The 57671-nt window shown below is 40.9% G+C and carries 56 protein-coding genes and 1 pseudogene (1 of these 57 running past the window's edge); 21 read left to right on the top strand and 36 right to left on the bottom strand.

Going from position 1 to position 57671, the window contains the following annotated elements:
- The 4 genes in view from F7734_RS27530 to F7734_RS27515 are tightly spaced (at most 44 nt apart) and all read left to right on the top strand, a layout consistent with a single transcriptional unit that may run on beyond the window.
- On the top strand, positions 1–300 hold the 3' end of the coding sequence (locus tag F7734_RS27530; RefSeq protein WP_155747792.1) for a MetQ/NlpA family ABC transporter substrate-binding protein. The gene continues 600 nt to the left of window position 1, outside the view; 300 of the gene's 900 nt are visible here — the last part of the coding sequence; its start codon lies off the left edge, out of view; the stop codon is at positions 298–300.
- A 44-nt stretch (positions 301–344) separates the two neighbouring features.
- On the top strand, positions 345–1322 hold the full coding sequence (locus F7734_RS27525; RefSeq protein ID WP_155747791.1) for an ATP-binding cassette domain-containing protein: 978 nt from the start codon (positions 345–347) through the stop codon (positions 1320–1322).
- Positions 1322–1978, top strand: coding sequence for a methionine ABC transporter permease (locus F7734_RS27520; RefSeq protein WP_155747790.1), 657 nt, complete (start codon positions 1322–1324; stop codon positions 1976–1978). Before F7734_RS27525 ends, F7734_RS27520 begins: the two co-directional genes overlap by 1 nt.
- 37 nt (positions 1979–2015) lie before the next feature.
- Positions 2016–2885 carry a MetQ/NlpA family ABC transporter substrate-binding protein gene (locus tag F7734_RS27515; protein ID WP_155747789.1) on the top strand — a complete coding sequence of 290 codons (870 nt, stop codon included), beginning with the start codon at positions 2016–2018 and terminating at the stop codon, positions 2883–2885.
- A gap of 394 nt (positions 2886–3279) precedes the next feature.
- Here the strand turns inward: F7734_RS27515 and F7734_RS27505 are convergent, their stop codons facing one another.
- The 15 genes from F7734_RS27505 to F7734_RS27435 form a co-directional block, all read right to left on the bottom strand.
- Positions 3280–3468, bottom strand: coding sequence for a hypothetical protein (locus tag F7734_RS27505; protein ID WP_155747787.1), 189 nt, complete (start codon positions 3466–3468; stop codon positions 3280–3282).
- 250 nt (positions 3469–3718) lie between these two features.
- The gene (locus F7734_RS27500) at positions 3719–4018 is read right to left on the bottom strand and encodes an RNA-binding protein (protein ID WP_155747786.1); all 300 of its coding nucleotides are present in this window, start codon (positions 4016–4018) and stop codon (positions 3719–3721) included.
- Between the two features lie 352 nt (positions 4019–4370).
- Complete coding sequence (locus F7734_RS27495; protein WP_155747785.1) at positions 4371–5513, bottom strand: acyl-CoA dehydrogenase family protein; 1143 nt, start codon at positions 5511–5513, stop codon at positions 4371–4373.
- Positions 5514–6143: 630 nt separating this feature from the next.
- Positions 6144–6812 carry a cadmium resistance transporter gene (locus F7734_RS27490; RefSeq protein WP_155747784.1) on the bottom strand — a complete coding sequence of 223 codons (669 nt, stop codon included), beginning with the start codon at positions 6810–6812 and terminating at the stop codon, positions 6144–6146.
- Positions 6813–7124: 312 nt separating this feature from the next.
- Entirely contained in the window at positions 7125–7523 is a 399-nt protein-coding gene (locus F7734_RS27485) for a hypothetical protein (RefSeq protein ID WP_155747783.1), read from the bottom strand.
- A 38-nt stretch (positions 7524–7561) separates the two neighbouring features.
- On the bottom strand, positions 7562–8263 hold the full coding sequence (locus F7734_RS27480) for a cadmium resistance transporter (protein WP_155747782.1): 702 nt from the start codon (positions 8261–8263) through the stop codon (positions 7562–7564).
- A 96-nt stretch (positions 8264–8359) separates the two neighbouring features.
- Entirely contained in the window at positions 8360–9331 is a 972-nt protein-coding gene (locus F7734_RS27475) for a prohibitin family protein (RefSeq protein WP_243147121.1), read from the bottom strand.
- Between the two features lie 32 nt (positions 9332–9363).
- Complete coding sequence (locus tag F7734_RS27470; protein WP_155747780.1) at positions 9364–10125, bottom strand: DUF475 domain-containing protein; 762 nt, start codon at positions 10123–10125, stop codon at positions 9364–9366.
- Between the two features lie 183 nt (positions 10126–10308).
- Positions 10309–10923 carry a hypothetical protein gene (locus tag F7734_RS27465; protein ID WP_155747779.1) on the bottom strand — a complete coding sequence of 205 codons (615 nt, stop codon included), beginning with the start codon at positions 10921–10923 and terminating at the stop codon, positions 10309–10311.
- Positions 10924–11168: 245 nt separating this feature from the next.
- Positions 11169–11627: a DUF1634 domain-containing protein gene (locus tag F7734_RS27460; protein WP_155747778.1), complete on the bottom strand. Its 459-nt coding sequence runs from the start codon at positions 11625–11627 to the stop codon at positions 11169–11171.
- Position 11628: 1 nt separating this feature from the next.
- Positions 11629–12465, bottom strand: coding sequence for a sulfite exporter TauE/SafE family protein (locus tag F7734_RS27455; RefSeq protein ID WP_166482184.1), 837 nt, complete (start codon positions 12463–12465; stop codon positions 11629–11631).
- A 342-nt stretch (positions 12466–12807) separates the two neighbouring features.
- Positions 12808–13755 (bottom strand): HEAT repeat domain-containing protein, encoded by a 948-nt coding sequence (locus F7734_RS27450; protein WP_155747777.1) that lies wholly within the window; start codon positions 13753–13755, stop codon positions 12808–12810.
- A 9-nt stretch (positions 13756–13764) separates the two neighbouring features.
- Positions 13765–13992: a ferredoxin family protein gene (locus F7734_RS27445; RefSeq protein WP_166482183.1), complete on the bottom strand. Its 228-nt coding sequence runs from the start codon at positions 13990–13992 to the stop codon at positions 13765–13767.
- A gap of 20 nt (positions 13993–14012) precedes the next feature.
- Positions 14013–14747 (bottom strand): GNAT family N-acetyltransferase, encoded by a 735-nt coding sequence (locus F7734_RS27440; protein ID WP_207714226.1) that lies wholly within the window; start codon positions 14745–14747, stop codon positions 14013–14015.
- Between the two features lie 307 nt (positions 14748–15054).
- Positions 15055–16101, bottom strand: coding sequence for an aliphatic sulfonate ABC transporter substrate-binding protein (locus F7734_RS27435; protein ID WP_155747776.1), 1047 nt, complete (start codon positions 16099–16101; stop codon positions 15055–15057).
- A gap of 1319 nt (positions 16102–17420) precedes the next feature.
- Between F7734_RS27435 and F7734_RS27430 the strand changes: the two genes are divergently transcribed.
- Together F7734_RS27430 and F7734_RS27425 are read left to right on the top strand one after the other, a co-directional pair.
- The gene (locus tag F7734_RS27430) at positions 17421–17855 is read left to right on the top strand and encodes an Rrf2 family transcriptional regulator (protein ID WP_155747775.1); all 435 of its coding nucleotides are present in this window, start codon (positions 17421–17423) and stop codon (positions 17853–17855) included.
- 501 nt (positions 17856–18356) lie between these two features.
- Positions 18357–18629, top strand: a complete 273-nt coding sequence (locus tag F7734_RS27425) for a hypothetical protein (RefSeq protein WP_155747774.1) — start codon at positions 18357–18359, stop codon at positions 18627–18629.
- 818 nt (positions 18630–19447) lie between these two features.
- Here the strand turns inward: F7734_RS27425 and F7734_RS27420 are convergent.
- Both F7734_RS27420 and F7734_RS27415 read right to left on the bottom strand, forming a co-directional pair.
- Entirely contained in the window at positions 19448–20230 is a 783-nt protein-coding gene (locus F7734_RS27420; RefSeq protein WP_155747773.1) for a class I SAM-dependent methyltransferase, read from the bottom strand.
- Entirely contained in the window at positions 20227–20493 is a 267-nt protein-coding gene (locus F7734_RS27415) for a hypothetical protein (protein ID WP_207714225.1), read from the bottom strand. Before F7734_RS27415 ends, F7734_RS27420 begins: the two co-directional genes overlap by 4 nt.
- Positions 20494–20535: 42 nt before the next feature.
- On the opposite strand from F7734_RS27415, the gene F7734_RS27410 reads away from it, so the two are divergent.
- Positions 20536–20895: a DOPA 4,5-dioxygenase family protein gene (locus tag F7734_RS27410; protein ID WP_166482182.1), complete on the top strand. Its 360-nt coding sequence runs from the start codon at positions 20536–20538 to the stop codon at positions 20893–20895.
- A gap of 114 nt (positions 20896–21009) precedes the next feature.
- Here the strand turns inward: F7734_RS27410 and F7734_RS27405 are convergent, their stop codons facing one another.
- Complete coding sequence (locus F7734_RS27405) at positions 21010–22332, bottom strand: MFS transporter (protein WP_155747772.1); 1323 nt, start codon at positions 22330–22332, stop codon at positions 21010–21012.
- A 20-nt stretch (positions 22333–22352) separates the two neighbouring features.
- A complete protein-coding gene (locus F7734_RS27400; protein ID WP_155747771.1) occupies positions 22353–24068 on the bottom strand; it encodes a fumarate reductase/succinate dehydrogenase flavoprotein subunit in 1716 nt (571 codons plus the stop codon).
- 193 nt (positions 24069–24261) lie between these two features.
- On the opposite strand from F7734_RS27400, the gene F7734_RS27395 reads away from it, so the two are divergent.
- Together F7734_RS27395 and F7734_RS27390 are read left to right on the top strand one after the other, a co-directional pair.
- Positions 24262–24750, top strand: coding sequence for a GNAT family N-acetyltransferase (locus F7734_RS27395; protein WP_155747770.1), 489 nt, complete (start codon positions 24262–24264; stop codon positions 24748–24750).
- Positions 24751–24777: 27 nt separating this feature from the next.
- Positions 24778–26043, top strand: a complete 1266-nt coding sequence (locus F7734_RS27390) for an MFS transporter (RefSeq protein WP_155747769.1) — start codon at positions 24778–24780, stop codon at positions 26041–26043.
- Here the strand turns inward: F7734_RS27390 and aroQ are convergent.
- Positions 26009–26671 (bottom strand): gamma subclass chorismate mutase AroQ, encoded by a 663-nt coding sequence (gene aroQ, locus F7734_RS27385; RefSeq protein ID WP_155747768.1) that lies wholly within the window; start codon positions 26669–26671, stop codon positions 26009–26011. The two genes, F7734_RS27390 and aroQ, sit on opposite strands and share 35 nt — an antisense overlap.
- 635 nt (positions 26672–27306) lie before the next feature.
- Between aroQ and F7734_RS27380 the strand changes: the two genes are divergently transcribed.
- Complete coding sequence (locus F7734_RS27380) at positions 27307–27807, top strand: hypothetical protein (protein WP_243147120.1); 501 nt, start codon at positions 27307–27309, stop codon at positions 27805–27807.
- A gap of 258 nt (positions 27808–28065) precedes the next feature.
- Positions 28066–29163 (top strand): aliphatic sulfonate ABC transporter substrate-binding protein, encoded by a 1098-nt coding sequence (locus F7734_RS27375; RefSeq protein WP_155747767.1) that lies wholly within the window; start codon positions 28066–28068, stop codon positions 29161–29163.
- Between the two features lie 57 nt (positions 29164–29220).
- On the opposite strand, the gene F7734_RS27370 is transcribed toward F7734_RS27375, so the two are convergent.
- The 3 genes from F7734_RS27370 to pyrE all read right to left on the bottom strand — a co-directional run bounded on the left by F7734_RS27370 (position 29221) and on the right by pyrE (position 31977).
- On the bottom strand, positions 29221–30537 hold the full coding sequence (locus F7734_RS27370; RefSeq protein ID WP_155747766.1) for an MFS transporter: 1317 nt from the start codon (positions 30535–30537) through the stop codon (positions 29221–29223).
- Positions 30538–31010: 473 nt separating this feature from the next.
- A complete protein-coding gene (locus F7734_RS27365) occupies positions 31011–31295 on the bottom strand; it encodes a hypothetical protein (RefSeq protein ID WP_155747765.1) in 285 nt (94 codons plus the stop codon).
- Between the two features lie 133 nt (positions 31296–31428).
- Positions 31429–31977 carry an orotate phosphoribosyltransferase gene (gene pyrE / locus F7734_RS27360; protein ID WP_155747764.1) on the bottom strand — a complete coding sequence of 183 codons (549 nt, stop codon included), beginning with the start codon at positions 31975–31977 and terminating at the stop codon, positions 31429–31431.
- Between the two features lie 249 nt (positions 31978–32226).
- On the opposite strand from pyrE, the gene F7734_RS27355 reads away from it, so the two are divergent.
- A complete protein-coding gene (locus tag F7734_RS27355; protein WP_155747763.1) occupies positions 32227–32895 on the top strand; it encodes an HAD family hydrolase in 669 nt (222 codons plus the stop codon).
- 111 nt (positions 32896–33006) lie between these two features.
- Here F7734_RS27355 and F7734_RS27350 read toward each other — a convergent pair whose 3' ends face one another.
- The 5 genes and pseudogenes from F7734_RS27350 to F7734_RS27330 all read right to left on the bottom strand — a co-directional run bounded on the left by F7734_RS27350 (position 33007) and on the right by F7734_RS27330 (position 37770).
- Complete coding sequence (locus F7734_RS27350) at positions 33007–33969, bottom strand: 1-acyl-sn-glycerol-3-phosphate acyltransferase (protein ID WP_207714224.1); 963 nt, start codon at positions 33967–33969, stop codon at positions 33007–33009.
- Positions 33970–34403: 434 nt separating this feature from the next.
- Positions 34404–34877, bottom strand: a complete 474-nt coding sequence (locus F7734_RS27345; protein ID WP_155747762.1) for a transposase — start codon at positions 34875–34877, stop codon at positions 34404–34406.
- Positions 34878–34935: 58 nt separating this feature from the next.
- Positions 34936–36099 (bottom strand): annotated as a pseudogene (locus F7734_RS27340) (IS630 family transposase).
- Between the two features lie 30 nt (positions 36100–36129).
- Entirely contained in the window at positions 36130–37350 is a 1221-nt protein-coding gene (locus F7734_RS27335) for a DUF4277 domain-containing protein (protein WP_243147119.1), read from the bottom strand.
- A gap of 48 nt (positions 37351–37398) precedes the next feature.
- Positions 37399–37770 (bottom strand): hypothetical protein, encoded by a 372-nt coding sequence (locus F7734_RS27330; protein WP_155747761.1) that lies wholly within the window; start codon positions 37768–37770, stop codon positions 37399–37401.
- Between the two features lie 382 nt (positions 37771–38152).
- On the opposite strand from F7734_RS27330, the gene F7734_RS27325 reads away from it, so the two are divergent.
- Both F7734_RS27325 and F7734_RS27320 read left to right on the top strand, forming a co-directional pair.
- On the top strand, positions 38153–39082 hold the full coding sequence (locus F7734_RS27325; protein WP_155747760.1) for an alpha/beta hydrolase: 930 nt from the start codon (positions 38153–38155) through the stop codon (positions 39080–39082).
- 136 nt (positions 39083–39218) lie between these two features.
- Positions 39219–40112 (top strand): hypothetical protein, encoded by an 894-nt coding sequence (locus tag F7734_RS27320; protein ID WP_155747759.1) that lies wholly within the window; start codon positions 39219–39221, stop codon positions 40110–40112.
- A gap of 62 nt (positions 40113–40174) precedes the next feature.
- Here F7734_RS27320 and F7734_RS27315 read toward each other — a convergent pair whose 3' ends face one another.
- Both F7734_RS27315 and F7734_RS27310 read right to left on the bottom strand, forming a co-directional pair.
- The gene (locus F7734_RS27315; protein WP_347566293.1) at positions 40175–41089 is read right to left on the bottom strand and encodes an SfnB family sulfur acquisition oxidoreductase; all 915 of its coding nucleotides are present in this window, start codon (positions 41087–41089) and stop codon (positions 40175–40177) included.
- Between the two features lie 107 nt (positions 41090–41196).
- Positions 41197–41805 carry an LLM class flavin-dependent oxidoreductase gene (locus F7734_RS27310; protein WP_243147117.1) on the bottom strand — a complete coding sequence of 203 codons (609 nt, stop codon included), beginning with the start codon at positions 41803–41805 and terminating at the stop codon, positions 41197–41199.
- 489 nt (positions 41806–42294) lie between these two features.
- Here F7734_RS27310 and F7734_RS65520 point away from each other — a divergent pair, with 489 nt between their 5' ends.
- Both F7734_RS65520 and F7734_RS27300 read left to right on the top strand, forming a co-directional pair.
- Positions 42295–42429, top strand: a complete 135-nt coding sequence (locus F7734_RS65520; RefSeq protein WP_279239770.1) for a hypothetical protein — start codon at positions 42295–42297, stop codon at positions 42427–42429.
- 293 nt (positions 42430–42722) lie between these two features.
- On the top strand, positions 42723–43106 hold the full coding sequence (locus F7734_RS27300; RefSeq protein WP_155747758.1) for a hypothetical protein: 384 nt from the start codon (positions 42723–42725) through the stop codon (positions 43104–43106).
- Between the two features lie 154 nt (positions 43107–43260).
- On the opposite strand, the gene F7734_RS27295 is transcribed toward F7734_RS27300, so the two are convergent.
- Positions 43261–43638, bottom strand: coding sequence for a TetR-like C-terminal domain-containing protein (locus F7734_RS27295; RefSeq protein ID WP_155747757.1), 378 nt, complete (start codon positions 43636–43638; stop codon positions 43261–43263).
- Between the two features lie 215 nt (positions 43639–43853).
- On the opposite strand from F7734_RS27295, the gene F7734_RS27290 reads away from it, so the two are divergent.
- Entirely contained in the window at positions 43854–44219 is a 366-nt protein-coding gene (locus tag F7734_RS27290; RefSeq protein WP_155747756.1) for a hypothetical protein, read from the top strand.
- Between the two features lie 201 nt (positions 44220–44420).
- On the opposite strand, the gene F7734_RS27285 is transcribed toward F7734_RS27290, so the two are convergent.
- From F7734_RS27285 to F7734_RS27270, 4 genes are all read right to left on the bottom strand, one after another.
- Positions 44421–45050: a TetR/AcrR family transcriptional regulator gene (locus tag F7734_RS27285; protein WP_166482181.1), complete on the bottom strand. Its 630-nt coding sequence runs from the start codon at positions 45048–45050 to the stop codon at positions 44421–44423.
- 569 nt (positions 45051–45619) lie between these two features.
- A complete protein-coding gene (locus F7734_RS27280) occupies positions 45620–50020 on the bottom strand; it encodes a DUF4347 domain-containing protein (RefSeq protein WP_155747754.1) in 4401 nt (1466 codons plus the stop codon).
- Positions 50021–50658: 638 nt separating this feature from the next.
- Positions 50659–51084 (bottom strand): hypothetical protein, encoded by a 426-nt coding sequence (locus F7734_RS27275; RefSeq protein WP_243147116.1) that lies wholly within the window; start codon positions 51082–51084, stop codon positions 50659–50661.
- Between the two features lie 109 nt (positions 51085–51193).
- Positions 51194–51649 carry a thioesterase family protein gene (locus F7734_RS27270; RefSeq protein WP_243147115.1) on the bottom strand — a complete coding sequence of 152 codons (456 nt, stop codon included), beginning with the start codon at positions 51647–51649 and terminating at the stop codon, positions 51194–51196.
- 73 nt (positions 51650–51722) lie between these two features.
- Here F7734_RS27270 and F7734_RS27265 point away from each other — a divergent pair, with 73 nt between their 5' ends.
- Positions 51723–52115: a TetR/AcrR family transcriptional regulator gene (locus tag F7734_RS27265; protein ID WP_243147114.1), complete on the top strand. Its 393-nt coding sequence runs from the start codon at positions 51723–51725 to the stop codon at positions 52113–52115.
- 6 nt (positions 52116–52121) lie between these two features.
- Here the strand turns inward: F7734_RS27265 and F7734_RS63935 are convergent, their stop codons facing one another.
- Positions 52122–52322, bottom strand: a complete 201-nt coding sequence (locus F7734_RS63935; RefSeq protein ID WP_243147113.1) for a hypothetical protein — start codon at positions 52320–52322, stop codon at positions 52122–52124.
- Positions 52323–54699: 2377 nt separating this feature from the next.
- Between F7734_RS63935 and F7734_RS27260 the strand changes: the two genes are divergently transcribed.
- From F7734_RS27260 to F7734_RS27250, 3 genes are all read left to right on the top strand, one after another.
- Entirely contained in the window at positions 54700–54987 is a 288-nt protein-coding gene (locus F7734_RS27260; protein ID WP_155747753.1) for a hypothetical protein, read from the top strand.
- 1101 nt (positions 54988–56088) lie between these two features.
- A complete protein-coding gene (locus F7734_RS27255; RefSeq protein ID WP_155747752.1) occupies positions 56089–56838 on the top strand; it encodes an SDR family NAD(P)-dependent oxidoreductase in 750 nt (249 codons plus the stop codon).
- A gap of 83 nt (positions 56839–56921) precedes the next feature.
- Complete coding sequence (locus F7734_RS27250) at positions 56922–57593, top strand: HAD family phosphatase (RefSeq protein ID WP_279239771.1); 672 nt, start codon at positions 56922–56924, stop codon at positions 57591–57593.
- The last annotated feature ends 78 nt before the right edge of the window (positions 57594–57671 follow it).

Here is a 57671-nt window from a genome sequence, read left to right as displayed (position 1 = left end):
GAGAATCCAAAAAATCTGCAAATCAAAGAAATACCCGGTTCCCAAGCAATCCCGACTCTACCTGATGTAGATTTATCTGGAATTACAGGTAATTGGGTTGTGCAATCGGGTATGAAGACAGATAAAGACGCATTGGCAATTGAGTCTGCTCAAAATCCACTTTATGCAGTGACTCTAACCACATTAGCTGGAAAAGAAAAAGACCCTAGAATTCAAAAACTTCATAAATTGCTACGGGATGACAAAGTGAAGCAGTTTATTAAAGACAAGTATCAAGGCGCTGTGCTTCCAATTCCTTAATTGAAAAAAACAGAGATTCTCAGAATACACAAGGATGTTTGTATATGATTGAGTTGATTGATATACACAAAATCTATCATCAAGGCGAACAAAAAGTAGTGGCATTAGATGGTGTGAATTTGCAAGTTAAAGCAGGTGAAATATTTGGTGTTTTAGGACAAAGTGGAGCAGGTAAAAGTACTCTAATTCGCTGTGTCAACCAGTTAGAAAAGCCAACATCGGGTTTTGTAAAAGTCAATGGTCAAGAAATGACAATGCTTTCTGGTGCTGCTTTGCGTCAAGCACGCCAACGCATAGGCATGATTTTTCAACACTTTAATTTACTCAGTTCAAGAACTGTAGCAGAAAACATCGCTTTTCCCCTAGAAGTGATGGGTTATAGCAAATTGAAGCGTAAAGCAAAAGTAGAAGAATTACTGGGGCTAGTGGGTTTGGAAGGTAAAGCAAATGCTTATCCAGCACAACTTTCTGGAGGACAAAAACAACGGGTTGGTATTGCGCGATCGCTGGCGGGGGAACCAAAGGTATTACTCTCTGATGAAGCCACCTCAGCCCTCGATCCCCAAACCACTCGCTCAATTCTAGAACTATTGCGCGACCTTAACAAGCGCATGGGATTGACGATATTACTGATTACTCATGAAATGGGTGTCGTTAAGCAAATTTGTGATAGTGTGGCGATACTCCATGCTGGTAAGATCGTTGAACAAGGACGCGTCAGCGATTTGGCATCTCGACCTGATTCAAAGTTAGCCAAGGAGTTTTTTCCGCGTTGCAAAAACTATGCACCTCGTCCGGGGACAATTCTAGCAACTTTGGCATTTGCTGGCGAAGTTGCTAGATATCCTATATTTGCTACCTTGGCACGTCGCTTTGATGTTGATGTCAATATCCTGAATGGTAGCGTCGAAACTCTAGGCGATCGCCCTGTCGGTCAGTTTCAAGTCGAACTTGCTGGAGTCAAGGTAACGCAAGCACTGGAATACTTACACGACTCAGAATATACAGTTGAGGTACATTAATGCAAGGATCGGAACTGCTGAACAGTTTGTGGCAAGCTACACTGGAAACTTTTTATATGGTGGGAATCTCAGCTGTTGTGGCTGTCTTGTTGGGTTTGCCTCTGGGTTTGTTACTAGTTATGACAAGTCCTGGAAACTTTCTCAACTCTCCCAAACTGAATCAGATCCTCAGTGCGATCGTCAATACTGGACGCTCTTTCCCCTTTATTATTTTACTTGTAGTCCTCACACCCCTAACGCGATTAATAGTTGGCACTTCTATCGGTAGTACTGCTGCACTCGTTCCCCTCACTCTTGCTGCTATTCCCTTCTTTGCCCGCATCGCTGAGACTAGCATTCTTGAAGTTGATAAAGGATTAGTGGAAGCAGCAGAAGCAATGGGCTGTAACTATTGGCAAATTGTCCTTAAAGTTCTCATTCCAGAAGCTTTACCCTCTCTTGTTTTAGGCATGACAATTTTAATTGTCAGTCTTCTCAATTCTTCAGCAATGGCTGGCGCAGTGGGTGGTGGTGGCTTGGGTAATTTAGCCATTCAATATGGCTATCAACGGTTTGATGTCGGAGTCATGTTCGCCACAATTGTAGTGCTGATTTTTCTTGTGCAACTCATCCAGTTTTTAGGTGATTTGCTAGCACGACAATTGAGAAAAAAATAATCAGCTTGTCATAGCAGCTTAGGAACCATACAAACTCATGAAACCACTTATGAACGAATACCATAATTTAGCCCCTTTAACAACAACTGGTCGCCGTTTTGTTCTCACAGCAGGAACTGTATTCACTGCATCGCTCGTGTTTGCTGGTTGCAGCCGACTTTTAGGAACAACCTCCACAACTGAAGGAGAAGATATCATTAAAGTTGGAGTTACCGGAATAGTTTCTGAAGATATTTTAAAGTTTGTTAATAAGAATCTTCTTCAACAAGAAAAATTAAAAATTGAGGTTGTAAAATTTAATGACTGGATACAGCCAAATACAGCATTAAGAGACAAATTCATTGATGCCAATTTCTTTCAACATAAACCTTTTATGAATAATGCTATTAAAGAACTAAAAATCAATTTGGTAGCATTGAACACAATTTATTTAAATACACTTGGTCTTTTCTCTAAAAAATTCAAATCAGTGAACGAAATTCCCCAAAATGCAACTGTCACAATTGCCAATGATGTCATTAATAATGACCGAGGACTCAGGTTATTAGCAGCTAATGGTCTAATTAAACTTAAAGAAAATGCTAAAGAATTTGTGACTCAACGGGATATTGCCGCCAATCCCAAAAGCTTGAAAATTAAAGAGGTAGAAGGGGTACAAGTTGTTCGAGCCATTAATGATGTAGACTTCATTGTTTCCTCGGCTCAAACTGTTGCTCTTGCAGGAATAGAACCTCATTCTATGGGACAAGAAACAGCTAAGGATAAGAAATATGCTTTGGCATTAGTCACATTACAGGGTCGAGAAAACGAAGCAAAGATTCAAAAGTTAAACAAATTGCTTGTTCATCCCAGTGTTAAAGATTTTATCAATAAAGAATATAAAGGAAGACTGATTCCCGTTTGGTAAATGTTGAGTCATCAGCTATTAGCATCTTGCGGAAAGTCAATAACTAGATCGTTTTGATGCTGGTGCAAGATAGGAGCTAGTTATCTATGGAATTGAAAGTCCTTTTCGAGTTCCCAAAGCAATACTGTGTAGGTTTTGCTAAAAAAATAAAAATGCCGTCACTTATTCACCGCGTTCACTTATGATGAATCTAGTCAATAACATAGTACCTAAGAAAAACAGACCTCTCTAGATTCATAGAGGTCTGTTTTCTATCCGAATGCTGTTAATGAAGTATAAACCTATTCAAGGTACCAGTATATGCAGAAGCAAGCTGTTTCACTGGCAGAGGCAGCAAGGCATTTAGGCGTGAGTCAGAGTACTTTGTATGTGGCTGTACAAAAGGGTCAAATCTTCAATCTCGGATGCTCAGAATTTTCTGCTCCAAATAATGCTGAAGCAAACGATCGCTCTTAATAAATTGCCGTATTTCATTGACCTGCTCACTGCTAATTTCAGTCACTCCAGGAACAAAACATATTCCCAAAATAAATATTTGCGGTGGGAGATATTTCCCGGTTAGTTTATAATTTACTGTTGCCATAAGCTCACCATTTCTTTTCAAACAAAAGAAAGCTACTCGTCTTCGTCTCCTGGCGATCGCTCACTTTTGCTTTGTTGTGCGTTCCACTCCAAAACAATGCGTTCCACCAGAGATTGCTTGCAGTGGTTTTTACCATAGACACGAGGTGAAAGTCGTACTTATACGCTCAAGCCTGACTACCTTATTTGCTACTCAACCCAATGAATTTACTGGACTCATGAGTTAGCTTAAACAGCTAAATTTATTTTCCTTAATAGTGGTTACGAAAACCCTTATTTCCTCGATTACCATCAAACGAGCCTCTTTCTTCTCTAGGTTTAGCCTTGTTCACTTTTAAGTCACGTCCCATCCACTCTGCACCATTAAGCGCATCAATAGCAGCTGTTTCTTCAGCATCTGTACCCATTTCTACAAAACCAAAGCCGCGTAAACGACCTGTTTCACGATCTGTAGGTAGCTGAACTCGCTTGACAGAACCGTATTCTGCAAACACAGCATTCAGACGTTCTTCTGTAACTTCATAAGAAAGATTGCCTACATAAACTGACATACATTGTCTCCCAAATCATAAATGTGTGGAGATTTAAGTTTCGGAGAAAAGTTTGCCAATACCAAAAACAAAAAGCCTGTTAATACTAAAAACAAAAGCTGTTAACCGAACTAAGTCTCATCTCCGATCATGGCATAGTAAATAACTTTACAGAGAGGTAACGAGAAAAACGTTATATAAAGTTATATAAACAATTAAGCTCTAAGTATACTCCAAGATAGAAACTTAGATGCGATACGACGATCACCCCCAGAGTGTACAGGGAGAAATGACCTGGCGGTAAAGGATGAGATATTCTCATTAAAGCAGAGAAAACATTCATTGAAACATACCTTCACCATTTTTAGGAAATTCAGACGAGATTTTTCATTGCCAATGCTGATTTACCCAAGGACAAACAAATCACATCATTTTGGGGTGTGTGAATGCGGCTACAAAGAACATCTCGATAATGTCTTTCTAGAGGATTATTTTTAGATAACCCTGGATTACCAATCAGTTCGAGTGCAATTTGTACGGCACGAATGGCGTTGCTTGTCGTTAAATATTTTACCGTTTGGGCTTGTAAATTCACATTGGTATCGCGTTCACCTTTATCGATATCCGTTGCTAAACTGTAAATGAGTCGATTGTTAGCATATAATAATGCTTCAATTTCACCTACAGATGTTTGGAAGCGTGGTAAAGTGGCGAGACTTGCACCTAAGTTGGTGGGCGAGCGCTCATTCAAATACCCAACTAACCAATTTCGCGCTGCCGTCGCTACTCCTTGGTACAATGCACTCAGGAACAAACTGCCACCAGCTACCATCAGCGGATTGGCAGGTGACCACCCTTTGAGAGGACGGATATCCAAGGAATACTCTGTTGGAATGCAGACATTTTCTAAGATGAGATCGTGGCTACCTGTTGCCCTCATTCCTAAATGATCCCAAGTTTCTACAATCCTTACACCAGGGAGATCGCGTGGTACAAGAAAACTGCCTACTAGCGGCTCTTCGTCATCTGTCCGCGCCCACACCACAAAATAACTTAAAATCGGACTGCCCGTGGTGTATTGTTTGTGACCAGTCACCAGCCACCCATCAGGTATCCGTTTGGCGATAGTTGCAGGTAGCCCACCTCTGGCGGGCGTGCCTAATTCTGGTTCCACGCGAGCAGCATTCAGTAAGGCAATACCATTGACAGACTCGCGGCAAAGTCTCTCGTAAACAGCAGGATGCCAGCGCCGAGTCCGAGCAGCGTTAGCATGTTGTAAGTAGTGCATTGTCAGCACTAGAGCGGTGGAAGCATCACCAGTTGCGATCGTTTCAATGACTCGACAAACTGTGGAATAACTAGCAGCTTGACCGCCAAATTCCACTGGTACAGTTAAACTCAATAGCTGTGCTTGGTGGAGGGCATCAAAGTTTTCAAAAGGAAAAGAAGCATCTCGGTCATAAGCAGCAGCACGAGTGGCAAAATCAGCCGCTAGGCGTTCAACAACCTCAAACATAGCGATCGCTATATAAACTTGATTTTAATAAAGTACTATAAATCTATAAATTTACAGTATTTTTAATAGATACGATACCATCTTTTCACTTCAAAAATCAAGTTAAAGTGCAGTTTGAGAGCATTGTAGGTAAATTCATCCCTATTGACACAATAACTGACAGTATCAGAACATACTTAATTAATGGCAAGTGTTTATATGTTCAAAAAGCTGTAATAGCGTTGGGGAATTTTCTATATCTTTATACCTAGGCTACTTCCCTTTAGCATCTATTACAGAAAAAACTAGTTCTTGTATAACTAGCACAGATATAATGTAAGTGATTAAAGCTACCTTAACTTCGCTAAGATGCCATAAATACAAAGTAATTGGTGGAATACAGAGAATAATACCAAGTAAAAACTCAATCAACAAACGGTTCTTAGATTTATGCATGGAGTAGATAGCCCCAATAAAGATCCATTCTGTTTGTTTTACAATATTCTAACAGTAAGTCAAGTTAAAAACTATTAAGCACCGTCCTACTGATAGGACATACAACACGGTGAAGGTGCTTATTTTTTCTGGAATTTGTAGCCATAGTAACCGCAGCTACACATACAAATATGTTAGCGAACAAAAACACAATTCTTATGAGAAAAGCGTTGCGAGACCAGGTATAAGTTGAAACGTTCCACTTTTCATCATGATGGAAAACCCAAGCCAAATTAACACAAACGGAAAGATTTTTCGACCATAGCGGGTTATAACTGGAGCCATCACAGGATTACGAGTCATGTTGTAAGAGAGGAAGCACCACAATCCAACAGTCAAATAGCAAACACACACAATCACGCCCAGACTGGGAAGATCGCTAGTCGCAAACAACGGCACGTAAATGCCAATATTGTTTCCTCCATTGGCAATGGTGACTGCCGAAACGCGGTAAGTTTGAGGATCGCTTAAAGTTGCTAATAATGATTTTTTCCGATGCCTAGATTTAACTGAATGACCAAAGTCAACTGACACATCTTGTACAGCTTCATTTTCTCGACTCATCAGATTACTGATACCAATTATAATTGGGAGGATACCAAGCAATCCAATCCAAGCTTCTGGAATAACTAAACCACCTAAGAAACCGGGGAGACTAGCAATCACCAATAGAGTAAATCCAACAAATTCACCAAGAATAACGTGCTTGGGACGAAAGATCTGGTTGACTTTTCCAAAGAAAGCCGTCAAGTAGATGTTATCGTCAAAGGTAGTTGCAAAAGCAACAGATATCCCTGTAATTAATGTAGCAATTAGCCAATTCATAAGCGTTGTTACAATGATTCAAAGTTGCTTGTGGTTTGCTCTATTTTCAGAAGTCAGTGTGGTTTAGGAGAGAGTTTATCTTTAATGGGTAGCGCTTGCTTGTCAATATTAGGTTGTCTCCCCAACGAAAGCAATTATTATTACTTTTTAAAAAGATAAACAAAATTTATGGAAAATTCTTTGTTAAAAGAGTTAGCTCTTTGTGCTTGAGGGGGAAGTTCGGCTTCATAAGAGAATTATTAACAACTTGGTTAGATACAGCTAAGTACAGACCGATAAGAACTCCTGTAAAACCCAAGCAGTTAGAGAAACTTAAGCCCAAAAAATTCCAGCACATAGGAGTAGCAATAGATCGTGACTCGTATACGACTGCTGTTTAACAGGTCGATCGCTGAAAAATCGTTGACGTATTGCTTTGTATCCAGACAACAATCCAAAAACTAAACTAGCGATCCAAAAGCGATTAAATATAGTCACATTGGAGCTGAGTTCTACTTCACTCAATTTAATCAAGATGGAACCAGAAGAGATAACACTTACACCTAAAAACAACAAAGCAAATGCTTTTATCTTTTGAGCTAAAAAATTCAGGTTTTCTTTAGAACTTACCCATGAACTAGGTAGGCAAGAAATGCAAGCGTCGTAAAACTTAGAAAGTAATGGGCGAGGGTTAATTAACAGAGACATTGAAAGACGGATAATCGCAAACATGATGATTTATTTTTCCTAACAATACAGTTCGTGTTGAGTTATGCAGAATATCGGAAAGCATCCCTAGCCTCTACCATCAAACATAAACCGATAAGTCCTACCGCAATAACAGTTAAACCGCGATTTTCTAAAGTATGGCTGTGAATCAGAATGAAGCTCCCCAATCCTATTAGGACAAAAGGAACAAAATAACTGCCGTAGCGGGTGAAAAGTAGGGCAAGCGTTGGGAGGTGAGTCAATCGATAAGCGGCGTAGCACCAAACCGCAACTAATGAAAAGAAAACTGTCAAAATAATTCCCAAATCTTCCCACGTACTGCTAGCAAATAATGGCACGTAGATACCGAGATTATCGCCGCCATTAGCGATGGTAACAGCAGCGACTCCATAAGTTTGGGGTGAGAACAAGCTAGAGTACCAGGAATTTTGAGACTGTTCTGTGGGGAGTGGAGTTTCGTCTTCATGACTCTGCGGATTGAGCAAGCGATTTATACCAATAGCAATTGGAACCGTACCCAAAAGTCCAATCCAAGCTTCTGGAAATAACCTACCACCAAAGAAACTAGGTAAACTCGCCAGCACGAGTGCTGTAAAACCGAGATACTGTCCTACAACTATGTGGTGATGACGAAAAGTTGCATTGGCTTGTGAGAAAAACAGTAGCAGAACGACAATATCGTCTAAATTGGTAGCAGTGAAGGCAGCAAAGCCAGTTGAAATCGCGCTGATGAAGTCATCCATTTTGGATTTTAGATTTTAGATTTTGGATTGAGAAACTCATGCCTAGACTTGATTTCAACCAACTATCTGTCGCATTCTTTGTTCAAATTGGTATAATTATTTTTCATGAAGAAGTGCAGAAGTCAGTTCAGAACGAGATTCGACTCTTTCTTGATTGGGATTTTTCTGGGCTGCTTTGACAATTTCATCAAGTTCTAATTGAAAGAGTCTGGTATTGTCACCACCACCTGCTGAGATCCAAGGCATTCTACCATCCCATTTCGCGATCGCTTGTCTTTGTAAAATTGCTGGTGTTAGAGACTTAACAATTAATTGGTGGGCTTGAGCTTCTCCTCGAGCTAAATTGACTTTTGCTGTGGCTTGATTTTCTGCTTTCATAGCTAGAAATCCCGCACGTTTGGCTTCTTGTTCGGCAATTTGTTTGGCTTCTACTGCCTTATTAAACTGTTGTGAAAATTGAATATTTACCAGAGAAATATCATCTATGTCTAGATGGTAAGTTCCTAATCGAGACGTTAAAGCTTTATCGACTTCAGCTTTTACCTCTGTACGTGTCGTGATAATTTCTTCAGCTGTATACCTTGCCATGACTGCTTTTAAGACTTCTTTGACAGCCGGATTAATAATGCGATGAACAATAGCTTGTTGATTTCCTACCTGCTGAAAAACTAAGTTCACTTTCTCCGGAGCTATGTGCCAATTCAAAGCGACATCTGTGTGAACATTTTGCAAATCTTTAGATAAAGCCTCTGTAGAAATTTCCTGATTCTGCACTCTCACGCTTAGCTTCTCTACAGTATTAACAATTGGGAGTACCGAATGAATTCCTTCACTAAGAATTTCCGGTTGTACCTCTCCAAACCTCATCAGGACTCCTCGCTGCCCTGGATTGACAATTACAAAAAAGCTACAAATGATAGTTAAAGCGCATAGGAAAAAAACAATTCTAACAAGAGCTTGAATGTCTTTATTGGGTGGAGAAGTAGAATTGACTTCCTTCAAATTATCTTTACCGCTTATCGTCTCTTCAATTTCTAAAACAGCAGTTTGATTAGAATTCTCTGTCATGATTTCTCTCCTCATCACTTCAATTCTTGGAACTAAAACAAAATTTTTCTCCTTTTTTTTTCTAAGTTGTCAACACTGAATACAGACTCAACTTCTGGTGTCACACGCTTAGAAAATCCCCAGGTAAATAGAACTACAATCAGTGTGAGCATTATCCATTGAGGCGGTACATGGTCTGGAATTAATGCTTTAAACATTAATCTAATTCCTACGCCAAATACTGTTAAATAAGCAGCATCTAGCAAATAAGCATACTCAGAAAGCCAACGCACAAACAAGCCCGCCATAAATCTGAGAGCAATCATACCAATGATGCAACCAGTCATCACCAACCATGTCTGACTGGAGACTGCTACTGCAGCTGTGACACTATCTAGAGAAAATGCCAGATCTGTCAAAGCAATTAAGAGAATAATTTGCCCAAATGCACAATTTCTCTGTTTTGTAGAGCGATCGATGTGTTCTTCTACAGTTGCATTGGGAACAAAATAGTTCCAAAAATGCTTTAGAGATAACCACAAAAGATAGAGCGCACCACCTAATTCAAACTGCCAAAACTGAATAACCCATGTAGCTGTAAACAGTAAAGAAATTCGCAAAATCAAGGCAATGATTAATCCCCAATTTAAAGCTCTCTGTTGAAGTTCTGGTTCTTCAATATCTTGAGCTATAGCTGCTAAGGCAACTGCATTATCAGCAGAGAGAACAGTTTCTAATGCAACTAGTACTAGTAAAATTCCAATTGTCTTGATTGATAAGTCTACACTGAGGTGTCCGGTTAACTGTTCTAACATTTTATTTCTCCAACGATCGCTATACTTAGAGCTTGATTACTGAATAGTTTTTTGAGAGAAAGAGAGGCTAGAATTGGAAGTTCACATATTTTCAATCGCAGATGTCATCAATTCTAGTCCTCTACTAGTCCCTGAGAAAATTAATTCAATCTCTCTGGGATCGCTTTTGTCACAATGTCAGAATTAGCCATTATCCCCACCAGTAAATGTATTAGGAATGCGAGTCTCAACAAAAGCTTGCGATACATTTGGAATAAACCAGTCCTTATCACCTGGTTTTACAACTTTAGGATTGGGAAGATTTAATTCCAATTCAGATGTATCTGGGTTTTTCTTGACTAAAAGTTGTGTACCATCCATAATTTTGATAGCAACAGCACTACTTTTATCTAAGGAAGCAACTTTGACATCACTAGGCAGGTAAATACCTTGACAATCCCATTGATCTGGTGTCGTTTGCCCATTTCCTAAGAAGTAAAGTTGATTGGCACTGCCAGATTCCTCAGACTCTTCGCTACCAGTACCGTAGATTGCTAGGTTAGCACCAGTCTCATTGCGGCATTGTCCCCAAGCTGTCCCTGACTCTATCGCTGCTTTTTGAAACTCTAATTCATCAATTTGGCGTTGCACATTTGCGGGAATATTACCTTCAGCATTGTTCCTCAACTCTTTGATGGTTTTTGTCACTTCAATGTAATCGGGATTTTCCTTGTAGCTAGGATCTGCCCAAGAAGGCTGTGCGACAAGTAAATTCACGAACAAAACTGCTACTGCAAGTACAATTTTGAAAAGTTTCATGATTTTTCCCTTTTGAGAAATATGAGGTTTATTGGCAAACTTGAAGGCAGACTGGCTCATTGACATTTAAAGCTGAATTGTGTTAATAGGAGAATTTGTTGTCGTCTGCACGTGAAGAAATCAATTATGCTGTCTTGGTTTCAATCTATTTGAAAGCTTAGTTTTACTTTAGGTTTTCTAGCTTTTAGAAGCAAACAGATTTTTTTTTGAAACCAATAATTTTCAGTTATGAAAGTTCTACAGAATTAATATGCTGCTATAAAGCTATAAATAAGCCCTGAGAGTGCAAGCAATGTCATTACTGTGTAGATCGAGTCTCTTTGCTGTACAAAAGCACAAACTGAAAGTGCTACGCGAATCACAGGAATAGCTATTAATTGTAAAAGCCCAAATACAATAATACTATTATGGTTCCCTGACAAAATGCCTTTAAGGACAAGGTTGGGGGCATCTAAAACTGATGGTTGTCCTAAAAAAAACTGATAGTTAACTGGTTCTGTCCCAGAGCGAATTAAGTAGAGAATTCCACCCAATAAGACTGTAAAGCAAGCAATGAAAATGCCAAACTTTAAGAAATTGCCAAGAAACTGTTCAAATTGCTGTTCGCTAGATGTTTTCGTACAGTCAGTTTGAAATGCGGATTCAGAGATATTGCGTTCATCATTATCTTCACTGTGAATCTGATGAAAATTGGATAGATGCATCTTATAATCCTCCTGCTAGACTGTTGTAAACCATTTTCAATGCCATGACTGCTAACATTAGACTAAAGACTATTCTGAGAGTTTGAGTATTAGCCCCAACTAAAACTTTGGCTCCTAACAAAGCACCAGGTAAGACACCCAACATTACTGGCATCGTCACTCCCGGCTCGATATAACCCCACGCTAGGTATACACCCGCCGATGCGGCTGCTGTCACACCAATCATAAAATTACTAGTGCTTGTGGAAACTTTAAACGGGATACCCATAGCTCGATCCATTGCCAAAACTTTGAATGCTCCCGAACCAATGCCAAGTAAGCCAGAAATTACTCCAGCAATTACCATTACACAAAACCCAATTGATACAGAATAAACTTGGTAAGACATGAGTCCAACAGGAGTTGGATAGGTACTATTGAGCTTGAGATTAATTGCTAGGGGATCGGGTGACTTATTGTCAGTGTGTTCGGATCTGGGTTGTCCTGACAGGTAAGCTGAATAAAGTAGAACAATAGCAAGCACGATTGTGAGCGCTTTGACAGAAATTAAAGAAGCTATCATTGCTCCAATGAGTGCTCCGGTTATTGTTGCTACTTCTAAAAACATTCCTAACCGCAGATTAGTGTAGCCTTTCTTAATATATGTAGATGCTGCAGCGCAAGAAGTTGCGATGACAGACACGAGTGAAGCACCAATAGCGTATCGGATATCAATTCCAAATACCGAAGTTAATAAAGGAACAATAACGACTCCACCCCCTAAGCCAGTCAGTGCTCCTAAAAAGCCAGCTATGAATGAGCCAATACAAATTAGCAGCGAAAATTCTAGGATGTTCACAATTCATCCCCCTTTTTTGATGTATGCACAGAAAGACTACAGTTTTCTGATTGCGATTTTTATTTGCATGAAATTATTGATAGCAATGCCAAAAAAATCACTTCAAGTTCGGCACTAGTAAAATCCATAGAAATCTCTTTCTATTACTGGACTTTTGCTTGTTGCCTCGACTTGAATTGGTCAGTTCTACTGTTGTTCAAATTTCTTTTTTCAGTTAATTTTTACTTTAGAGGTTTTCAGTCAATTCAATCAAATATTTTTCTTTATAAAAAAAATAATCAAAAGTTATTCCTTCAGCGTTCGCGAAGCGCAAGCTTTACCCAGCTTATCGCTATGTCCGCCTCAATTAATCTTTTGAATTGCTCGTTGAGCTTGTATACTCACTTCTCTGTCGGGATCGTCTAGTGCTTGCTTGAGGGCGTAGAGGGCGTTAGGATCGCTCAGATAACCGAGAGCGATCGCTGCCTCTTTTCTAACATCTGAATATTTATCGGTCAATGCTGCAATCAGTGCAGGTAATAATTTGGTATCTGGTAATTTGTGCAACACTTGTATGGCAAATTTCCGAACTTGCCAGTGTTCATCCTTCAAAGCTTTTTCGACAAATGGAATTGCTTTAGGATGAGCGTGAATTGCGAGAGACTTAGCCGCATTGCGACGCACTTGCCAATCTGTGTCAGAAGTTAGCGATTGACTGAGTAAGTCCACAACACCTTCATCAGCTAAATGCCCTAAAGTCAGAGCAGCTTCACGGCGTACATTATCTTTTGAGTCATTTAACAGAAGTAAAGCTTGTGGACATTGCTTGACTTGATTGAGATAGCGGAGAGTTGTGACAGCAGTTTCTCGCAGTTGGGGATGCTCTGATTCAAAAAAACTGAGTACCGCAGGAAATGACTGAGCATCATGAATCTTCCGTAAGAGAATCAGCACATTCAGTTGTAAGTTAATGTCCTGTTGCTGTAAAGCGCTGAGCAACAATTGCAAATGTTCGGAGGATACTAGCTCACCCATGGCTGACAATGCTTCGCTACGAATGTCTTCTTCCGGTGAAGCCAGACATTCCAGTAAAGCGGGAACGGCAACGGGATTGCCTAGCTCCCATAAAGCTGTTACGGCAATTTTTTGTACAGTAACGCTTTTGTCTTTTAATACAGCAATAAGAGCATCAGTTGCATCTTCGTCTCCTAAATGTTGCAGGGCTTTAACTGCAACAAGGCGATCGCTTTCGTTGGGCGATCGCAACATTTCCAACCATTGATTTAATTCAGATTCTGAATCCACAGTCATTTGAAAATCTCACCGCAATAAAAAAGGAATTTGAACTGTAATTGCGTTTGTTGGGCATTCCTTCTGACAGGGTAAACAGAACCAACACTCGTCGTATTTCATATACGCTTTGCCCGTTTCTGGGTTTTTTGCCAAAACATCTAGGGGACAAACCTCAATACAAGCCGTACATTTCTCCAGGCATTTGGACTCATCAACAATAACTGGAACATCGACTCTTTGGTTGGTTAAAGCCACAGTCTGACTCCATTAATTTGTTACAAAGTTGTATTATTTTTTGGGTGTTCCGAATATTTTTGACCCCACCCTAACCCTCCCCTTGTAAAGGGGAGGGAACCGGATTTTTCTTGTTTCCCCCCTTTATAAGGGGGGACTAAGGGGGGTAATAATGTGATTAAAATGACAGCCAACCACTTTTCAAACATCCTCTTAGAAAAGCTGTTTTCCATAAATGAGTTGTTCATACAGTGAAACTTCCATGTAGAAGCAGTAACACGGAATAGTACGTGAAGTAAGTTGGCTTTGATAAAGTCGCGCTCATATTTGAATCCCAACTTCTTCATTACCTTCTGTGATGCTTGGTTCGTTGTCATGGTGTAGCAGACTACATCCGCCAAACCAAGTTGCTCAAAACCTAGCGTCAAGATAACCTCACCGATCTCTGTCGCTAGCCCTTGTCCCCAGAATTCAGGCATTAGTGCATAGGCTAACTCTACCTCGTCTTTACCATCTACTTGGGTGTTCCTAAGCCCACCGCGACCAACAAATCCACCGTTAGCTTTGTCTCGAAACATCCATAATCCAAAACCGTAACAGTTCCAATGGTTTAGGTTTGTTTGGAGAAACTGCCGTGTTACATTATTGGTGCGGATACCACCCAGAGTCGCCATTACCATAGAATTGCTATGCATAAGACAAAGTTCAGTGTAATCCTCAACACACAGACGATTTGCCTTCAGGCGTTTAGTATTAAATGTTTCTAGCAATTGCATAAGAACTTGACTCTGGCTTCGATGAACAGGTAGGAACTATTTTTGAGGATTAATTATTTACACCAGAACATTCATATATTACCATTAACTAGTCGTTTTACCGTATTATTAAGTTATTTTATTCATGACCACTCATTAAGTACTTTCTCGTTTTCTCGTTCCCAGGCTCCGCCTGGGAATGCCTTCATGGAGGCTCCGCCTCCTGTATGGCGAGGCAGAGCCTCGCAGACTGCATTCCCAGGTAGAACCTGGGAACGAGGTAGACGAGGTGGACGAGGTAGACGAGGTGGACGACAAAGCAAATCTATCATCTATAAAGCTTTGAAGGTGTGATAGCTCGTAAGAGTTCAGCGGAAGGTACAGCATCCCGAACATTTATCTTGCGAGGGATAACTTTTTCCTGAAAATAGAAATCAGCAACTTGCTGTTGTTCGGCAATGATGGCTGGTGTGAGTGCTCTTAACCGACGAACAGCTCGGCGTGTCACTGTTTCTAAAACGGATGGGTCAATTTTTACCTCACCAGCAAGAGCTTTGGCAGCTTCAGCTGGGTTGTTATCAGCCCATTCTCCTACTTTGTTTGCTTCCTCTAAAAACACTCGCACCAATTCCGGATTCTCGGAGACAAATTGACGTCTGGCAATATAAAATCCATTCAAGGTGTTAATACCACCTGCATTTCTGAGATTCCGAATAGGAATGCTTTTTTCCACAAGAGCTAAAAAGGGATCGCCAGCTACCCAAACCTCTACCTTGTCTTGAATAAAAGCATCACGGGCTTCAGATGGAGTTAAACCAACGACTTGAACATCAGTAATTTTTAGATTTACCTCTTTCAAAGCTTTTGCTAGTAAATAATGTGCGTTCGATCCCCTCTGAAAGGCAACTTTTTTGCCTTTTAAATCTGACACTTTTTTAATCGGAGAATTAGCTCTCACCACAATACCCTGACCCAATCCTTTACTGGGCGTGCGTCCTGCAATGTAAATAACTTCTGTAATACCTGCAGCTTGGGAAAATATTGGCGGTGTCTCTCCTACACTACCAATATCAACCTTACCTGCATTCATTGCTTCGATTAATTGCGGTCCTGCAGGGAATGGTCCTACCCAATTCACCGTTACACCTAATGCCTTAAATCGTGGCTCTACAACTTTTTTGGCTTTAACTATATCCCCAGAAGTTTGGTAAGCCAAGTTAATGACTTTTGACTTAAATCCTCCAGGTTTTGTTTGTGCTTGAACATGGATTTGATAACTTGCTAAAGATGTCGAAAGTGTAAAAAATCCCACCATGGCATATTGCACCATCCGCTTTAATGCAGTGCGACGTTGTGAAGAAAAAAGTACTTTCATATTTTTCAAATAGCCTCTTAGATGCTCAAAAAAATATCCCCTACCTCCACGTTGGCAGAGTAGCAGCCATAAATTTTGGTTTTTTTACCAAGGTTATCAAATGCAATACTGCAGAGGTTTTGCTGAAAAAATAAAAATGTGTAGCTTGGGTTTCATTTTTAAACCCAACATTTTGCTGACCTTGTTGGGTTTTGCAAAGCCTCAACCCAACCTACTAATATTCTCAGCCCTTGCAGTATCGGATTAAAATAGCTCTCAATCTACTAAAAACGGATTGAATTGCCGTATTTAATGTCTCTGACAAAAAATCTTTCCATAGTTTGATGCAAAATGCAAGTAGTGCATTAAATCTGCTGAGGAATTAGTAGTATTGAATCAAGCTGTTTTGTTTTACCTGTTGTTAACCGCTCCTTTGACGGGTGAGATGCCCGGACTACAAAACAATCACAACTAAAGGCTCACAAAACTGGAAGCCAGTGATGTGGCTGGTTTGGCACTGCCACCACGTATCGCGATCTAGGTGCGTGTTATCAAGGTCAAAAAGTAAGGCTATTTGGCATCACTCTTTCAGAGGTGGGTGTGATTGCCAGACATAAAGGCGAAAATTGGCACCTAAAATGCACGCAAAATTTGTTCCCCACACGCTATAGCGGGGAGCGCCTTATATAGCAATCCTATTTGAGATCCAAACAAGGGAGACAAGGAAGACAAGGAGGACAAGGAAGAGGTGTTTGTAAATCATTTAGGACTGCTATAGGAGGGTGATGTATTGATATAAAACTATGGAAGCTATAATAAATGGTTTTTCTGAAAGTTGCAATAATTTACAAATTTCTCACCATTTTCTCACGATTGCTATGTAATATAAATATGACTATTTATAAGTATGAGTATTGAAATTTCAAAGGAAAGGTTTTTCTAAAAGTGAATTGCAATAGTGTTTAACTATCTATCTGTCATTAATGGAAACTCTTTTGGGGCTAACAACACTACAATATCTTCTCCGTTAACTTGAATAAGCTATCTGAGGCTAGATGTAGTCCCGGAGAGTACTTCTTAACCACGGATAAAACTAATTTTCCCAGCTACGTAAAAGGTCGTAAAATCAAAACTTTGTTTCCTACTTTGCGGTCTGTAATAACATCATCCTGAAGTCAAAAGAATAAATTTATACTCCCACATACTAATGTAACATATAACCTTATCTTAACAATATACAAGATTTATTTCTATCTCTAGATGTATTGACAAAAATGCGATTTATTTTAAAATTCCGATCTATACTTGGTGACAAAGAAGAGTAATAACTTTATGTGCCAATGCAACTAACGAACAAATTGAAATATTCAATACTAGCCTTGTTAGCGCTGACAAAAAATCATGGCAGCAGTGAACCATTGCAAATGCAAGAGATAGAAGAGCTACAAGGTTTAGCCAACCGCAATCTGGAATCACTATTAACAGCTTTAAAACGTGGCGGTTTAGTTAAGAGCATACGTGGCTCGCAAGGGGGCTATTTTCTAGCGCGAGAACCTGAAGATATTACAATTTTGGACGTTTTTAATTGTGTTGAAGACTTAGATACTCTTGTATCAACAAAGTCTACTTCACCTGAAACTATAGAGAAAAATTTAATACAAAATTTACGGGTTGAAAGGTATCAAGCAGCTTTTGCGATTTTGCAAAAGTATACACTCTCAGACTTGTATCATCGACAAGAAATGCTGAGAAGAGTGCCTATGTATTATATTTAATGGCAAGCTATCCTTTTGAGATACAATTTGCGCTCGGAGATTTTTAATTGTCTAGAGGCATGAGAATCATTGGAACAGAAAACCGGGAATAGCTTAAAAAGCTTATGGTGTAAAGATTTTATTGAGTGGTTCCTGGGCGATTTGAAAAGAGAGCCTAGCAACGACTTAAAGCCCAAACAAGGAGTTCAGCACCTAAAAGCTTTTGTAGTACTCCTGTCAGATCGCTTCTCCCAGTTTTCTGTTCCGATGATACGTATACTTCAAGTCAGCCTTATTGTCCTCGGCTAGTAAAACAGGATATAGTTCGGGATTATTCATCAAATAATTTTAGAGAAAATATTTAATTCTATACAAGCCGATCGCGCCTCTCACTCTGAGGAGTCTTTAAATTATCTGTATCATTGCACAAAATAAATTTTGTTAAAAATTTGACAATTCTTAAGATTAGGTTAAACTTAAAATTCAGTGGTATTAAAGAAAAACAGTTAATAAGGTGTATTTATGGAACAATCTAATCCAAAAAACAGAGATGATTTTATCTATCCTCATGCTCGATACTACGGTAAAGTTAAGCCGGAAAATCTCGTGTTTAATGCCAATCTTCAAGAATTTACACAAAAACTAAGCATTATTGCTAATTTAGAGACTTCTGGGAAACTTTCTCCTGAAGAAGCTTACAACCAAATTGAAGCACTTTGGGAACAGTTAAAACATAGTAAAAAGATGCTTGGTATTGGTCATTCTCCTCCAACTGACCAAAATAACGCATTTTGACTTAAAATCATTCAAAATCATCTTTAATGACTTGAAACTCTTTTGAGGCTAACGACACTACAATATCTTCCGCGTTAACCTGAATGAGCCATCTTGCGCTAGTACATATCGGCGGAAATAAAGTACCCATTGTATCAGACAAAAAAGCTTCAGCATTCTCTGATGATTAGCAACATTACCATAATGATAAAACCTTCCCACTTCTGAATATTTCCTCTATTCTTAACTCTACTTTTAGGCTATTGTAAAACAGACTGAACTATCTTGATTGGGGTTATCTACTTCTATGTGTAAATTCATAAATCGTTTGTTAAAAGGCGTTTTACTGGGAATTCTTCTTTGTATTCCGCCCATAGCTATGTATTTAAGTCATCTCAATGGAGTAAAGATAGCATTAATCACTTATATAGTATCAGTTCTAGTTATACAAGAACTAATTTTTTCCGTAATAGATAGAAATAGATAGAAATTGATAAAACGAACTAATACAGGACTTATGCAACCTTAACGGTATTTTGAGGATTTCACGTGTTGCAGATCCCCAATCTCTGCCAAACCTAGAGGAAACCCTTCGCTCCCCTTAAAAAGGGGGCTATACGTAAGTTCTATTATCATTGGTTCGACTTACCTTAAGAGGTCATTGATCAAGTAAATCTTAAATAGCCAAATGTATTATGTAAGTTGGGTTGAGGAACGAAACCCAACCTACAGTGTCTTAATGTTTACTTTATAAATCATCTCTAAGAGACATGGGGTGAAACACAAAAAAACGCCGAGTGCAAGATAAATCTGGCAAAGAAAACATTATCAAACACTGTTTACTTTTCAAGTGTTGCTTGTAGGAAACGATAACCAACATCAATTTCTGTTAGCTGCCGAATTTTTCCATATTTCGCATCCCATTGACCGCTACTTAAATCTACTGCAAGAGACTTAACTGCGGGATCGATAACGTTAGAGTTGGCTAAAGCAAAAGAAGAGATTCCCGCACGTACTTCAGGTTGTAAATACAATTGTGGGCGTTTCCATGCTGCTGCTGCAAACAAATCGGACAAATCGTGAGGTAACAAAAAAGGTATGGATTCAACACTTCTTTTGGTACTTGATTGAATTAGATTAGTAAGTTCTTGAAGTGGTAGAAATCGTAGCGCATCTTCCCAAAGCCAAGGAAAGTAATCATACAACCATATCTTTTCAGCCAGCCTTATATCAAAGGTTAGCAAGACTATTGCCCCAGATTTGACAACCCGATGCATCTCGCGGATAGCTTTTTCTAAGTCAGAAAAGTGGTGAATTGTCAAAATACTTATCAACCCATCAACAGAGTTATCTGGTAGAGGAATAGCTTCTGCATAACCAGCTATCCATTTAATGTCTGGATGTTCGAGCGCTTGAGTTTGCATCACGAAAGAAGGTTCTATGGCATAGATAGAAAATCCGAGATCGGCTAATGCTAGACTGTAACCACCTGTTCCAGCACCAAGATCGGCAATAGTGCTCCCTCTTGGTAAATTTAGTAAGTGAATTAAAGTATTGACAATGCGGCGATCGGGAATACGGGTTGTAGAATATTGTTGTCCGATGGAATCATAAATAGTCATTGGTATAATTCTTGAGATAATTTTGTGCTCTCGTTTTGATACCTTTGTAATCGCTGACTTAGAGTTCCTGTATGTAATTCAAATAAATGATTATCATAGTCATGAAAATATAAGGAACGTCCTTCACCTTCCACACGGCTTCGACCTTCTTTCACTTCTATCCCAAGACTTTTAACTTTGACAGCATAGAGTTCGTAGTCATCTTCAGTTATTTTAAAAGCTATATGATTATAGGTTTTCGTGGGTAAAGGTTCCCCTTCCATGATTGCCACCCATAAACTTAAAAGCAAAAAGTAGAGCTAATAGTGGTACAAAAAGATACTATTGAAATCACTGGTTTTCACGCTCACGTTTATTTTGATGCTGCAAGTCGTGAGACGGCTGAGCGTGTACGTGAAGAATTGGGTGCTAGGTTTGAGGTACAACTTGGACGTTGGCACGATCAACCTATTGGTCCGCACCCAAAATCAATGTATCAAGTTGCATTCTCACCAGAACAATTTAGCAAAGTTGTGCCTTGGTTAATGCTCAATCGAGAGGGATTAGATATTCTCGTTCATCCCTCCACAGGTGATGATGTGGCAGATCATACCAAGCATGCTCTGTGGCTAGGAGAGAAATTAGAATTGAACATTGAGTTCTTAAAAACGATAAAAACAACATAAATAATAGCGGTTTTCAATTAAATAAAGCACAGATTTATCTGCGTTCATCTGCTACAGGCTGCGGTTCCATAACTTTTTTATATATTGCACTCAATTGAAAACCACTATATTCACTTAAGTTGAAGCAGTTTGTGGCTTACCTGTAATAGGATTTTGCCCAATACGGAGTACAAACAATGCTGCCAAAATGCACAGTACGCCCGACAAGATAAATGCCTGCATATAAGTACCTAAGGTAGTTCTCATTGTGCCTGCTGTCAGAGTTGCAGTTGCTGCCCCGATTTGATGTGCCGCCACAATCCAACCAAACATCACCCCCGCTTTTTCTTTGCCAAACACCTGGGTTGTTAACCTTACCGTTGGCGGTACTGTGGCAATCCAATCTAAACCATAGAAAATTGCGAAAATCGAGAGACCATGAAACGAAGCAAAACTAAAGGGCAAGAAAATTAAAGACAATCCCCGCAGTCCATAGTACCAGCACAACAAATAGCGATTGTTCCAGCGTTGCGAAGCGCAAGCTGTACTCAGCTTATCGCTCAGCCAACCAGATGCTGTTGTCCCCACAAAATCAAACATCCCCATGACGGCAAGCAAACCAGCTGCTTTGACTTCAGGAATGCCATAATCGATGCAAGCCGGAATCAGATGGGTGCCGATTAACCCGTTGGTGCTAGCGCCACAAATGAAGAAACTGCCTGCTAATAACCAAAAGTCCTGCTCGCGTATTCCCATTCTTAGCGCATTTAGTGTAGTCGTAATAGGATTAACTTGAGACTGTTGCGACTCTTGCACTTCCAGGGAAGTTTCATTTGTGTCACCAAAAGGGCGCAAACCAATTTGAGAGGGTCGATCGCGCATGAACAAAGCAATCAACGGAATAATCAGAAACGTGACTCCGGCGATCGCCAACGCCGCATAGCGCCAACCAAAGCGTTCCACAATGGAAGCCAGTAATGGTAAGAAAACCAATTGTCCGGTAGCTGTACTAGCAGTAAGAACACCAACTACCAAGCCTCGTCGTTCCACAAACCACCGATTCGCTACGATCGCACCCAAGACCAAGGCAATTACCCCTGTCCCGCAACCTACGATAATACCCCATACCAATACTAATTGCCATGGTTGTGACATCAGTGTAGTTAAGCTCACACCAACCCCTAAAAATGCCAAAGCGAATACCATCGTGCGCCGAATTCCTAATTGCCCATATACCGTCGCCGCAAATGGTCCAATTAATCCATAAAGGACTAAGTTCATCGAAATTGCCAACGAAATTGTTGCTCTTGACCAACCGAATTCCTGCTCTAGGGGAACCATGAAAACGCCGGGAGTTGCTCGAATTCCAGCAGCAATCAGTAGAGAAAGAAAAGTTAATCCTGCAACGATCCAACCATAGTGGAACGAGCGACGAGCAAAATAGGAGGGTAAAGACATAATTAGATAAACTACAGGTTTCAATTACTGTAAACAGTCACATCATAAACTTCTTTTGCAATATCAACCTTCACGATATAAGGTTCAACAGGACGCTTAAATAGCATTATTTCCCCCGCCTCATCTTTCTTTAAATTTACATGACAAAACCATTCTTCGTTATTCTTTTCTGGAAAGTCCAAGCGGTAGTGATATAGACCCCAACGGCTTTCCCGACGATATAAGGATGCTCGTGCAGCCATTTCCGCACAGTCACGAATGAAATGCACTTCCATACAACGCATCAGTTCGTGAGGGTCACGCGCCCCCATCTGTGCTAACGTATCGTGATAGCGAACAAAATGCTTTAACCCAATCTCCATTTTGTTACCAGACTTTGGCGGTTGCAAGTAGTCGTTGACCAGTCGCCGTAACTTATACTCTACTTGAGTGTGGGGAATTCCATTAGGTTGATTCAAGGGTGCATAAATACGAGCTTTTTCTGCTTCTAAAAAATCGGGATCGGGTTCTTGATGATTCAACTCTTGAATGTACGCGATCGCATGAGTTCCTGCTAACCGACCATAGACAAATGCCCCTATCATATAGTTATGGGGAACACTTGCCATATCACCAGCTGCATACAGCCCCGGTACTGTTGTTTCTGCCTTTTCATTGACCCAAACACCAGAAGCACTATGTCCGCTACATAGCCCAATTTCTGAGATACTCATCTCCACACCGTGCGTGCGGTAGTCTTCGCCTCTCCCTTGGTGAAAGCGCTCTCGGCTTGGGCGTTCGTTTGACCACAAAATTGATTCAATTTCAGAAATGGTATCTTCATCTAAATGGCTCATCTGTAGTTGGATTGGACCTTTACCAGAATTTAATTCTTTCCAAATTTCCAACATCATTTGTCCGCTCCAGTAATCGCAGCTAATGAAGCGGTATCCTTCAGCGTTTGTTGTATATGCACCAAACGGACCTGCAACGTAAGCACAGGCGGGACCGTTATAGTCCTTAATGAGGGGGTTGATTTGAAAGCATTCAATATTGCTGAGTTCTGCTCCTGCATGGTAAGCCATTGAATAACCATCCCCTGCATTGGTAGGGTTCTCATAAGTCCCGTAGAGATAGCCAGATGCAGGAAGCCCCAAGCGTCCGCAAGCTCCCGTACAGAGAATAACAGCTTTTGCCTGAATAATGACAAAATCTCCGCCACGCACGTCAAACCCAACTGCACCAATTGCTTTTCCTTCTTTCACTAACACCCGAGTTGCCATGACGCGGTTAGTTACGTTTACCTTATGGCGTTTAACTTGTCGAGTGAGAATGGGTTTGAGGTCTTTGCCTTCTGGCATGGGTAGTACATACTTACCTACCCGATGAACTTGCTTGACATCATAATTCCCTTGAGGATCTTTTTGGAACTTTACACCCCAACTTTCCAATTCTTGAATTGTTTCATAACCAAGCTTTGCTGTTTGATAAACAGCTTTTTGATGGAGAATACCATCGTTGGCAATGGTGATTTCGCGGACATATTGTTCTGGGGTGGAGTGTCCCGGAATAACTGCGGTATTCACACCATCCATTCCCATTGCGATCGCACCACTACGACGAATATTTGCCTTTTCCAGAATCAGAACATCTGCATTTGAAGAAGCTTGTTTTGCTTTAATAGCTGCCATTGTCCCTGCTGTACCGCCTCCAATGACAAGCACATCTGTTTTTATCCACTGCGTATTTACATCCATATCCTTAAAATCCCTAATAAAGCACGCCTCATCTTCTCCTGTTTAATGGCAATTCCAAACAATTTCTTTGACACTAATTGGAATTGGTTTTGGCAACTCCAATTAAAAATACAGTATTCTTATCAAGATACCGCATCTTGTCTGTATTTGGTCATAATAATTTCAGTAAATACCTTTTGCTCATTTGTGAGATATGGCAATTACCGTTCGCTTGATTGCATATGACGAACTCCCACAACTTCTCTCCTTGTACAGCCACTTGAATCCTGTCGATGCGCCTTTGCCATCAGACGATGTGTTGCAGTCCCTGTGGGATAAAATTCTGTCCGATCCGCGTCTTTATTACATAGTAGCCGAGCTTTCCAACCAATTAGTAGCAAGCTGTAACTTAACCATTGTTCCCAACTTGACACGCGGCGCACGTCCATACGGAATTATCGAAAATGTTGTCACCCATTCTTATTATCGACAGCAGGGAATTGGTACGCAAGTGCTGCGTTATGCTTTAAATCTTGCATGGAAGCAACAATGTTACAAAGTTATGCTTCTGAGTGGCTCAAAACGTGAGGAGACATTACGCTTTTACGAGCAAGCAGGATTCCAACGAGGAGTGAAAACTGGATTTATTGCTTTTCCAGCAGAAGAATTCAAATCTAGTTCGGTTGATATAAATCCCAAATAACTAAACAGAGACAAAAAATTACCAGTCATGCTTAATACTTTCCGTTTCAGGAATTTTTCGCTGTACTACATAGGTCAAGCAATTTCTTTGGTTGGAACATCCATGACTCAGGTGGCGACTGCTTGGCTTGTGTATCACCTGACTAGTTCTGCTTGGTTGCTTGGTCTTGTAGGCTTTGTTACCCAAATTCCTACTTTTGTTTTGATTCCTCTAGGTGGAATTGTAGCCGATCGCTGGAATCGTCACCGCATCCTCACAGTCGCCCAGATTCTGGGAATGCTTAAGTCTTTAAGCTTAACGTCGCTGGCTCTAACAAGTACGATAAACATCTGGCACATTATAGTTCTCTCTTTAGTGCAAGGGATCGTCAATGCTTTTGAGATTCCAACCCGACAAGCATTTTTACCAGAAACAGTTGGAAGGGAAAATCTTGAGAATGCGATCGCTTTATATTCGTCCTTGGTTAGCGTTGCGACTATGGTTGGACCCGCAGTAGCAGGCTTGTTGAATGCAGCATTTGGAGCAGGCGTTTGTTTTGCGATCGACAGTATCAGTTACATCGCTGTAATTATTGCCCTCCTCGCAATGCGGCTTGCTCCTAAAAAAGCCATCATTTCTACACGGAAACCTCTAGTAGAATTTAGAACAAGCTTTATCTACGCCTTCAGTTTTCTGCCAATTCGGTGGGTTGCGATTGGAGCGGCTTTAGTTTGCTGTGTCTGGGGATTTTTCCTCGCCTTGGGACCCATTTTTGCTGCCGAAGTTTTGCAAGGAGGACCCAACACATTTGGCTTTCTTATGGCGGCTTCAAGTGTTGGAACGTTAATCGGTGGAATTTACTTGAGTGGACGCCCAAGTAAGTTTGGGTTTGAGAAAGCCCTGGCATTTGGACCAGTTCTCATGGGAATGAGCTTAATCGTTTTCGCCTTGTCCCACATCTTATGGCTTTCACTGCTTGCGCTCGTAGTAGCTGGTTTCGGTTTTATTTTGCAAATCATTTCGGGTCGCACGGTACTCCAGTTATTGGTTACAGATGAGATGCGCGGTCAAATTACGGGTCTTTATGTTATGGCATCTACTGGAGCAGTTCCTGTAGGCAACTTAATTGCTGGTATCTTGGCTAGCTACATTGGTGCTGCTAATACCGTCATCTTTGGTGCGAGTGCCTGTATTGCAGGTTCGCTCTTCTTTATGCAGCAGCTTTCCGTATTTCGGGATCTAGTTCATCAGAATCTGCTCAATGCTAATGAATCTCATATTAAGGAGAAGTCTTCGGGCAAGAACCTTCCTTAATTTCTAACAAAGGCGCAAGAGCAGTACGTTGCACTTTTCGATCGATACCATCTCCCTTAAGAATAATTGGAGCACGCGATTGAATAGACTCGCGTACTGAAGAACAACCAAGAGATGGAATGACTTCTGCTAATACAGGAAAAAATTCCTCATTTAATTTATCTAGTGATGGTCTTATATTTTTCTTCAAATCTGGGATATTAGTAAAAAATTTTATTCCTTGCTTTTGCCAAGTTTGAAAATCAGCTTTCTGTATTTGTTTTCCAGCTTCTATCTGTCCTTGAAAAAAAGCTGTAACTGTATCAGTTTGGATGTTATAAACTCTTGCTTGCTGACGTACTTTTGTTATTAATTCCTGTTCGCGCTGGCGGTCTTCTATAGGGAGTTTCTTATTCCATTTCCATCTGGCAACATCATGAGCAATCATCAATCGCTGTTGCATAAGTTGTAATAAATTGTGGACTTGTTTTTGTTGATGTACAAATGTCTTTGTGGAATTTAACTGTTGATGACGCGAGACAAAATAATACTTTAACGTTCCCGCAACTAGCGCACTCATAACAAACAACCCCAGAAAAATCGGAACGGTTTGCAAAAAGATAGTTTTTCGGGTGTGATTGGCTGTCATTTTTAGTTATAGTTTTGCTATAGCAATCCTAGTTCAATTGTGAGAGATTAAGTAGTAATATTGTGTCAATTCAAGGTTCAATTTCATTGAGTTCTAGAAATTAGAAATCTCGGCTATACAAATAAAACAGGCGCTAGGCAGGTTATGTTAATAAAGTCCATCTAGGAAGGCTTTGTTTATATAGTAGCAAATTCTGTTCGCCTTCTTGATTATAAATTTCTCACGACTCATTTCAAACGGCACGTATTGTCTCGTATTTTTTTAATCAGATCTGAAAATATAGAGTTACATATTGTTGCTTGGGGGTTGTATTTCACCTGGTGTTGTGTAATTATACTATAAATAAATACGGTAAATCAGTCAATTAACCGTATTTAAGTATCACAAATACCGCACAAACAAACTATCCAAAGTTTTAAAGGTCGAGCACAGGTATTACGAGTAAGCCGTACTTGTTGTAAAACAGCAGGCATTGTTAAAAATAGATAAAGTTTTGTTGCTTCGATTCAACACCGCTCTGTAACGGGACTAACTAGGTTAAGAACAACAGACTTCCTACAAAGTCTGGCTCGATGTTTGTGAGAGATTGACGACAACTAAAAGTCAACGAGTGACACCAGTATGGAGAAATCGCCATGACAATTGCACTTGAGCGTCCTAAAAAGAAGACTCGGTCAGCACAGATTCGGGAGCAACTAGGTTATCCTATCATTGATACCGATGTACATACTCAGGAATTTGAACCAGCTTTTCTTGACTATCTGGCTCAAGTGGGCGGTTCTAAAATTGTCGATCGCTTTTTGAATCACTTCTACTTTGGCATAGAGTCAGATGATACTCGTGTTGCTTACGCTTTCCATCAAAAGGCAAATCCATTTGGCGATACCTGCGGTGGGCAAAGCCAACGCGTTAAAGCATTTTTGGGTTCCGATTCCGGTCATTGGGATGTACCTGATATTACAGCTGTGGTCTCTAACGCTTACAGCATGGTAGAACGGGGAATTCTTAGTAAAGAAGACTTACGTTATTTCTTATCTATTCATCCTTTGGAGTTGTACACCAGCCTCAATCGTGACTTCTTTAAAGGTACGGCAATTGAGAAAGAAGCGGAAGAATACTTGCGGGTTAGGGATTAAATTTTGCTCTCTCGTTCCCAGGCGGAGCCTAGGAATGCAGACAGCGAGGCTCTGCCTCGCACTCCAGGTAGAGTACAGGAGGCGGAGCCTCCCGTAAGGCATTCCCAGGTTCTACCTGGGAACGAGAAATAAAAAATAATCCCCAGTCTCTAATCCCCAATCTCTAATCCCCATTGGGTACAAGGGCTAAATGCGTTTCAGGTAGGTTAATACTACCTGAAACTTTCTTAAAACTTTATACAGAAACGGTATCTATATATGGTTGTTACAGTCAGAACTCAATCTTTCAGCATTTTTCACAGCATTAAAGCGCTTATAATACCAGGAATACTAACCATTGCAACTTCGTTCACTTTAATTAGTTGTAGTGGAGATAACTTAAAAACAGAGACAGAAACACAATCTTCTGCTCGCCCAGTGTCAGATAATACTAAAACATCTGGTATCAAGACAAAAGTACTCCGGATGGGGTATCAACAAGCAGGCGATTTGGTTAGGGTCACGAAAGTCTTGGAAAAGCGTCTAGAACCTTTGGGGGTCAAGGTAGAATGGGCGCAATTTGCCCAAGGTCCTCAACTGATGGAAGCTATGAATGTGGGTAAAGTGGATTTGGGTTCTGTGGGAGAAACTCCGCCTATTTTTGCCCAAGCAGCCGGTGCTGAAATTGTCTATGTTGTTGGTAGACGGCGCACTGAAAAGACTGGTCGAGGTAGTGTCATTGCTGTTCCGCCAGATTCACCCATTAAGACTCTAAAAAACATTAAGGGGCAAAAAGTCGTTTTCCAAAAAGCTTCTGCATCACACTACTTTATTCTAAGAGCTTTAGAAGATGTGGGTTTGAAATATAGTGATATTCAAGTTTTAAGTATACCTAACGTAGAAGCTCGCGCAACATTTCTGGAAGGAAAAATTCCTGTTTGGGTGACAGGAGATCCCCATCTAGCTATAGCTGAAAGAATGGGTAAAGTTCGGGTTCTCAGAACTTCTCAAGGGCTTGATTCTCCTGGTGGATACTACATAGCAGGAAAACAATTTGCTATAGATAACCCTGAATTATTAAGGATAGTGATTGAAGAAATAGACAAAATCGAGCGATGGGCTGAAGCACATCCTAAAGAGACAGCAAAGTTAATCGCACCAGAACAGAAACTACCTCCGGATGTCATTGATTTGGTAATTAGCCGTCGTACCTATGGATTGAGAGCAATTTCTCCAGATTTAGTGAAAGAACAACAGCGAGTCGCTGATTACTTTTATAGAAATGGTTTACTTCCGAAGCCTCTTAATATTCAGGAAGCTTTGCTGACACCTCAACAATATGCAGCAATTACTCCTCCAACAATTAGTCAGAAATAGCTAGATGTAGGTAGGGCTAAAGCCCACCATTCGTGCTTTGGTGGGCTTTAGCCCTACCTACGGATTGTTGGTTACTGTTAAACCCATTTTTACATATACCGAATGTAATATACTTCGCATTTTAGACTCCTGTCGGGAGAAATAAAAAGCTCCCAAAAGACAACACATACCACCAAAAAATAGAGCATTAGCAACTCCCATTTGATTTGTTAATCCTCCAAAAAACAAATTACCAAAAGGTAGTATTCCCAAAAAACCTGTTGTAAATATACTTGTCACTCTACCTCGTTTATCTTCGTCTGGCAAAATTGATTGAACAAAGTTACCGATTGCAGCCAGAGTTAAAGTATTACTCATTCCTACTAGAAAAATTAAAACCAAACAAATTTCTAGATTGGTAGAACGAGAAAAAAGCATCAAACCCAAGCCTAAAATTACCGTAGAACGTGTTATCACTTTTTCTAAGCCTATGACTTGCTTGCGAAGAATAAGATAAAAACCTGCTATTATCGAACCCAGTGCTGAAGCGGTCATCAGCAATCCCATAGTCTCAGCATTACCAGATAAGATTTTTTGAGTAAAAATAGGCATTAAATTAACATGGGTCATTGCCATAAAACAGATAACGATTTGTAACACAAAAACATATCTGATAGGCAAAAAATTATATGCAAAAACAAACCCTTCTTTTAAATTTTTTAAAAAAGGAGTTTTTTTAGATGAAGACTCTTTGGGAACTGCTCTAATATGGGTAGTTAAAATTGCAGATATAAAGGGTATATAGGTAACAGCATCTATTAAAAAACAAGCGGCTGCTCCAGATCTAGCAAGCAATATACCTGCAATCATTGGACTGGCAAACTTAGCTGTATTAATCGAGAAAGAATGGATAGAAATTGCGCTGTAAGTCTCTGCTTTATTCTCTACTAGTCTGGGAATTGTTACCAAACGTGCTGGTAGATCAAAAGCTTTTATTGTCCCCTGAAGAGTACCAATGACAATAATCCATATAACGTTGAGATGACCGTTAAGAGTCAGAATAGTTAGCATAGAGGACAAAAGAATAGATAGTAACTGAGTTGCTAGTAACACATATCGCAAATTCCAGCGATCCAACAAGACTCCTACTAAAGGTGTAATAATTAGCCCCATAGCTTGATTGGTAAATCCAGCAACACCAACTAACACGGCTGAATTAGTTAATTGATAAACCATCCATACCAAGGCTATTTGGGTCATCCAAGAGCCAAAAAAAGATACACTTTCTCCAATTACGAAACAACAGACATTTAAAGATTTCAGAGCAGGTGGAATTTGAAAAGAACCAAATCTCAGTTTACCTTCTTCAAAATGTTCTCTATGACTTTGTCCCATTAGTGTCTTCCTTTTGTAAACGTCTACAACCTTTTTAGGGCGGTAAGAAGCTCAAGCGTACTTGGAAATTACAAGTCCACTCGTTCTGCAATTGTATTAGTCGAACTTATATTTAGTCACACAAATACTTAGTATTCTTACTATTTAGTGAAAAAAATGCGATCGCATATCAGTTACGAATTGCAACTGCTTATTGACTACCAGTTTACTATCTAGACTGAACTAGTACAATCATCAGAAGTAAGAAAGCAGGGGCAAAAAATGCTTGATTTACGCCATCACGTACTTGTTGAAAGTTGCCTCTGCAAAGTCAGACAAGACTATAAGCCATAGAGCCTGTTCTAAATATTTAGTTACACTAATTCTTAGTTTCTCATATTTTTTTGTAAAGTCAAGAAAAAAAAAATACCGCCTTGATATTCAAAAACGGTATGACTCATACACCGATCGAGCCGCTTAGCACAATAGGACAATCAAGCTTCATCTAGCAAGTCTGGCTGAACATATGAGAGTTCGTTTCCAATACCAAGTTCTTTTTTACTGCGTTTTAACTGTTTCCAAAGAGCTTTAATCTGTTCGTAAGCTTCGTTTGGTTCAAGTTTTCCACCAGTTTGGAGACTGGCAATATAACTGACTTTATGAGAAAATTCTTGAAGATTGGCGTTAAACACCAAATGCTCGGGTTTAAGTTTACCCCGATAACTAGCGCGAGGGCAAAGGAACCTTTCCATATCTCTGTGCTTGTCGAATTGTTCCATAAATTCACCACCTTATTTATAGGTGTTTTTAATACCTTTTAACCTGTTCTTAACTCAAAGAACTTTTATAACACGCTAGTGGATAGGTGAATGTATAGCATCTCCCAAAAGACAGGTTTTTAAGTAGCCTTGGCTAAGAGAGGTCATCTCGTTTGAGTAAAGGAAAGAGCGTGATACCAATAGACGCAAGTGAGTCAACAGCGCCTTCTTGTCTGTCAATAACGCAAAGTGCCGAATCAATTTGAGCACCAAGTTCACGTAGTTGACGGGCTGAGATGACAATCTGACCTCCAGAGGTGACTACATCTTCTACAATTAAAACTTTGCGACCATTGACTTGCGTCCCTTCGCTTACACGAGCAGTTCCATATTTCTTTGCCTCTTTTCGGACAAAAGCAGCAGGTAAGCCAGAGTAATGTGATAAAAGCACTACAATTGGAATACCGCCAAGTTCAAGACCTGCAAGGACTTCAGTGTCGTTTGGAATGCGCTTGACCAATTGTCTAACAATAGAATCAAGCAAGACAGGATCGCAACAAAATTGATACTTATCAAAGTACTCATTTGCTATCTTTCCAGACCGTAGGGTGAAAGACCCAGTAAGGTGAGAAACTTCGTAAATTTTCTTTGCTAGTTCATGTTTATTTGTTATGCTCTTATTCCCTCGATCGAAATCTTTCATGTATTCATCTCGTCCTAAGAGGATGTTTAAAAAGTGGTTGGCTGTGATTTTTCTTGCATTATTACCCCCCTTAATCCCCCCTTGGAAAGGGGGGAAACAAGAAAAGTTCAGTTCCCTCCCCTTTCCAAGGGGAGGGTTAGGGAGGGGTAAAAAATATTTGATACATCAATCATAACTTTTCAAATATCCTCTAAGAGTTTTGCTGATAGTTAATATTGTGCCATACTACTACTAGCCTTCTCAAATACAATGATTAAAGCTATCCTTTTTGACTTAGATGGAACTCTTCTCGATCGCGAGACTTCTCTGAAACAATTTATCTCAACTCAATATAATCGATTACCAGCATTGCATCATATTTCACAAGACAGTTATGTTTCCAGATTTATAGAATTGGATTGTCATGGTTATGTTTGGAAAGACAAAGTTTATCAAAGCCTCGTGTCAGAGTTTTCTATTGAAACCTTGAATTGGCAGGACTTACTACAGGATTATGAAAAGGAATTTCTTCATTACTGCATTCCCTTTTCTAACTTATATTCCACCTTGAGTACTCTCAAAACAAAGCAATATTTATTAGGGATTGTAACGAATGGTTTAGGAACATTTCAGAGGCGCACGATTCAAGGATTGGGAATTGAAAATTATTTTGAAACCATTTTAATTTCAGAGGTTGAGGGCGTAAGAAAACCTGACCCAGAAATTTTCCATAGAGCATTGCACAAATTAGGCGTAACACCCGAACAAAGTGTATTTGTTGGAGATCATCCTACTGTTGATGTTTTAGGAGCCAAAAATATTGGTATGAAGGCAATTTGGAAGCGCGATCGCCACTGGGCAGAACCAGTTAAGGTCGATGCAATCGTCGAAGATTTAAGTATGTTACCAGAAATCATTCAAATGTTTAATAATTCGTAACACCTTCTCTTAACCGAAAGCGCAACGGCATTCCATCGACCGGATAAATCAAAAGGTTTTGCTGTAACTGTTTTATTACATCGAACTCAGGTTGCCCAATGGAACCTTTTCCTATTGCAGCATTCGGTTGAGACAATGATGGAATAACTTTAAACCTTCTGGCTCTTGATAGTTTTGTGGCAACAGGGCAATTAATGCATGCTGCAATGCTTCTAAGGCTGTGCTCACTTCCTGTCGTGTTGGTCGGTTGGATTGAGGAAAACACAAAGGTTCACCGAATCGTATGGTTAACTCTTTTCCCAAATAAAGGTTTTTTGTTCCAATCAGCCCAACTGGTGCGATTGGCACTCCTGCTTTCAATGCGTAAATGACAGCCCCTTGTCTTAGCGGTAAGTGAAGTTTCCCCTCATTTGTTCCCAATCGTCCTTCTGCAAATAGGAGGATACCATTGTTCTGAGCAAAAATTGTCTGAATGGCACTGTTGATTTGTCGCAGTATTTGAATCGAATTTCCCGTTGGAACATCTTGTTCGATCGCTTGAGCCAGATCGTGCAAATCTTCCCTTCCTACTTTAGCGTCTTCTATCACTGCCATCTCTTCTTTCCAACGACGTTCTATAGGAATAACACCACCTGCAAAATTCAAAATTTGGCGCTTCCACCATTTGTTGTAGAGTGTACGTGCGTCACCAAAAATGTAATAGTAGGGTGATGGGGGAATTTGAGACAGCAGTAGAAAAGGGTCGATATGATTGAGGTGATTGGCAGCAAGCACCGCAGCACCATGAGGCAGGCGTTCCAAATTTTCAACCCTAACTTTAAAAAGTGTTTGAATGAACGCCCGCAGGACAAAACGACGAGTAGCGCCACTTGCTCTAGATTCAGAACCTCCCTCACTCAGAACTGTCATTTGCTGAAGCGCTTCTTGAATTGCATCACGAACCGCTCGATTGCGAGACATTGCAAGTCCTTCTCTGGCTCTTTGGATTGTTTCAAACCTCAGAGGTGGCAAGTCATCTCTTTCTACGTTATTTTCCCGATCTCCGGATGAATCCAGAAGAGGACGTTCGCTCATAGGTAGAAGCTAAATACTCACAACGTATCACAGAAAAAACCATCTTGCCTGTAATGCTTAAAGTTTAACAAGCTTTAACAAAACCAAACCCTATCTGCTGTACGTTCGCTCATTTTTGAAGGGAGAGAGGAATTAATGCCTGACAGGGTAAGGAAAAACCTCATAAGGGATGAGATTGTGCTAATACCGTGTAATACGTGGGAAAGGGTAGAAGAGAGTAACAGTGTAATACATGGAAAAAGAAAATGAGGAATTCCGTGTATTACATGGGAGGGGAATTCCTGAGCGAGGGTGTTACATGAAAACAGGCTCTTCTGTGTAATACAGGGTACGGCAGCACTATTCCAAGTTAGATTTACGATGTAATACACGGTAAAGACTCATGTTGAAATGGGATTTCAATTGCGTGTATTATCCGACCGCAAGTGGTAAAATCACGTCGAGCTACCCACAGAATCTACCTGATAAAGGGAAGAGGGCATTTTCATGAAACAAAGAATTTGTTTTTGTAGCTCAGACAAAGGCGTCATGAAGATGGTAGAATCAGGTAAAAAATAGAGAGTTAAATTACAAAAAGCTTTGAGCATTTTCTCTGCTGATGGGCGTTCAGTTTTTCGCTTGGGATTGCCATCGTAAAGACCAGCCAACGATTGTTGAGTTTCTATAAGTGCCTGCCGTACCACAAACTCCATCAAAGTAAATACCCGCAAAGCGATGTTCAATAAGAACATCAAACCAGTGATTCGGTTTTGGTCTTGGAAATAAATGGGTAAAGCGGGCAAACAACCCCTTTTAAAACGGTGAAACCCTCGCTCTAAAAGCCATTCGTCTCGATAATACGCTACGGCTTGTGAGAGACTCAGTTGAGTAATTGGCGCATTAGTAACATACAATCGCCACCCTGCCAAAGTTTCTGCCTCCTTTATCGCGTCATCAACTTGCTGGATATGAAGTTGAAGACAAATACTAGTAGTCTGTCACATCAACTTTGCTGGGTAAGACACTTGGGTATAAGCGCTCCATCTTTCTCCGTGCATCAGTAGTCTTAAAGCGCCAATTTACACTGGCATAGACAGCATTCCGTTGTTGTTCCCAACTAGCGATTTCCTGCGACAACGTTTGTACGTCTTTGATCCGTCGCTCTAAACACTGTCGGGATAAAACAGAAAATTCAATTTCAACTTGATTTAACCAACTGGCGTGTTTTGGTGTGTAGTGAAACTCTAATTTTTGGATAATTCGACGCGCTTCTTGTGGCTCAAAAACTTCATACAAAGAGGCTGGATTATGTGTATTCAGATTATCAAGTACTAGACGAATAACTTCAGCTTCTGGGCAATAAACATCTACTAAATCCTTCATTTGTTTTGCAAAATCTACTTTTGTCCTCTGTTGTGTCACTTCCATATGTCGCCAACCTGCTAATGGTTGAAAGAAAGCAAATATATTGACACTACCATTTCTTTTATACTCGTAATCATATCGAAGATGTTGTTCTGGCTCGGCTGGTAAAGGTTCTCTGACATCTTCTAACAATTGATATGGACGTTCATCGAAACAAACTACCGGACGTTTTGGATCGTAAGGTTCGCCATATAAATCTAACAAATCTTCCATCCGTAAAACATACTCGGCATCCACCCTAGGTATACACCACTGTTCCTTTAGCCACGGCTTGACATCGTTTTTTTTAAATAGGAACGCACAGTTTCATAACTAACAGTATCCACAACATCTAAACTCACTATCCGGTCTGCTAAAAGCCGTAGTGTCCATCTTGTACGTCCATCCGGAGGTTCTGAACACGCTGTTGCAATCAGAAATGCTTCTTGAAAACCATCGAGTTTTCGTGGTTTGGGTGGATGCTCGCGATCGCTCAGCGTAGCCTCAATTCCACTGTTAACGTACTTGGCGCGGGTGCGCTCAACTGTCGAGATGCTGACTCGCAATCTGTCTGCGTTAGCGAAGCTCCTCCGCCTGGAGGCTCGCTTTGTCTGTCTCTCCCTCCCATGCCATCAAAAGTATATGGGCGCGGGTAATACTTCTGGCTTTACTTTTGCCGCACCTAATTAGCGATCGCAGTTTTTCTACTTCCTCCTTAGTTAAATTTACAGTATATTTTTTTGCCATGATGTCACCTTGACCACTTTTGTAAATAGCTTACCATAACATCAGCGCCACCCAGCAAAGTTGATGTGACAGACTACTAGTGACTTCTTGAGTTGGAGAATTTTTTGATGGTCGTCCTCGTCCGATATAACGAGTCTGTTGAATGATTTGTTCTGTAATGCTGGTCTTGAAGAAATCTTTGACACGATAGCGCTCAAGTATGTTTTCTACTTTATGAGCTAATGCTTGTGGATCCTCTCCTGGTTTGGCTGCTAATTTATCTAGAGCAGTTTGAGCGCTCAAGATGCGTTGCTGTTGACCACGGATAGCAGATGCTGCAAAGCTTTGGGAATAAACTACCAAATAGCGTTCATGCCAACGTACCCACTTGTTAGTTTCTTCGTTGAACCAAAACTTGCCTAACTCCACTTCAAAGCCTTTGGACACAGCTGGTTCTTCTTCATCTTGTCGCGGTAAACGAATCTCCTTGATTTCTGCGGGCGGTAAGAGTACCCATTGCTTCAAATATTGGGGGTGTTGCCCACTCATGGGAACAGGGAAGCAGTAAATACCTCCGTTTGCTGCAATGGCACCACGAGTTGCAATCGAACCTGCTTTACAATCGGCAATAAAGACGAACTTTTTATGCCCAATTACTTTCACCATTTTTTCCCAAGTGGGAAAATATATTGGGTCATCAGCTCCATTCCCTTCAAGGGTGGCGCTGACTAATGGCATTCCCATTGGGTCGAGAGTTGCCAGTAATTGACGGTATTGCAATAAATCTGGACGCCTGTCTTTGGAATAGCCATAACTTAGTAGATTTTCTTCTAGTGAATCTCCTTGAGTATGATTCACACTAAAACTAGTTGTATCCGCTCGTGCTATAACAGTTGGCAATTCGTAGGCACGAATCAGATGCCGTCCTAACTTTATCTCAATTTCCACTCTTGCGTGTGATTGCTTCCCTAGCTCTTCGACTACCCTTGCCAATCGGTCATCAGTAGTATCTTTTTCCCCTATCGACCACCCTGTAGTTAACTCTAAAATCGTTCGATGTGTTTGCACCCAAGGTTCCACAGCACTCAACCGATGGTCTGACTGGGTAATGATGTATGTTAATAACAATACACCTAATTGACCGTAACTTAGCCCTTTGTGATTTCCGTGTGGTTCGGTCAGTTTTTGGTCAATACATTTGGCTATCTCCATCTGTTTGAGCCACTCCACTATCACAGGAATATCGTCAATGCGCTCAGAAGTTATTTCCATTATTTTTTCTGCGCTAGTCATGTTGGCAAATACGGATTGTTACGTATACTAGCTTAAGAGTGCCGCAATAAAATCATTGAGGGCTTTCAGTGCTGCTTTATAGCCAGGAGCTTGCTTACCTAATTTTAATTGTCGTAAAACTTGGTCACGTAAAGTTAAGAGTGTTGCCTCCTGCCGTGGCGTAGTCGCAAGTTCAACAACAGTAGTTTTGGCTTGATCTACCGATTCTTTCTCCCGTGTATTACTTGGGTAGACATTACCCCTAATTACCTTTTCCAAGTAATCCGCTCTACTCATCCCCAAGCACTCAGCAGCAATCCCTAAAGCTTTCCAGCTTTCATCAGTTAATCTGACTGAGCGTACTTGACGATAATCATCGTCCTTGAGGGCAAACTTCCCTTGAATGTCCCGCTTCAACATAACTCGGATTCGGTGTATTACACCGTAAGTTTAACGTTAAATTGGTGAAGGATAGAATGTAACTTGCGTATTACACTCAAGGCACACTCACAACCAATCCTTACCGTGTATTACATGGAAGGCCCTAATTCCTTTCTTCCATGTAATACACGGTGGGGGTTTTAGCAGATCCACAATCTTATTGAAACCTTACCCAGTCAAGCATTAATTCCTCTCTCCCTTCAAAAATGAGCGAACGTACAGTATCTGAGGTATCACTACCTGAATAAAGTAGAACTTAAAAAAACCTTAAAAAAGTAGTGTTCAACTTTACCGGCATTGCTGAAATACTTGTGATTCAATAGTGCCAAGGAGCGATAAGCGTTTATCAGAGATTTGAACAATGGAACATCGCGAAGGCACCCTCAAAGGAGTGAGAGGGCTGAATATCTATTATCAAAGTTGGCATCCACTCACTCATCCACGTGCGGTTGTAGTGATTCTACACGGTTTGGGAAGTCACAGTGGTTTGTTTGGTAATGTAGTTCACCACCTCATTCCTGCTGGATATGCAGTTTATAGTTTGGATTTGCGCGGACATGGGCGATCGCAAGGTCAGCGAGGACATATCAATACTTGGTTTGAGTTTCGAGAAGATCTCAAAACCTTCCTCAAATTGATTGAGACACAAGAACAAGGATGTCCACGCTTTCTTTTAGGTCATAGTCTTGGCGGAGTCATAGTTTTAGACTACGTTCTGCGCTTTCCAACTGCAATCCAAGGTGTCATTGCGATGGCTCCACCGTTGGGTCAGGTTGGTGTTTCATCCGTCAAGTTAACTTTAGGACGAACACTCTCACAGGTTATGCCACGCTTCACTCTCAATACTGGTTTTGCTGGTGCTGCAACTTCTAGAGATAACAATGTAGTCGCAACCTTTACTCAAGATGGATTTATGCATTCCAGGGTCAGTGCGCGTCTTGCAACAGAACTTTTTTCTACCGCTGCTTGGATTCAAGCTCATGCTGATGAATTACAAATACCTCTATTAATTCTTCATGGTGGAGCCGATCGCATTGCACTTCCTGAAGGGAGTCATGTTTTCTTTCAAAAAATTAGCTTTCCAGATAAAGAGTTTTATGAATATCCAGAAAGCCGTCACGCCCTTCATCGAGATGTTGACTATCAGGAGATATTAACAGACTTAGAAAATTGGCTGGAAAGACACGTCAAAGGAGGCACTTTACTTCCATTTAGAAGACGCTCTCTGGAAATGAATCTATGTTGGGCTAAGTACATGTACTCCTGCTCCGTTTGCGAGCGGGAGTACTAATATAAAAGTAACGATAAATTTTTTTAGAAACAAGTTATGTCACATATCACAAAATTCAAAACATACTGAATCAGGCATATATATAAAAATAAGAGTTCTACCCCATTGATGTGGGATTGTGGGGTAAAAACTTTAAGTGTCTTGCGATCGCGAACTCTTTTTTGTCAAACAATATAGAAATGCTAGTGAAGAAATCATTAATAATATTCATTCTTGTATGAATGTGATGAAAGAAAATTCGATTCCTGTTGCTACACCAATTGCACCAAGCAACAAATTAATAAATTTAGAGAATATACGAGTTTATAATTTTGTTGAAGGTTCCAGTTATATTTCCACAAACGAACAACTTATCGAAGTTGCTCAAATCTATAAAAAACTTATCTATTTAGGTTTAAAAAATAAAAAAATACTAGACATCGAAAACTATGTAGAAGGCTTTCGTAAAATACCCAATATTCTCGATGCTTGGCAAACTCAATTCGTTAAAAACAATGAATTTCAAGCAGAGCGTGCTGCAAAGACAATGAAAGTATTATCAAATTATTTTTGTGAATCAATGCTAAACTTTCCTCAAAATCTCATGCTATTTTGTCCCATACATAGTGATTTTACTGAAAGAAATCTACTATTTCAAGGTGACAAAATTATTTTAGTCTGTGATTGGCAAGCTCACAATTACAGACTCCTACTTGAGCAAATCTATTCAACAATTGCTAGATTTTGTACTGTTCAACCTTTAGAAGGGGTTTTAGATAAAAACCGTTTAGTACTTTTTTTATCTATTATAATTGACGAAAATGATGAATTAAAAGATTGGTTTTGGAAAACCAGACATTGGTTTAGCGTCTTGGCGGCTTCAACACACTTGCGTCTTATGAATTTTCGGTTAAATATGTTTTTTGTCGAGAAAAGAAGATTAGATTTGGTGGATAAACTCTTATATTGGGCTGTGGATTACTGTGAATGGTTGATATTGAACCAAAAGCCATTATCTCAATGGATCGAAGAAGCGTTAATTTCTAAGTGAAGCAACCTCAACCACTCATTTTATGCTGTGAGATCGCTGCATTTAGAGATTTGACTTACTATCTATAACCAAGGATGACGTGGTGGAAGAACGTTGTTAAGAAAATAGTTACCGACAGCGTAGTATTTCCAACGGACTGGATCGTGCAATGTATGAGCACGAGCATTGCGCCAGTGGCGATCGTAATTGTATTCTTGTAAAGTAGACTTAGTCCCAGCCAATTCAAATAGTTTGTTGGTTGCTAGTAGAGATGCCTCTGTTGCTTGTGCTTTTGCTTCTGCAACAGCAATGGAAGCCTCTGCCACACTAGTTTCGTTTAAATCGGGGATTGCTCGGTCGATATACTCACCTGCACGGCGTAGTAATGCTTCAGCTGCATGAACTTGAAGCACCACATTACCAAAGTTGTAAAGCAATAATGGATCTTCATAGCCTTGTTCTACATTGCTATCAATCCAAGGTCTAGTTTGTCCGCGAACAAAGGTGATTGTGTCTCTTACAGCTGCTTTAGCAATACCAACATCCACAGCTGCTTGGATGATTTGGGCAATTGCACCCATTGTTGTCGGACGCTCAAAAGCAAGATAGTGCTGAATAACGTGCTCTGGGCGTACTTTTACGTTTTCCAAAATTGTTGTACCACTCGCAGTCGTGCGTTGTCCGAAACTTGTCCAGTCATCAAACAAAGTCAAACCCTCAGCACCCTGTTCTACAAATGCGATCGCCGTGTGGTCATTCTCATCTTTGGCAATCACTGGAATCCAGTCTGCTAAAAGTGCTCCCGCAGAGTAAAACTTACGCCCGTTCAGTACATATCCCGAACCAGATTTTTCCAGGCGTGTTCTCACATCAACAACTGATTTTGTACCAATCTCAGAAAAAGCATTTCCAAACCTTTGCCCCTGCAAGACCAAGTCAAAGAAAAAACGTTGGTTCTTTCGGACATAGCGTGCTAAATTTTCCGGAAAATTTCTAATTATGCTTTATTTGCAAGGCTTACAGACACTTATAGTTTCAATTTTAGAAAAGAATACTGTTATGAAGGGAATAATGGCTGTAATACAGTTCAGGTAAGAGTTTTCCGCTAATTTTCTCCTAAAAATAGCACGCTAAGTACGCAAGAGCCTTTTGAATTGCCACCTTGGAATATTTCTGGATGAGGTTGTGCAATAGGTTTTGGTTTAACCCAACCGCCATTAATGCGGTAAAAGTCACCTTTAAAATGAAACTCCTCCTCTGTCCACATTCCTTTAAGAACTCGAATAAACTCCTCAGAACGACGATAACGTTCATCATGATCTAGCCAAGGTTCGCCATAAATCAAAAACTCATCTTTGAACCAACCACTCACAACATTCAGGCAAAAACGACCGTTGGAATTATAGTCGATAGTGGCTCCTATCTTAGCAACAACACCGGGATGCCATAAGCCGGGATGCACTGCTGCAATTAGCTTCAACCGTTGCGTCTGGGTAGCAAGCCCCGCTACTGTGGTAAGAGCTTCCAATTGATTTTCTGCACCGTAACTTGCAATAAATCTAGCTTGAGCTAAAGCGTAGTCAAAGCCAACTTCTTCTGCTGTTTGTGCTAGTTGAACGTTATAATCAAAAGTCCAATTTGTACGTTGAGGAATTTTGCTAACTACCAATCCCCCACTCACATTAGGAACCCAGTACGCAAACCGAATATGCATGATATCGCTTCTCCATGTCAAAATTGCGCTGTAAAACCAGTACGCTTAAAATACGGTAAGCTTACTGTATTACCGTTATATGCGATGATGTGTAGCTTATCATCCTCATCTCGAAATAACAAGTTTTGTTTGGGATTGCAGCTATTAGAGCGCGGGCAGTCGAAACTTCATATCACCTCGTTCCCAGGCGAAGCCTGGGAATGCCATACGGGAGACTCCGCCTTCTGTATGGGGAGGTAGAGCCTCGCAGCCCACATTCTGTGGTAGTACTTCGGCAAGGAAACTTTGCTAGGTAAAATAACGTTCAGATTCATCTTCTTTTTCTCTCCCTTAGTGCTCTTTGCGTCTTTGCGGTTTTTAGATCGCCCAGCTTTCGTTGGCTTAACAGACTACTAGTTAGATTTATTTGTAACGACTTGTTTACCAATTTAATTGCCATAATCAAACTTTAGAGGGAATCATACTACGGCAATCAATCTCAGCAAGACAATGGGCAAAGTTACAACTAAAATCACAATTACTCACCGTATTGACCAAATTTTAGCCGAACGAGGATTTATTTCTTCAGAGCAAATTCGTTTCATGACATTGAATGATGTTTTGATTGATACAGGTGCAACTTGATTGTGCTTGCCAGAAGATATTATCAGTGAATATTGAAAAATCAACGTCTTAGAGTTTTACCACTAGAAGGAAAAGATACTTATCTAACAGTAATTTGATTGCATCATTTTTTAGTCTCAAGTAAACATATCTTTAACACTTAGCTTGAGTCCATATGTTAGAAAGTCGGTACAATAGCAATATGGGGCAAAAAAATCCGATAGTTGATTTTTCCTTGCTGACCTATTTAAATAACTTCAAAAGTCAGTGTTGCGCGAGAAAATTTACTAGGGCAAAAACCAGAGGTAAAGAGCATGAACCGAACACTTCTATTCAAAATCAGCTTACCTTTAATAGCAGCTCCTTTGCTTTCTATTTTTACACCTCCTACCGCTATTGCATCGCTGTCTAACCCACAAACCCTTGGATTAGAACAGGAAATTGTTGGTACTAGACGTAACTCGATACTTGTAGCAGATAGGGATGATTACCGAAACCGCCGCCGAGAAATTCGCGATCGCCGCCGAGAAATTCGCCGAGAAATACGTCGCTTAAACAGAGAGGAACGAAGGCTCAATCGCAGGTACTCAGATCGCGATCGCTACTACCGAGTTAGGGATTACGATCGCTATCGCGGTGGTAGGAATTACGATTGGCGCTACCGAAATCGAGATGATTACCGTCGCCATCCTTGGTAGAGATCGCAAGTTCTGTCTGGGATTGCAACCAGTATCTAGAGGGCGGGCGTCCTTCCTTGCCCACCCCACTTCCAATACGGCAAGGGATCTCGGAAATTGTAGTGTTTTCGTATTTTTAGGCTTAACCAACAAGTATTGATACCGTATCGACTTTTCAGGCTGATATCCCGGCTATCAAAAAAGAGACCAATTCTTCAGCAAAGGTATCATCTAAAGGTGGATGCTTGAGCAGCAAGCGATACCAAACAGAACCATAAATCGCATCAATGACCAGTTCCAAATTCAAGTTTGAACGTAACTCACCTCTAACGATACCCCGCTCTAAAATAGTGCCGATTGCTGCACGATAACACTGAATAAATCCCTCGCGAGACGCTTCAGGGAAATGAGAATTTATTTGCGCTTCAGCAATCAATTCCGTAACAGCCGTTGCTGTAGTCGTCGCGGTCAATACTATAAATAATTGTTGCAGAATCTGGTACAAGTCTTCTCTGACTGAACCTGTATCAGGTATTGGAATATTCTGTGTCACCTTTGCGTACACTCAAAGAATTATCATGTATTTCCCTACACCAGGGTGCATGAAACAGGGATTGGGAATAGAGGAACTGAATGCCCAATGCCCAGTTCCCACTCAAGACAACACGAATTGTCTCGTTAGGTGTTGACAAGACGATACGGTTCGTTTAAATTAAAGATAACAAGCTTATACAAAATTCAGTTGTCTTGAAATGGAGAATAAGAAATATGAAAGGCTTTATCGTTAGTAGTTTATCCCTCCTGCTGTTAGCAGCTGCTGCACCTGCAACTCGGGCTGATGACAACGCATACAATCCCGCGACTTCTGGAAAAACTCCTTCTTATCTGAATGCAGCAACAACACCTTTCGATCTGGTTAACTTGGCATACCAAGGCTACTTTGAAAAAGAAGGCATTCCCAGTTACAACGATTTGATAATTGGTTACCGTTCAAAACAAGTGAGTGCAGAAGACATTATCAAGGGTGCGATTAAAGCAAAAAGGCTACCATCACAAGTTTTGTCCGACCGGGGATATATCAACGCTGTTCGGACTCAACTAGATGCTTTCAGATTCAACGACGTTGCTGAATAGAAGCCTTCGCTTAACAGATCCACACAAAAGAATATTTTGCCTTGAGATGTAATGTCAGCACAATACCTTGATGTAGGGCGACTTTAACAGAAAGGTTAAAGTCGCCTACAATTTTTGATGTAGTTATGCTGCGAATCTCCATCGCGATGATGATACAGAGTTCAGAAAACTGATTATTTTATACTTGCAGGCTGATGACATCTAAGCCAATATACCACATATCAAAAAATTCACTAATTCTTCAGCAAAAGTATCATCTAAAGGTGCATGCTTTAACAGCAAGCGATACCAAACAGGACCATAAATTGCATCAATTACCAATTCTAAATTCAAATTCGGGCGTAATTCACCCCTGACGATCCCTCGCTCTAAAATGGTGTGAGTTGCGGCTCGACGGCATCGAATAAACTGCTCGCGAAATGCCTCAGCTAAATTTGGATCTATTTGCGCTTCCGCAATCAATCCAGTAACAGCAGTGCCTGCAGTGGTTGTAGTTAATACGGTAAATAATTGTCGCAGAATTTGATACAAATCTTCTCTGACTGAACCTGTATCAGGTGTTGGAACATCCTGTGTTGCTTTCGCTGCGTATGCTTCCATAATCACAGCTGCTTTACAAGACCACCAACGGTAGATAGTTTGTTTGCCAACTCCTGCACGGGCTGCGATCGCCTCAATACAAATTTCCCCATAGCCTTTTTCTTCCAATAACTCAGCAGCTGCTTGGAGTATTGCCTTATGAGAACGTTCATTGCGCCTGCGGGGTATAGATGCTTTACATGGAGATGGTGTTTGAGTGGCAGTTTTCACAAGTAGTTGCGACATGGGCATAAATTCCATTCCTGATGTTTGTGGTCTAGACCCGAGTTGTCTAGTAAAAAGTTGTCAAATCGGTATGGGTGATTACAAGTTTATTACGGTACTCATCATTAAGTGATTCCAACAGGATATTCCCTTGCTAAACCTCTTGTATCTCATCGCTTTTTATCCTGGTGAGTACTTACCTTACCGCCCTAAGGTAGCAATCGAGTTGTTATTAACTACGGTTAACTTATCAACTAACCGTAATTTACACATAATACTCTCACAGTAGATAACAAAAAGCAAGACCGCTAGTAGTTCACTTTAAAGCAGTGAACCCAATTCTAAACTGGATTTAGTGAAATTCTTACCTAATATAATTCTTAACAAAACAAGAAGATGCTATGGCACAGTCGTGTTTAGTAGTATTTTTTTACTATAAAGTAAGAGAGCAAGTAAAAACTGCCCCCCACTCTCGTTCCCAGTTTCTAGCTGGGAATGTAAACTGCGAGGCTCTGCGTCGCTACACAGGAGGCGGAGCCTCCCGTAAGGCATTCCCAGGCTCCGCCTGGGAACGAGGTGACAGACCTTTTCAAACGTTAAGCAATACTCAAATTTGCTCTGACAATCATGTCATTGTAATCGCTATCGCCGTTATTAGGTAAATCCTCAAAGCCAAAGGTGTTATTGCCTAACAAGCGAATATGATCGGCTTTATCTGAGTTAGCTCCTAAGAAGGCGAAATACACCGCAGGGTCATTACTTGAGTTATTATCTAAAACTGCCTCTGGTGTGCCATTAACAATAATGAATGGCGCAAAGAGCGAGCCTGGGCTGAGATTGCCCGTGAATGTAGCAGTACCTTGATTGCTTGTTGTCAAGTTAATTCCTGCAACACGTCCTCTCACTGCAGCTTCAGTATAACCAGCATCTCCAGGGCGGAAATCTATTGTCCCATTGCCATCTGTATCAATACCACCATTCACATCAGCTATTCGGTAGAAGCCAATCATATTGTCAAACAGTGCTTCTCTGTTTACAACAAAGTCTGCCTTAACTTGGGTAGATACATTCCGCAAATCAATGATTTCTCCAAAAGGATTTCCTTGAATACCAGTACCTAAAGGTAACGGTTGGTTTGTTGCTTTAATCTTTACTTCCAGATCTTGGTAGCTAGACGCACTGCTATTTGATGCACTGTTCAAAGACAGTGTAAACTCGCCATTGCCAGAGTCCACAACTTTTTGGTTTAGAGGGTTGAAAAAGAGTATATCACTCTGAGGAGTTAAACCAGTTTGCACGGCGTCGATACTACCATTCTTGACTAAGAAGAATTGCAAGCGTGACCCTGAATTGAATTCAAGTAACCGTGTTAAGTCAGTATTAAATCCATTTGGAACCTTAGCGATCGCAGAGAAAATAACGCTAGCTCTTGAAAGCGCTGCTTGAGCATAATTACTTTCACCAGGAGCAATGCCATTAATTCTTCCTTGCTCATCGTCAACAAGAAATACACCTAGTTCATTAACTGACGGAGAATTGCGTCCGGCAAAAGTGACTTCCAATTTTGGTTTGTCGCTACCAGAAGAACCTTCTATCTGGAAAATATTGTTAGATAGTAGTCTCAGGGTAACAGTATTATTGTTGATGACGTCAGGAATGTTGTTGCTGGTGTCGTCGGGAATATTGACGCTGCTATTAACGGTAATTGCAGCTGTGTCAGTCGTGCTGCTAAAGCTTGTAATACCTCCATTGACAGTTGTATCTGCAACGTTACCATTTGCACTACTTGTTCGATCCCAAGCACGGAAGGTTAAAACATTATTAATGCTGCCAGTGAAGTTAGTGTTGGGTCGGAAGTAAATACGGGTATTGGAGTCAGCTGCCAGTAGACGAGCGTTCGTGTTGGAAACAGACCCCAGAGGTACCCAGTTACTGCCATTATCAACACTGTAAAAGACGCTTCCATTAAGAGTATCGACATCTGTGATGGCAATACCTGTGAGTCCATCTTTGTCTGGATCGGTAACATTACCACCAAGACTGACTAAGGAAGCAACGAGAGTACCAACTGCCCCTGTAGGTGTGCCTGCGTTTTGATTAACGGAGGTAAGAGTCACGCTAAGGTCACTCAGGATAGGGGCATTATTGATACCATTAACGGTAATTGCAGCAGTGTCAGTCGCACTGCTAAAAGCTGTTCGGCTGCCGTTGATAGTAGTGTTCGCAGTACCACCGTTGGTGCCAGTGCTTTGATCCCAAGCACGGAAGGTCAAGGCACTATCAATAGTACCAGTGAAATTGGCATTGGGCTGAAAGTAAAGGCGCGTGTTGGAGTCGGCTGCTATCAAACGAGCATTTGTCTCAGAAACAACACCTAAGGGTGTCCAGTTAGTACCGTTGTCGATACTGTAGAAAAAACTACCGTTAGTTGTATTAGCACCTGTAATGGCAATACCTGTTACGCTGCTGTCTGAATCGGTGACATTACCATTAACACCAAGTGTGACTAAGGAGGAAACAAGAGTTCCAACTGCTCCCACAGGTGAGCCTACATTTTGACTAACGGCACCGAGAGTGACATTAGTATCTAGCAGGATAGGAGCATCATTAACACCGTTAACAGCGATCGCTATAGTGTCAGTTGTACTGCTAAAGGCAGTGGTACCACCAGTAATATTAGCGATCGCTGTTTCGCCGTTAGTACCACTGGATTGGTCCCAAGCATGAATCGTTAATGCATCGTTAATAACGCCGTTAAAGTTGGGGTTGGACTGGAAGTAAAGGCGGGTGATTCCATCAGCAGCTAGTAAGCGAACGTTAGTGTTAGATACAGCCCCTAAAGGTATCCAGGTATTACCATTATTCGTGCTGTAGAACCAATTTCCATTAACTGTGTTTGCACCTGCGATCGCAACACCTGTTACCGCATTAAGATCTGGGTCTGTAACATTACTACCGATGGCAACTAAAGAAGAAACAAGAGTTCCAACTGCTTCTTTAGGTGGACTTGGATTTTCATCAATACTTAAGGAGAGAGTAGTATCGCTGAGAACAGGAGCAGTATTACCAGCATTAACGGTAATTGTTGCAGTGTTAAAATCACTACTGAAAGCACTAGTGGTGATATCAACGTTAGGTTCTGTTATATTTGCACTGCCACCATTAGTACCATTGGTTTGATCCCAAGCACGGAAGGTTAGTACATTGTCAATAGTGCCGTTAAAGCCTGCATTTGGCAGAAAGTAAAGGCGGTTACTAGCATTAGCTGCCAATAGACGAGCGTTATTGTCAGATACCAATCCTAAAGGTATCCAGTTACTGCCGTTATCAGAACTGTAGAACCACCTGCCATTGGTATTATCGGCATTGACAATGGCAATACCTGTAACTGCATTAGCGTCTGGATCGGTAACGTTTTCATTAAGACGGACTAAGGAGGAAACAGGAGTACCAACTGCTCCTATAGGTACACCTATATTGTTGTTAATGGCAGAAAAAGTAAATTGGGCTGGAGTGAGGGTAGGAGCATCATTAACAGCATTAACAGTAATCACAGCATTAGCAGTCGTGCTGCTAAAGGCCGTGGGGTTACCACTAATGGTGGTGTTTGCAATCCTGCCATTGATACTTTGATCGATAGGAGTGTTTGTTTGATCCCATGCACGGAAGGTTAGAGCAGGGTTAACAGACCCATTAAAGTTGGGGTTGGGTCGGAAATAAATACGCGTACCACCGTCGGCAGCTAACATACGAGCGTCCGTATTCGATACAAGCCCTATGTTTTCCCAACTATTACCATTATCAATACTATAAAACCAAGTGCCGTTGGTGATGTCAGTATCTGTAACAGCAATACCTGTAACTGCATTGTTATCTGGATCGGTAACGTTAATACCAAGGCTAACTAAGTTAGAAACGAGTGTACCAACTGGTTCTCTAGATTGACTTGGATCTTCGTCTTCGTTAACCGGAACTAGAGTGACGTTCGTGTTACTGAGAATAGGAGCATTGTTAACAGCATTTACAACGATCGCTGCAACATCTATCTCACGACTAAAAGCAGTGGCGTCACCGTTGGTAGTGGTGTCTGCAGTGCCGCCGTTCGTACCACTTGTTAAGTCCCAAGCACGAAAGGTAAATAAATTATCGATGATGCCACTGGAATTGGGATTAGGTTGCAAGTAAATGCGAGTACTGGCATTTGATGCTAGCAAAAGGGCATTGTTGTCAGACACAGATCCCAAGGGTGTCCAAGTAGTACCATTATCGATAGTGTAAAATAAATTCCCACTAGTCGTATTAGCATTCGTAATGGCAATCCCTGTAGTACCGCTATCTGGGTCAATAACGTTACGACCAAGTTCCACTAAGTTGAAAATTGGCGTACCAACTAACCCCCCTACTGGTTGAGCAACATTGTTATTGATTGAATTCAGGATGACATTGGCGGTGTTATTGAGGGTAGGAGCAACGAGTACAGATGGATATGCTGCCATCACCTCAGGAGTGAATGCCAGTTGTTGATTTGAAATGCTGCCAATACTAACTTCTAAGTTCCAATCACCACCCAAAACAGCGTTGCCAGTCAAATTAGCGGTGGCAGCTACATTTGCTCCGGTGAGAAGATGTAGCTTGGTGATGAATTCTGTGCCTGCATCACCAGCCGCTACATGACAGCCATAAAGATAAAGAGAAGGAGATTGAGAAAAAGGGACGGCGGAATCGGGAGAAAACCAATTTTTGAGTTGAGGGGCATAAAGTTTCAAAGTACTGAGACTAAGTTCGCTGTTGCCCAAATAAAGCGTTCCTGAAGAGCCATGAGAAACAATGTGGACATTTTCTACCTCGCTATGTTGAGACAGTACCTGGGTAATTTGTGCTACTCCATCTCGATCCCGGTCAAGAACGATGGTTTTGATTCTTGCTAGAACACTTCTCAGTAAAACTTCGTAGTGATTTACAGATGGATCGACAAAAAGAATGTTAGTAATCTTCATCTCTGCTTTATAAAACAGTATTACGTTGACATCCAAAAGTTGTTAGAAATACAGGTAACACCACAACAGGACTCACTTTTGCCGTCATTAATAGACTTTTTTACAAGTTTTTTTGCACGGTAAACATGGGGAAACAAATATATCTGCCCTCTTTCAGGTTATCTAACATCCACTCTGAACTGAACTTTAGGCTACGAGCACGGTATCAGTGTAATCATCTGTTGTTTTCAGTAATTCAGTACTTCTAGTTAGGAAAACATAAAAAATTGGTATAAACAGGATGTAAATACCGAGCTTTATAGAAAAAACATATTACAACTTTTAAACTACATAAATCCCCGACTTTTTAAACAAGTTGGGGATATTGCAAGGATATTGAAGCTATCAACGTCAACGTGCTAAAGTATTAATATTTTTCCTGAATTTTTGCCAAATTGCTGGCATCGGAAACGTAACAAAATCAGAGAGAGCCTTATAGAGCAACCACAATATTTCTCCCTTGAGCGTTAAATCAATCTAATACCATTTTGGATTTTAGATTTTAGATTTTGGATTGAGAAAGTCATGCTTAGACTTGATTTCAACCAACTATCTGTCGCATTCTTTGTTCAAATTGGTATAAGATTGGGTAGTATCGGTCAAGCTAAATTCTTCTCGCCACTGTTTGAGGATAAATGCTGAGGAGTAAGTGACCAGCAAGTAAATGCCAAGATAGCCAAACCACTTAACCCATCAGTCCATATCAAGAGATGCATCTTTGCCGAGAACTGTGACCAAGTACCATACAGGTAATGTCCCAAGCTTGATAAACCCGTGAATGAGTAAATGAAGAGACAGCCATAAGCAAACCAAAACTTTCGGTATTTGTACAACCAGTACCCAGTAATTCCCACTGCTGTAAGAATGAGCCATGATTGATATATTGAAGGGGCAGTAATCCAATCTGGTTGGGGATATTCTTCAATAAAGAGATAATTGTCAGTAAAATGGGTGCCTGTGGAAATAATGCTGGCAATGAGTAGAATTTTCAACAACTTCCGAGACATACCTTCAAGAGTCATCATTAGGTTTCCTCAAATTGACTGTCTATTAGCTGCATAAGTGCAATGTAACTGCTATAAGTACATAAAAGCTGATACAAATAATTACATACCGCATTGGCGTAGATGTTTGTTACGATACGCCAATTAAAGAATTAGCAGATTGCGTTTCCATTGTTGAATGCACGTAGGGTGTGAACAAAGAGCGCTCCTCTGGATACAAGCGTTTTGGACGCATTGTTTCTCTGTCTACAAACAATCCTTTTTGCCAACCCTGTGCAGCTAGCGTTTCCTGTTCTTTATAAAAGTGGAACTGCATAATAGCAGATGCGTTTTTTAGTTCAGAAATCCACATTTCCACCCCCACGCGATCGCCTAAATAAAGCGGCGATTTATAGGTGATATTGGTTTGAACTAGCACCGGAACAAACCCTTGCTGAGAGATTGCTTGTATTGGCATCCCAACGGCTTCGAGCAGTTTTGTCCGCCCAATTTCCATCCACTGAATATAGACAATGTTGTTCACGTGTCCCATGAAATCAATGTGGAAAGGATACACATCTAATTCAAAAAAAATCTTTTTCATCATGAATCTTTAAAGTCACTACTTAGTGACAATGTACCATAGTCACCAGATAGTGACAAGTAGATGAGAACGATTCATGGCTCGAGATAAAGAAGAAACAAAGGCAAGAATTCTGGCAGCAGTTGGTAAACTCTTGGCAGAATCAGGCTTTAAGCAATTGGGGGTGAATGCGATCGCCCGTGAAGCTGGGGTTGATAAAGTCTTGATTTATCGATATTTTGAGAACCTCCCCTCCCTGCTACAAACCTTTGGTAAGGAAGGTAACTATTGGATTACAGTTGAAGAATTAGTTGGAAATGTAACAGATGTCGATGCCGAATCGCTGGCTGACTGGATGGTTTTGTTCTTGACGCATTTTTTAGATGACTTGCAAAAACGACCCATTACGCAAGAAATTATGCGCTGGGATTACTCCTTCCAGCTAGTGACATTAACCCAACGACTTAGCTCTATATTACGAGTGTCGTAGCAACTCTCATCCAGTAACTCGAATTTCCCACACAAAAGAGTTCATTTCCTCCACAGAAAGATATTCCGAGCGATCACCGCAGTCTTGAGTGCGCTGAGCTTTTTCTCTTGGTTTGCGACCCAAACACAGCAATACATTCTTAGGAATTGACTTACACATTCCCCAACACCCTTGATCCCGCACCCGATTGAAAATATATCGATCCATCGTTAGCCTCAGGCAACTTAGCACCCGGTCGTTCGCTATGAACCGAACGAAACCCAAAATGTCTACATTAAGATGTTGGGTTTCGTCTCCTCAAACCAACCTATAAAATTATTATATAAAACAAAATTTTAGTATTTCCTTTCTTCTTAAACAAAAATGTTGTAAAGTTAAAGTTTAAATTTGGCTACTATCACAATTAACCCGACGCATTGTGTAAATTCTGCTTACGTATGCTCAAACCCGATAAAGCCCCACAAACACACCCTCTCCTATCGGCTCTTCTATCTATCTTCAAATCTAGCCACACACACGCAACGGCCTGGTCGAATTTTTTCAGCGCTAATAAAAAATATCAGGTTTCTTTGCGACTCGCTCCTCATCCTCACGACATAATAACACATGTGAACGTTACACAGCGTATATAACATTTCTCCTTTTATTGTGACGTGCTCTTGAACCCTATCGTTGCGACGTCGCTAAAGAACTTCAAAATTTTAAAAGTTCCTCAATCAAGCTTCACGCCTTCAATAAGAGCAAGATTATTATTTTAAGTTCGTCTGAAAAAGCGACTTTTCTTTGAATACATACTCCTCTACTGGCTGAGTTAAGTTAAATCACGGACAAGATAAGCCAGAATGCATGACTAGTACAACCTCTAAACTGTTCGAATTACTTCGTTAACTCAAAACCAAGAGAACACAAGCCTTTATTCAAAAACATCATTAGTGGTCAGTATCCAACAGTCCCAATCTCCATCCATTGCTTTCACACGACATTTCCGTCCCCGTTCGCCTGCTCAACCACCATTTTAGAAGCTATACGACTCATATAATCTCCTCACTCATCATCAAACTCTACAACTCTAACATTCTCCGTTGCCTCCCAGCTCTCTACGATCGCCTTACCCAAGCATCCTCACTTGTCTACTCTATCCTAACGCATATCTCTTCATCTACGACATTTCCGACCGTAACTCGTGCGCGCGAGTCACACCTCCCTTACATATATATTAAGACCTATCCTTCTCACTCAGCAATAGATGTTGCGCTACTTCTATATCAGAGATAGACGGCGTGCGTTGCGCGTGGTGTGATGTATTGCGGATCTCCGGTTAATTACATAATTCCCGTCGGACCTTTCCACTCTATAATACAGGAATCTCCAGCATGGTACTTTGCAGACCGGCTGGTCACCGACTATTGTTCCTATCACGTACTTTTCTTTGCGTACCTACTACCTCGAATCATACCGGCATTTACGCTAATTTACCTAAACGCAAAGTGATGCGCTTCTCTCAATGGCTCTATCAATCTTGCAGCCACTCAGACAGCATCCCTTTTTCCAACGCGCCCCCGAATCTCCGTGTTCCCTAATTATAGTCCGTCGTCCTTAGCCCATCTTATCATTAATATTACGAATTACCGTTCTTCTTCGTCACGCGCCGCATGGTCGGCATGCAGCCTAGTCTACTGTACACACCTCTAAGACTAACCATCATTGAGTGTGATCCACACAAACCATGATACTCAGCCCAAATTGGTGCGAGAAGATCTACGCAACGATTTCTCCACAAGCCACTCCCTAACAAGTTAATTCACCATTCTGTCGTACCGACGTGACGTGCATGTGTTAGCTGTGCATCATATCTTAGCCATGCTTCCTCTAATCTCACAGTATTATCGGCATACTTCTCACTATCGTGACAGCCTTTCTACCCCACATGCTTCGCAATCGTTCTGCTACCGCTTCAACCCTTCGGCACGCCCTTTGCTAACCGTATTTGAACTTGGTGCGCGCTTCTCAAAGGCCGAAAGTCAATATGCAGCTGGTCACCTACGCTAGTGCACCAGTCACAATGCTACTTTTTCCTTCTAATTTACCTGCCAAATTCATACTCCTTTTAACTAACGAAAGATGTAGGCCGCAATTTTTCAGCCCCCACAAATAGTTAAATTTAGCTTGTGAATAGTTTATAACGTAACATTATGTTGCTATATTGTCCCTCCACTCAAAGACTTTTATACAAACACAATCCTACTATTCTCTCTCCCCGCGATCCCCTCGCCTCCTACTCCCTCCCTCTCATAACGAACCACACCCCTGAGTTTCCTTGCAAGCATTCTACTTTTCCGGAGCCACACTTCTTGAGCAAAGAATCTCATTGACCACTTTCGGACATCTTCGTTAAGTATTCATATCCCTGGTATATGCATCTTCCACCAATCTCTGAACCTTCTCACACATGCTCTTTGTGACAACTAACCAATATGTGGACTTACTCTGCTGAACAGTCAGCAAACGGACAATGTAATTGAGCCCCATAGGCCAGTCCGGTGTCAATCTTTAGGTGGTTCATAGGGAATACCCCTATGGCGTTGTGCAGCAGATATTAGGCAGTTCTTCCCTATCTCTAACTCAACCAATTGTATGCTTCAGCAACGCTTTGGCTTGCTTTCTGCGTCGTTTGCCACATCTCATTCGACATCGTCGAGTTCTTTCCGCGACGACTGCATACCAGGCTCGCGAACATCTCGGAGTCCGAACCCGCGCTGAGCAGCAGCATTTCTATACTAGCTCAAACCTTGCCAAACACTTATTAGATTTCTTCTGTATCTCCGCTCCGTGTCAGTATACTTGGGAGTCACCACCTCTGAAAGCATCCTAACACAGAAGTGGCGCAACCCGCATCCGCGACATCTATCCAACAAAATTATGAAATTCTATCTCTGCGCGTGGAGCAGTTGAGCATCAAGTCTGGGGACCATTCACTCTATATATATATCATTAAGGATGAGACGACTTCCTCTTATCTTAACATTCATCCTCATGTGACACATGGGATTCCCATCTGTCTCATTCTCCTGAATGTTCTGCTAAGAGGAAATCGTCTCATCCTTAATGATTTATATATTGAGTCAAACGTCCCCAGACTTGATGCTCATCTGCTCCTCGCGCAGAGCGAGAATTTCATAATTTTGTTGGATACATGTCGCAGATCCTTGATCCTCCACTTCTCTGTTAGGATGCTTTCATATCTGATGGGTCCCAACTCTACTGACACGGTGCGGAGATACAGGAGAAATCTAATAACACCTCCCGAAACACTGAGCTCCTCTAGAAATGCTGCTGCTCGGCGCGGGTTCGGACTCCGAGATGTTCGCGATCCTGACATGCAGTCCTCTCGGAAATAACTCGACGATGTCGAATGAGATGTGGCAAACGACGCAGAAATCAAGCCAAAGCGTTGCTGAAGCACCCAATTGCTTTTTAGCGTTAGGGAAAAACTGCCTAATATCTGCTGCACAACGCCAGGGGGTATTCCCTATGAACCGCCTAAAGATTTACCGGATTTGCCTATGGGGCTCAATTACATTGTTCGTTTCCTGACTGTTCAGCAAACCAACTCCACATAATTACAATCACAAAGAACACACAAGGTTCAGACATTGGTTAAGATGCATATACCCGGATATGCCTTAACGAAGATGTCCGAAAAGTCAATGAGATTATTTGCTCAAGAAAGTGGCTCCCAAGTACAAAGCTTGCAAGGAAACTCAGAGGTGCGGTTCGTTATGAGATAGGGGGTAGGAGGTAGGGGATAGGGGAGAGAGAATAGTTATTGTGTTTGTAATTGTGTCTTTGAGTGGAGGGCCAATATAGCAACATAATGTTACGTATATAAACTATTCACAAGCGTAAATTTAACTATTGTGGGGGCTGAAAATTGGCGGACTACATCTTTACGTTAGTTAAAAGGAGTTGAATTATGGCAGGTAAATTAGAAGGAAAAGTAGCAATTGTGACTGGTGCATCAGCAGGAATAGGTGAAGCCACTGCTATTGCTTTGGCTTTTGAAGGCGCACAAGTGGCAATCGCAGCAAGGCGTGCCGAACGGTTAAAAGCGGTAGCAGAACGTATTGAAAGCAATGGCGGTAAAGCTTTGCTGATTGTTGCTGATGTCGCTGATGAAACACAGGCAAGAGATATAGTACATAAAACTCATGCAGAACTTGGTCGAATAGACATTTTAGTCAACAATGCGGGTGTTGCACTTGTTGGAGATATTGGTGGTGCTAATACCGCAGATTGGCGGCGGATGTTTGACATTAATGTCTTAGGATTAATGTACGTTACTCATGCTGCTCTACCCATATTCAAGGCACAAGGTACTGGTCATGTTGTCAATATCTCATCAGTGGCTGGTCGAACAGTACGAGCAGGAATTGGGGCATATAATGTTAGTAAATGGGGTGTAAATGCCTTTTCAGAAGCTTTGCGCCAAGAAGTCCACAAAGACAATATCCGTGTTACCATCGTTGGACCCGGTATGGTAAATACGGAAATTAACGATTTTATTACCGATCCAATAGCGAAACAACGCAGCGAAGAACGGCGTAAATCAATTACTCCTTTAGAAAGTGAAGATGTTGCTGCGGCGATCGTTTATGCTGTGACTCAACCGCCACGAGTTAGCGTTAACGAAATTCTGATCCGACCCACCGATCAAGGATGGTAAAGTGAGGCGGAGCCTCTAGTAAGGCATTCCCAGGCTGAGCCTGGGAACGAGGTGGTGTGAAGATTTGTAGGTATTTGAGAAGTATGGACGCTGTAATTTTTGATATGGATGGTACCCTGTTGGATACTGAACCACTAATGGATGTTTTTTTGATAAAGTCTTGTCGTTCTCTTGGTTTTGAGTTAACGGAAAGTATCTTAGAACAGTTTAGAGGTTGTACTAGTCATGCATTCTGGGCTTATCTTGTCCGTGAATTTAACTTAACTCAGCCAGTAGAGGAGTATGTATTCAAAGAAAAGTACGCTTTTTCAGACGAACTTAAAAATAATCCAACTCTTGCTCTTATTGAAGGCGTTGAAGCTTTGATTGAGGAACTTTTAAAATTTGAAGTTCCTTTAGCGATCGCATCTTCTGCTTCAAGAGTACGTATCAATACAATTGTAGAACGATTCAGTATGGAAACTAAGTTTCGTGTCACCATTTCTGGTGAGGATGTTGAGCGAGACAAACCAGAACCTGATATTTTTTTATTAGCGGCTGAAAAACTCAATGTCAATCCAAACCGTTGCGTTGTTATTGAAGATTCTGAAAATGGTGTAAAAGCCGCTAAAAAAGCCGGGATGAAATGTGTGGCTTTTTCAGGCTTAGAGCATAATAAGCAGAATTTATCAAATGCTGATTTAATTGTGACAGCTTATTCAAATTTAAACTTTCAACTATTACAAAGCTTGTTTGAAATGAAAGGAAAATACTAAATTTTAATTTTTATATAATAATTTTTGTAGGTTGGGTTGAGGAACGAAACCCAACATTTACAGACATTTGTTGGGTTT

This window comes from Scytonema sp. UIC 10036 (assembly GCF_009725235.1).
The sequence above is the reverse complement of the archived record's forward strand: the minus strand, read 5'-3'. Positions and strand labels throughout refer to the sequence as shown.

What these genes read in the sequence shown, in the direction of transcription:
- F7734_RS27525 (WP_155747791.1), top strand. Translation starts at nt 345, where the DNA reads ATGATTGAGTTGATTGATATACACAAAATCTATCATCAAGGCGAACAA.
- F7734_RS27520 (WP_155747790.1), top strand. Translation starts at nt 1,322, where the DNA reads ATGCAAGGATCGGAACTGCTGAACAGTTTGTGGCAAGCTACACTGGAA.
- F7734_RS27515 (WP_155747789.1), top strand. Translation starts at nt 2,016, where the DNA reads ATGAAACCACTTATGAACGAATACCATAATTTAGCCCCTTTAACAACA.
- F7734_RS27505 (WP_155747787.1), bottom strand. Translation starts at nt 3,468, where the DNA reads ATGGCAACAGTAAATTATAAACTAACCGGGAAATATCTCCCACCGCAA.
- F7734_RS27500 (WP_155747786.1), bottom strand. Translation starts at nt 4,018, where the DNA reads ATGTCAGTTTATGTAGGCAATCTTTCTTATGAAGTTACAGAAGAACGT.
- F7734_RS27495 (WP_155747785.1), bottom strand. Translation starts at nt 5,513, where the DNA reads ATGTTTGAGGTTGTTGAACGCCTAGCGGCTGATTTTGCCACTCGTGCT.
- F7734_RS27490 (WP_155747784.1), bottom strand. Translation starts at nt 6,812, where the DNA reads ATGAATTGGCTAATTGCTACATTAATTACAGGGATATCTGTTGCTTTT.
- F7734_RS27485 (WP_155747783.1), bottom strand. Translation starts at nt 7,523, where the DNA reads ATGTTTGCGATTATCCGTCTTTCAATGTCTCTGTTAATTAACCCTCGC.
- F7734_RS27480 (WP_155747782.1), bottom strand. Translation starts at nt 8,263, where the DNA reads ATGGATGACTTCATCAGCGCGATTTCAACTGGCTTTGCTGCCTTCACT.
- F7734_RS27475 (WP_243147121.1), bottom strand. Translation starts at nt 9,331, where the DNA reads ATGACAGAGAATTCTAATCAAACTGCTGTTTTAGAAATTGAAGAGACG.
- F7734_RS27470 (WP_155747780.1), bottom strand. Translation starts at nt 10,125, where the DNA reads ATGTTAGAACAGTTAACCGGACACCTCAGTGTAGACTTATCAATCAAG.
- F7734_RS27465 (WP_155747779.1), bottom strand. Translation starts at nt 10,923, where the DNA reads ATGAAACTTTTCAAAATTGTACTTGCAGTAGCAGTTTTGTTCGTGAAT.
- F7734_RS27460 (WP_155747778.1), bottom strand. Translation starts at nt 11,627, where the DNA reads ATGCATCTATCCAATTTTCATCAGATTCACAGTGAAGATAATGATGAA.
- F7734_RS27450 (WP_155747777.1), bottom strand. Translation starts at nt 13,755, where the DNA reads ATGACTGTGGATTCAGAATCTGAATTAAATCAATGGTTGGAAATGTTG.
- F7734_RS27440 (WP_207714226.1), bottom strand. Translation starts at nt 14,747, where the DNA reads ATGCAATTGCTAGAAACATTTAATACTAAACGCCTGAAGGCAAATCGT.
- F7734_RS27435 (WP_155747776.1), bottom strand. Translation starts at nt 16,101, where the DNA reads ATGAAAGTACTTTTTTCTTCACAACGTCGCACTGCATTAAAGCGGATG.
- F7734_RS27430 (WP_155747775.1), top strand. Translation starts at nt 17,421, where the DNA reads ATGCAACTAACGAACAAATTGAAATATTCAATACTAGCCTTGTTAGCG.
- F7734_RS27425 (WP_155747774.1), top strand. Translation starts at nt 18,357, where the DNA reads ATGGAACAATCTAATCCAAAAAACAGAGATGATTTTATCTATCCTCAT.
- F7734_RS27420 (WP_155747773.1), bottom strand. Translation starts at nt 20,230, where the DNA reads ATGACTATTTATGATTCCATCGGACAACAATATTCTACAACCCGTATT.
- F7734_RS27415 (WP_207714225.1), bottom strand. Translation starts at nt 20,493, where the DNA reads ATGGAAGGGGAACCTTTACCCACGAAAACCTATAATCATATAGCTTTT.
- F7734_RS27405 (WP_155747772.1), bottom strand. Translation starts at nt 22,332, where the DNA reads ATGTCTTTACCCTCCTATTTTGCTCGTCGCTCGTTCCACTATGGTTGG.
- F7734_RS27400 (WP_155747771.1), bottom strand. Translation starts at nt 24,068, where the DNA reads ATGGATGTAAATACGCAGTGGATAAAAACAGATGTGCTTGTCATTGGA.
- F7734_RS27395 (WP_155747770.1), top strand. Translation starts at nt 24,262, where the DNA reads ATGGCAATTACCGTTCGCTTGATTGCATATGACGAACTCCCACAACTT.
- F7734_RS27390 (WP_155747769.1), top strand. Translation starts at nt 24,778, where the DNA reads ATGCTTAATACTTTCCGTTTCAGGAATTTTTCGCTGTACTACATAGGT.
- aroQ (WP_155747768.1), bottom strand. Translation starts at nt 26,671, where the DNA reads ATGACAGCCAATCACACCCGAAAAACTATCTTTTTGCAAACCGTTCCG.
- F7734_RS27380 (WP_243147120.1), top strand. Translation starts at nt 27,307, where the DNA reads ATGACAATTGCACTTGAGCGTCCTAAAAAGAAGACTCGGTCAGCACAG.
- F7734_RS27375 (WP_155747767.1), top strand. Translation starts at nt 28,066, where the DNA reads ATGGTTGTTACAGTCAGAACTCAATCTTTCAGCATTTTTCACAGCATT.
- F7734_RS27370 (WP_155747766.1), bottom strand. Translation starts at nt 30,537, where the DNA reads ATGGGACAAAGTCATAGAGAACATTTTGAAGAAGGTAAACTGAGATTT.
- F7734_RS27365 (WP_155747765.1), bottom strand. Translation starts at nt 31,295, where the DNA reads ATGGAACAATTCGACAAGCACAGAGATATGGAAAGGTTCCTTTGCCCT.
- pyrE (WP_155747764.1), bottom strand. Translation starts at nt 31,977, where the DNA reads ATGAAAGATTTCGATCGAGGGAATAAGAGCATAACAAATAAACATGAA.
- F7734_RS27355 (WP_155747763.1), top strand. Translation starts at nt 32,227, where the DNA reads ATGATTAAAGCTATCCTTTTTGACTTAGATGGAACTCTTCTCGATCGC.
- F7734_RS27350 (WP_207714224.1), bottom strand. Translation starts at nt 33,969, where the DNA reads ATGAGCGAACGTCCTCTTCTGGATTCATCCGGAGATCGGGAAAATAAC.
- F7734_RS27335 (WP_243147119.1), bottom strand. Translation starts at nt 37,350, where the DNA reads ATGGAAATAACTTCTGAGCGCATTGACGATATTCCTGTGATAGTGGAG.
- F7734_RS27330 (WP_155747761.1), bottom strand. Translation starts at nt 37,770, where the DNA reads ATGTTGAAGCGGGACATTCAAGGGAAGTTTGCCCTCAAGGACGATGAT.
- F7734_RS27325 (WP_155747760.1), top strand. Translation starts at nt 38,153, where the DNA reads ATGGAACATCGCGAAGGCACCCTCAAAGGAGTGAGAGGGCTGAATATC.
- F7734_RS27310 (WP_243147117.1), bottom strand. Translation starts at nt 41,805, where the DNA reads ATGCATATTCGGTTTGCGTACTGGGTTCCTAATGTGAGTGGGGGATTG.
- F7734_RS65520 (WP_279239770.1), top strand. Translation starts at nt 42,295, where the DNA reads ATGGGCAAAGTTACAACTAAAATCACAATTACTCACCGTATTGACCAA.
- F7734_RS27300 (WP_155747758.1), top strand. Translation starts at nt 42,723, where the DNA reads ATGAACCGAACACTTCTATTCAAAATCAGCTTACCTTTAATAGCAGCT.
- F7734_RS27290 (WP_155747756.1), top strand. Translation starts at nt 43,854, where the DNA reads ATGAAAGGCTTTATCGTTAGTAGTTTATCCCTCCTGCTGTTAGCAGCT.
- F7734_RS27285 (WP_166482181.1), bottom strand. Translation starts at nt 45,050, where the DNA reads ATGCCCATGTCGCAACTACTTGTGAAAACTGCCACTCAAACACCATCT.
- F7734_RS27280 (WP_155747754.1), bottom strand. Translation starts at nt 50,020, where the DNA reads ATGAAGATTACTAACATTCTTTTTGTCGATCCATCTGTAAATCACTAC.
- F7734_RS27275 (WP_243147116.1), bottom strand. Translation starts at nt 51,084, where the DNA reads ATGATGACTCTTGAAGGTATGTCTCGGAAGTTGTTGAAAATTCTACTC.
- F7734_RS27270 (WP_243147115.1), bottom strand. Translation starts at nt 51,649, where the DNA reads ATGATGAAAAAGATTTTTTTTGAATTAGATGTGTATCCTTTCCACATT.
- F7734_RS27265 (WP_243147114.1), top strand. Translation starts at nt 51,723, where the DNA reads ATGGCTCGAGATAAAGAAGAAACAAAGGCAAGAATTCTGGCAGCAGTT.
- F7734_RS63935 (WP_243147113.1), bottom strand. Translation starts at nt 52,322, where the DNA reads ATGGATCGATATATTTTCAATCGGGTGCGGGATCAAGGGTGTTGGGGA.
- F7734_RS27255 (WP_155747752.1), top strand. Translation starts at nt 56,089, where the DNA reads ATGGCAGGTAAATTAGAAGGAAAAGTAGCAATTGTGACTGGTGCATCA.
- F7734_RS27250 (WP_279239771.1), top strand. Translation starts at nt 56,922, where the DNA reads ATGGACGCTGTAATTTTTGATATGGATGGTACCCTGTTGGATACTGAA.